A 57,671-nucleotide genomic window follows, 5' to 3' on the forward strand; every position below is an offset into this window, starting at 1 on the left:
CCCTCGGCGCCTTTTTCCCAAGGGATGATCTGGCCGCTTTCCGGGTCCAGCAGTTCGGTGATGACATAGTCCATGTTCACCATGTGCATTCCCGACTGGGCGTCGCACTCGGCCCAGTAGGTGACACCAAGATCGGTGCCGCCCAGCATTTCGGTGCATTTTGCACCCCAGGCGTCTTCGATCTTGGCGCGGATGGCCGGAATGCCGCCGCCGGGCTCTCCGCCGACGATCACCTGTTCGACGCCCAGCTCACTAGCCTTGCACCCCAGAACCTCTGGGGCTTTTTCTGCCAGGTGCAGAACGAAATTCGGTGCACCGACGATGCAACGCGGCCGCGTGTCTGCGCAGGCGCGCAGCAGACGTTCTGCACCGCCATCCGCCCCCACCGGCACATCGATCGTGCCCATGTACTGCAATCCCTGCATCACCGGGATGCCGCCGACAAAGCCCTTGGCCAGCGAAAACGCGTGCAACACCATATCGCCCGGTCGCACCCCGTTGGCGAAGAAGCAGCGCGCCGTCATCTCGTGCCACATCTCGGCGTCGGATTCGGTCAGAGCCACATACGAGGGGCTGCCGGTGGTGCCCGACGAGGCCTGCATCTGGATGATGTCCGACATTGGTGCCGCGCGGTGCTTGCCGAACGGCGGTTCGGCGGCCAGGCTTTCGCGGATCTCGGTCTTGTAGGTGAAGGGCAGCTTCTGCAAATCTTCGATGGTGCGGATGTCGTCGAAATCCACACCGGCCTCGGCGAACTTTTCCTGATAGAAGGTCGAGTTCGCCTTGAGGTAGGCCATCTGATCGCGCAGCCGCTCTTCCTGTATGCGGCGCACCTCGTCGAGTGGCGTGCCTTCGATCTCGTGCCAGAAGCGATCATTCGCCTTGCCGGCGGCGTCCTGACGCCGGAAGCGCATTCCAAATTGCATGTCGTCCTCCCTTCCGGGCCGCGCGATCAATAGGATCGCGGCAGGCCCATGACCTTTTCGCCGATAAAGCTGAGGCAGAGTTCGCGGTTCACCGGTGCCGTGCGCAGCAGGCGCACCAGCGGATACATCTCGTAGAGCCCCGTATCCTCGGTAAAGCCCGACCCGCCATGCGCCTGAAGCGCCGCGTCGACCGCTTCGATCCCGGCTTCGGCGGCGGCGTATTTTGCCATGTTTGACGACGCTCCTGCCGGCAGTTTGTTGTCAAACTCCCATGCCGCGCGACGGGTCATCAGGCTGGCCATCTCGACCGCTGAGTGCGCCTTGGCCATCGGGTGCTGCACGCCCTGGTGCGCACCGATGGGTTGGCCAAAAACATTGCGCTCGGAGGCATAGGCCACGCCCTTGTTCAGGGCGAACCGGCCGATGCCGCAGCAAAGGGCGGCCAGGATGATACGCTCGGGGTTGAGGCTGTCGAACAGGATCGAGAACCCTTCGTCCACCTCGCCGACCACATCCTCGGGGCCCAGATCGACCTCGTCAAAGAACAGGGTCCACTGTTCCTCGGGCAGGGGGATCGAGATCTTCACCCGCTGCTTGTCGACGCCCTTTTTCTTCAGGTCGACGGCAAATAGGGTAAAGCCGTCAGTCTTGCGGCTAACCTCGGTATGCGGCTGGGTCCGCGCCACAACCAGGCAATAGTCCGAGACCTCGGCACCGGTGATAAAGGTCTTCTCCCCGGACAGGCTGAACCGATTGCCCCGACGCTTGGCCAGCGTGGTGGCCTTCATCGTGTTCGACCCGGCCCCCGGTTCGGTGATCGCGAAACAGAACTGGATATCACCGCGGCAGGCGGCCGGCAGCAGTTCTTTCTTGTGGAACTCGCTCCCGTGGCTGGCGATATGGGCCAGCGACATGGTCGGCCCGACCACCATCATCAAAAGCGGAATGCCGTGATTGGCGGTGCCCTCCATGAACAGGGCCATTTCGGTCATGCCAAGGCCCGCGCCACCATATTCCTCGGGCACCATAATGCCGAGGAAGCCGTCATCGGCGATCTGGCGGAACATTTCGTGCGGAAACTCGTGCCTGCGCGCGTGTCTCAGCCAGTAATCGTTGTCGAACTTCTGCGCCAGTTGGCCGCCATACTCGTAAATCTGGCGTTGTTCGTCGTTCAAAGTAAAGTCCATGTGCTGTCCTCAGGCCTTGAATCTGGGGGCGCGCCGGTTCTCGAATGCGTCGAGGCCCTCGGCCACGTCATCGCTGGGCAGTGCGCGCACCGCGGCGTCACGCTCCAACCGCATCTGCTGGTCGACACCAAGGTCCGCGCCTTCACGCGCCAACCGCTTCATCTCGGCGATACCGGGACGCGAACGGGCGGCGATTTTCTCGCAGTATTCCAGCGCGGACTTGTGCAGGTCCGCATCCGGCACGATGTAGTTGACCAGGCCGGCCTCTTTGGCCTCGTCCGACTTGAGCCAGCGGGCCGAGAACATCAGGTCGAGCGCCCGGCGCTGCCCCATCAACCGCGTCAGCCGCTGCGAGCCACCCCAACCGGGAATCAGCCCGAATTGCGCATGCTGATCGCCAAACTGGGCGCTTTCGGCCGCAAAGCACACGTCGCAGGCCAGCATCAGTTCGATCCCGCCGGCCAGACACAACCCCTGCACTGCGACTACGACAGGGAGGGAGGAGGTTTCGAGCGCACGCAGGTTTTTCATGCCAAAGGCGATGAAATGGTCCAGCGCGGCGGGATCGTTCAATTTACCTTTCACTTCCACCAGATCGGCGCCGGTGCAAAAGTTCTTGCCTTGCGCCCGGATCAGGATCGCCCGAATATCCGGGTTCGCCTCGAATTCCGACCGCGCAGCAGAAATGCGCTCATGCACGTCAAGTGACAGGCAATTGAATTTCTCGGGGCGGGCAAGTTCGATGATGCCGGTGTTGCCCTCGGAAGTGACGAGGATGGGGCCGCTCATTTGGCGGCTCCCTTCGCCTTCTTGTCATACTGCAGCGCCATGCGACCGACCTTCTCGCGGGCGATCACCAGCTTCTGGATCTGCGCGGTGCCGTCACCGATCTGCAAGCCGAGCACATCGTTGTAGCGCTGGTGGTGGGGCAGGTCGGTGGTGTAGCCGTAATGTCCGTGCAGGATCAGGCACTGGTGCAGGATCTCGCAGGCGGTTTTGGGCAGGTACCATTTGCACATGGCAGCCTGAGAGGTGTGGGGCAGGCCACGGTCGCGCAGGTCCAGCGTGTAATAGCAAAGCTGGCGCATCATGGTCAGTTCGGTCTCGGCCTCGGCCAAGGGAAAGCTGACACCCTGATACTGCACGATCGGGGCTCCGAATGCCTCGCGCTCCTGAACGTAGGCCCAGGTTTCATCCACCGACGCTTGCGCGGCCCCCAGGCACTCCAGCCCGATCAGTGCGCGGGAATAGTCGAAGCCCGCCATGATCGTGCCAAAGGCACGGTCCTGTTCCGCCATCATATTTTCGGCCGGCACGAAAACATCGTCAAAGAAAACCGACCCGCGCCCGACAGGCTTGGTGCCGATGTCGTCAAAATGGGTGCGCTTGATGCCTTCCTGGTTCAGATCGACGAAAAAGGCGCTGACCCCGCGTGAGCCGCCGTCAGGATCGCCGGTACGGGCAAAGACGACCGCCGCATCCGCCTGACTGGCAAAACTCATGGATGTCTTTTCACCGTTCAGCCGCCAGCCGTTGCCGGATTTCTCGGCTCTCAGAATCAGGTTCGCCGCATCCGAACCGCCGCGCGGCTCTGTCAGGCCCAGGCCAATGACCGCATCACCCGAAACAACCTTGGGCACCCATTCCGACGCGATGTCCTTGGAGGCATGTTTGGCAACCATTCCGCCCATGAGAGAGCCCAGAAGCTGCACGTAACTTGCGTTGAAATCGGCATAGGCGATCTCTTCGACGATCAGCCCTGACGTGACAGAGCTTTCGCCGAGTCCCCCGAATTCCTCGGGCAGATCGGCCCCGATCAGCCCCAGTGCGCCCATCTCCTTGATCAGCGCACGGTCGAATGTATGGCCGCTGGCGCGTTCTTGATATGTGGGCGCAAGCCTTTCAGTTGCGAAGCGCTTTGCGGTCTCGCGAAACGCCTTTTGATCGTCTGTAGGCTGGAATTGCATCGGTGCTCCTCCCCATGAGCGAAAATCTTCTTTCCAAAAAAATCTAACAAATGTTAGAATGTAGATCAAGTGCAGTTTTGAGGAGGAGAACCAAAGTGAAAAATAGACCAGATGGAAGCTTTGAAACCATGCTCTCGCCCATCCGCGCAGGCCAGCATACATTGCGAAATCGTGTCATCATGGGGTCGATGCACACGCGGTTGGAAACCGAGCCTGACGGCATAGCCAAACAGGTCGCTTTTTACTCTGAGCGGGCGCGGGGGGAGGCGGCGATTCTGGTCACCGGCGGGTTTTCGCCCAATGCAGAGGGCATATTCGATCCGGAAGGTCCGCGAATCGATGTCCCGGAAGAAGCGCTTGACCTGCGCCCAATCTGCGAGGCGGTGCAGACCGAAGGCAGCCTGATCTGCGCGCAACTCCTTCACGCCGGGCGCTATGCAAAAATCGAAGGGTGTGTGGCCCCGTCGCCGATCCAGGCACCGATCAACCGTTTCATCCCGCGTGAAATGACCGAAGCCGACATTCTCCGTACCATCGAGGATTTTGCCGTGGCGGCCGCCAATGCGCAGGCCGCAGGCTTTGATGGCGTCGAGATCATGGGGTCCGAGGGATACCTGATCAACGAATTCACCGTCACCCACACCAACAAGCGCCAAGACGACTGGGGCGGCAGCGCCGCGAACCGCCACCGATTCCCGGTCGAGATCGTGCGCGCGGTGCGCGAACGTTGCGGCCCCGAGTTTCTGGTCATCTACCGGATTTCGGCGGCCGATCTGGTCGAGGGCGGCGCGCCCGCCGATGAAATTGCCGCACTGGCCCGCAAGATCGAGGCTGCAGGTGCGGATATCCTGAACACCGGCATCGGCTGGCACGAGGCCCGCGTGCCGACGATCGCCTATCCGGTGCCGCGCGGTGCCTGGCGCAAGGCGGCAGCCAACGTCAAAGCGGCGGTATCGATCCCGGTAGTTGCCTCGAACCGGATCAACACACCCCAGCTTGCCGAAGACATACTTGCCTCTGGCGATGCGGACATGATCTCGATGGCGCGACCGTTTCTTGCTGATCCGCATTTCGTGAAAAAGGCGCGCGAGGGCCGCGCAAACGAGATCAACACCTGCATTGCCTGCAACCAGGCCTGCCTGGATTTCATCTTTTCGGACCGGCCGGTCGGATGTCTGGTCAATCCAAGGGCCGGGCGTGAAACGGAATTCCGGGATACGCCAACCGACGCCCCAAAGAAGGTCGCTGTCGTCGGCGGTGGCGCAGCGGGCCTGGCCACGGCGGCCGAGGCGGCGCGGCTGGGCCACGATGTCACCCTGTTCGAAACGCAGGACAAATTGGGCGGTCAGCTGAATCTGGCCCGCGCCGCACCAGGCAAGGACGAATTCGACGAAACCCTGCGGTATTATGCCGGTCAGATGCAGAAACACGGGGTCACTCAGCGTCTGGGACAGCAGGCAGAGGCGAGCGATCTTGAGGGATTTGACCATGTGGTCATCGCCACCGGGGTCACGCCGCGCATTCCCGACCTGCCGGGTATCGACCATCCCAGCGTCGCGACCTACGCCGAAATTCTGTCCGGTGACCGCGAGGCGGGCGACCGTGTCGTGGTGATGGGGGCGGGGGGCATCGGTCATGATGTGGCCGAGTTCCTAGTGACCAAACCCGCCGAGACCGCCAATTCCGACGTCTTTTGCGAAACCTGGGGTGTGGACCCCGAATTTGTCTCCTCGGGTGCCCTGGCGGGCGACCCTCTGGCACCGAAGCCGTCGCGCCGCAAGGTCGTCATGCTGCAGCGCAAGACCGCTAAACCGGGCGCGGGGCTTGGTGTATCGACAGGGTGGATCCTGCGCAACGCGCTGCGCAAACATGGGGTCGAGGGAATGGGCGGCGTGACCTATGAACATATCGACGATGCGGGGCTGCATATCGTCGCGGACGGAATGCCAAAGGTCATCGCAGCCGATACGATCGTGCTGTGCACCGGTCAGGAACCGGAACGGGCCCTGGCCCAAGAGCTTGCCGCGCGCAGCGTCCCGGTTACGATGATCGGCGGGGCAAAGGAGGCCGCCGAACTGGATGCGCTGCGCGCCATTGATGAGGGCGTGCGCCTGGCGCAGGATCTCTGAACCGAGGCTCGGGCAAGGGGGAAACTATGCTGACCGACGTCATCCGCGCGGGGCGCGCTGATCTGTATTCGATCTTTAGAACCCGCGCACATGACTGCGCCCGCGCCCTCGCCATCGAGGACGGCAGCAGGAAACTGACCTATGCAGAACTGCTGGAGCGGGTCGATCGTCTGGCGGCTGTCTTTCTGGCACGAGGCGTGGCGCCCGGAGACAGGATCGCGATCCTGTCGCATAACCGCTCAGAATACCTGGAGGTCGAACTTGCAGCGGCGGGAATCGGCGCGATTGTCGCTTGCCTGAACTGGCGGCTTGCCCCCGATGAACTGCGGCATTGCATAGATCTGGTCGCGCCGGTTCTCGCGGTCGTCGAACCGGATCTTTCAGAAGCTTACCGGGCCGTCGCGGCAACGCCCTGTCTGACCATCGGGCCGGATCTGGAAACGGCTATTGCAGGGGCCGTGCCGGACCCGCGCACCGGAACCATGGTTGACGACCCCGAGGCCGGTCTGACGATCCTGTATACCTCGGGGACCACGGGCCTGCCCAAGGGGGCGCTTATCAGCCACCGCGCGCATATCGCACGATCCATGGTATTTGCGGCGCAGCTGGCGCTGGATCCCGGCGACGGGTTCATCGCCTGGGCGCCGATGTTCCACATGGCCTCCACCGATCATGCGCTGGCGACGATCCTGCGGGGCGGGACCGTGGTGATGGTGGACGGGTTGAGGCCTGCCGTCATCAACGAGGCGCTGTCACGCCACAGGATCGGCTGGTTCGTGATGATGCCCGGGGCGCTGGAAGCTTTTATTGCCGAACGACGCGCCAACCCCTTGCCGGTAAAGGGCATCAAGGTTTGTGGGGCTATGGCCGATCTGGTGCCGCCGCATCAGATCGCGGAACTGACCGGTCTTCTGGACACGCCTTACCTGAATTCCTTCGGGGCGACCGAAACCGGCCTGCCGCCGGGAACCGCCGATCGGATCGCGCCGGGTGTGACCCCGGACCGGCTGTCCAAACGCATCAGTGCCTTTTGCGAGGTGCGGCTGGTCGATCCCGACGACCGCGAAGCCCCCGAGGGAACGCCGGGCGAAATGGCGCTTCGGGGTCCGACGCTGTTTTCCGGGTACTGGAACGCCGACGACACCAACGCCCGTGACTTTCGCAACGGCTTTTTCCACATGGGCGATCTGTTCCGGCGCAATGCGGACGGCACCGTCGACTTTGTGGATCGGGCGAAATATCTGATCAAGACCGGAGGGGAAAACGTCTATCCGGCGGAAATCGAACGTGTGCTTCTTTCCCATCCCGATGTGGCCGATGCTGCCGTGGTCCGGGCCTTCGACGCGAAATGGGGCGAAAGCCCGGTGGCCTTTGTCGCCTGTGGCGATGAAGGGCCGGATGCCGAGGCGCTGATGAATTTGTGCCGCGAAAACCTCGCAGGCTATAAACGGCCGCGCGAGTTTTTTTTCATCGCGTTCGAGGATTTTCCTAGATCGACCAGTGGCAAGGTCCAGCGGCATATCCTCGAAGCCCGGCTCGCAGATTAGTTTTCGCTCCGACCCGATCGTCACCCCGCCACGCCCGTTCGCCCCACTAGCGATATAAGCGTTCCTGTCATCGTTGCGACGAGCTTTTCATCCTGCCCCTTCACGGCATAGGCACGCGCCTCACAAATGGTCAGCGTCCTGCCTGGTTTCACCACGTCAGCGACGAAACGAAACCGTTCGCCGACCGCCGGGTTGAGCAGGTTGATCTTGAATTCGGCCGTCAACACCGCCGCGTCCGCTGGCAGCAACGAAAAGGCCGCGTATCCGCAGGCGCTGTCCAGCGCTGTCGACACGATTCCGGCATGCAAAAACCCATGCTGCTGGGTCAAGGCATCCTCATGTGCCATTTCCAGAACGATGCGGCCGGGTGACAACTCGGCAATGCTGATCCCCAACGTGTTCATCACCTTCTGGCGATCGAAACTGTTGCGCACGCGTGCGTTATAGTCGGCGTTATTAGGTTTGAATTGCGTCATGGCGGGTCTTCCTCTTCGATTTCATTCGTAAATGACCAATCTTGGGCGGTCTTTGAGGCGCGTATCTTGCAGCGAAAGGTCAAAACGACGCGGAATAGACAGAGCGCGCAACGCTCCGGGCGGTTTGCCGGCGAAGAACCGGCAAGCGGCGGACAAGTGAGATTGATCGTAATATCCGGCGTCCAGCGCCAGATCGCTCAGCGGCAGGGTCTTGACGCAAACTGCCCGAGAGCCCGGCGAAAGCGTCGCAAGGTCGCTAGCCGCCGCCGCGACACGCCGGTTTCCGCCCGCACCTTTCGACGTTTGGTCCGGTCGCTGTAAGCTCCGGGTGGTGCGGCAAAGCGCAGGTCTCTCGCAAGGCCGTCAAGCACCGCGATGAGCGCAGGCAGGTCACCGTCCCCGGTCTGAACACGGGCCCGTTCTGAGGCCAACATGTCCAGCACTTCGGATTCGGGTAAGTGCTTGGGTCGTGACGACAGCCTCAGCCCGGCCACGACACCATGGAATGGCCTTGGGCGGGGAGTGAAACCCGAGCGCGGTGGCGCCAGCGATACACGCGCCCCGCCGCTGTCGTCGCGCGTTACCGAAAGGGTAAAGAGGTCGGTTGCGAACCGCCCGCGTCCACCACCGCTCAGCACATCGGTATCGAGGAACACGAACAGATGGTCGATCTGTTTGGCCGCTTCCTCGGGCGCCGCCATCAGATTACTTGACGAAAGCATCCCGGTTCTCGGCGACGAAATCGGCAAATCGGCGCGCCGGGCGTCCCATCACATCGCTGACCGTGGTCTCGATGCCGGCAAGGTAGCCCTTGGGCGCGATGGAAGCCAATTCGACCATGGCTCCGGCGACCTCGTCCTGCATTCCGCCAGCCACCATGCCCGCCTTGGCATTTTCGACCGACAGGGGCGCGCAGGTGACAGTGCGCCCGGTCACCTCGGACAGAAGCGCCGCGATATCTTCTCCGGTGAGAGCTTCGGGCCCGGTCAGGCCAAGAGCCTTGCTTTCGTACCCCGGAGCGGTAAGCGCCTCGGCGGCGACATCGGCGATGTCGCGTGCGTCGATCCAGGCCACGGGGCCGCCCAGATCGTCATAGTACACGGCGTCCTTTGCAATGTTGCCGGCCTGCCACAGCAGGTTCTGCATGAAATAGGTCGGCTGGACAAAGGTCCAGTCAAGGCCGCTTTGCTTCAGCAGTTCCTGGGTTTCCGAATGCCATTTGCCAAAGGTCAGCCCCGCCTTGGGCGACGCGCCAAGCCCCGTGGCCAAAACGATATGGCGCACGCCCGCGGACTTGGCCGCCTCGATCACGTTCGCCTTCCACTGGCGCATGTTCAGATGGGCAGGCGTGACCAGGTATATCTTTTCTGCCCCGTCACAGGCCCGCGCCAGCGCGGCAGGGTCCGTGAAATCCGCGACGACCGCCTCGCATCCTTTGGCCTTTAGCGCGTCTAACTTTGAGAGGTCGCTGGTGACAGCGCGCACGGTCGCGCCTTTTGCCAGAAGCGTGTCGACGAGGGGCGCACCAGTCGTGCCCGTGGCTCCGAAAACAGTGATCATGACTTTTCCTTTTGCAGGTCTGCGATGGGCTGAATGGTTTCCGGGTTGCTGATCGACGACAGATCGCCCGGATCTTCACCGAGAAAGGCGGCACGCACGACACGGCGCATGGTTTTCATGCTGCGGGTCTTGGGCAGCGCCTCGACAAAGTGAATCTCGCGCGGGCGGAAGGGTTTCGAGACGATCTCTCCGACCCGATCCTTGAGCCGGTTCACGAGCTCCACGTCCGGCGACACATTTGGCGCCGCCACGCAGACGCAGACGACGGCCACGCCCTTGATGTCATCAGGTGCCGCGATGGCAGCGGCGTCCACCACCTCTCCGGTTTCGGTCAGGGCCGCCTCGATCTCGGGCGGGCCAATGCGTTTGCCGGCGATGTTCAGCGTGTCGTCCGACCGGCCCAGGATATACCATGTCCCGTCCGGATCGCAGCGCACCCAGTCGCCGTGCCGCCAGAGGCCGGGGAAGGTGGACCAGTAGGTTTCAAGGTAGCGATCGCGGTCCCCCCAGATGGCCGGGGTCAGACCCAGAGGCGGCTGGGTCACGACCAGTTCGCCGACCTCGCCCGGTGCGGCTTCGCTGCCGTCCTGGCGCAGAACCTTGGCCCCGACACCCAGGGCCTGGGCCGAAAATCCGCCGGGCTTGAGCTCGTGCAGCACGGTCGAGGTCAGGATCGCGCCAAAAAGCTCGGTCCCGCCCGAGATGTTCAGCGGCACGGCTCGGCGGCGACAGATATGATCGAGCTGCCAGAGCCAGGCATCCTCGGTCCAGGGCTCGCCGGTCGAGGCGACGATGCGCAGGGACGACAAGTCATAGCCCGACAAAGATTCAGTATCCTGCGTCATGAACTGCCGTACCAGGGTCGGGGCCACGCCGAGATGCGTGACCTCCATCTCGGACGCAAGACGCAGCAGCCTGAAGGGATCGCCGGGCATTGATGGTGCGCCCTCGGCCAGCACCAGAGTCGAACCGGACAAGAGCACCGACAAAAGGGTAAGCGGTCCCATGACCCACCCCATGTCGGTCATCCAGAGGTGCCGGTCATACCGTTTCATGTCGAGGCAAAGCAGGAAATCGGCCGTGGCCTTGACCTGCACGCCCAAGTGGGTATGCACGACACCCTTGGGCCGCCCGGTGGTGCCCGATGTATAGGCGATGAGAAAGGTGTCATCGGGACTGACGGGAACGGCGGCAAACTCCGGACTGGCGCGGCCCACTGTTTCGGTCCAGTCCAGATCGCGGGCCGGATCGGCCACCGCACCGCCGAACCGTCGCAGGCTGATCACGGTATGAACCGATGGCACGTCGGTCAAAGCCTGGGCGAGGCTCGCCTCCATCCAGACCGGCTTGCCTCGCCGGGGTGTGGCATCCGCTGTCAGCACCGCCACGGCATCCGCGTCGTTCAGGCGCGATACGATGGCATGAGGCGCAAAACCGGAAAACAGCGGCACCGCAACCGCGCCCAGCCGGGCAATACCCAGAAGCGCGGCCTCGATTTCGGGGATCATCGGCATATAGATGCCCACCGCCTGACCGGGCCTTACACCGCGCGCGGCAAGGGCCGAGGCGACGCGGGAGGCTTCGGCGGTAAGGTCGGAATAGGTCCAGCGGCGGCGGCTTCCGTCTTCGCCGACCCAGTCGATTGCGACCTTGTCGCCCAAGCCATCGACAATTCGGGCGTCAAGACAGGTTTCCGTCAGATTCAAAGTACTCCCGACGGCCCACTGGATCGATTCAGGCCCTTCGGAGATATCTCGCAACCGGCTGTAGGGCCGCGCGAACCGTATCCCGGCATGGTCAATGATCCGGCCCCAGAACCAGTCTGGGTCTTCATTCGAACGGCGGACGAGTTCCTCGTAACTGTCAATGCCGCAGCCCGTCAGAAATGCGGTCAGCGTGCTTGTCCGCTGGATGTCAGAGCCTGGCTGAAACATTCGCAACCTTTCTAGAATGAAAAAGGGCCGCACAAAAGGCGCGGCCAGTCGGGGAGGTAACTCTTGGCACGGATTGGCAGCAGCGCCTTGAGTCCGGCGCTGCTGCCAGCGCTTTAACCGTGCATGGACAGGCCGCCCGAAACCGAAATCACCTGGCCGGTAATGAACCCCGCGTCGTCCGACGACAGAAAACAGATGATGCCTGGGTAATCTGTCGGCTGCGCCAGGCGCTTCATCGGAATCGCCCGCTTGAGACCCTCGGCGATCTTTTGACCTGCCTCGCCCTCGGCAAATTGAGCGAACAGAGGTGTGTCGGTCGGTCCCGGGGCGACCGCATTCAATTGTATACCTTTGCGCGCCAGCTCGCGCGCCACGGTCTTCGTGAACGAAATGATGCCGCCCTTGCAGGCTGAATAAACCGCCTCGCCGGATGACCCGACACGACCAGCGTCAGAGGCGATGTTAACCACGCGACCGCCGCCGCTCTTGACCATGCCCGGAAGCACCGCGTGATGCATGTTGAGCGGGCCGTAAAGATTGATGTCGATAACCTTTTTCCAAAGGTCGGCATCGGTGTCGAGAAACATTTTGCTGACGTCCCAGCCGGCGTTGTTCACCAGCACATCAATCGGGCCGCCGGATTCGAACTCGGCCACCGCCGTGTCGACTTGACTACGGTCGGTGATATCTACCTTGAAGGCCTGCGCCTTCCCGCCAGCCTCGGTGATCAGTCGGACAGTTTCCTCCGCCCCATCCTTGTTCAGATCGAAAACGGCAACTTCGGTGCCCTCTTCGCCGAACCGTTCGCACACCGCGCGGCCAATGCCGCTTCCACCGCCGGTCACAATGACCCGTTTTCCACTCAACCCTCGCATGGAGGTCCTCCTCTTCCGATAAACCTTTGTCAAGAACTTGATTCGGAACGTTCCTTGCATTATTCTAACATCTGTTAGATTTAATGCAATGGACAGTCTCGTGTCCTGCAAGTATCGAAATGGAATGGTACACGAGACTGACCCATCCAGGACACTGAGCGAAGACTTGAGCAAGTCTGAGAGAACACGTGAGGGTATCCTCTCGGCGGCCGCTCGACTTTTTCGGAATGAAGGCTATCACGCAACGACGATGCGCGACATCGCGCAGGAAGCTGGCATTGAGGCCGGCAGCATTTATTACCATTTTCAATCCAAGGACCAGATTCTGAGCGAAGTTCTCGAACTTGGTGTCCGTCAACTTTATGAGACGGTCAGCGAAATCGTTCGGTCGGCAACGACAAGTTCGGAGGATTTTCGCAAGACTTTCGGACTGCTGATTGAAACACACCTTACCTATCTATTGACCGACAGCGACTTCACGTCAGCCAATATTCGGAACTATCCGATGTTGTCGGACGAAACACGCGCCCCGCATCGCGAATTGCGTGCATCATATGCGGGTGCCTGGGGCAAATTCCTGAATGACGCCAAACGCGCCGGCCACCTTCGAAGCGACATATCCACTGCTGTGATCCGCCAGTTCATCCTGAGTGCCATGAACTGGACCGTAGAATGGTACGATGTCGACAAGTATCCGGTGCGCATCCTCGCGGAACGAATGAGTAAGCTGATACTTGACGGAATGTGTCCACATCGCAAGGCGGATACCGAAGGCTTGAAGCTGTGCCCCGCCACTCCCGCCAAAACCCCGGATCCCGACGGCAAGGCGGCTAAGACCCGTGCAGAAATTCTAAAGGCCGCAGCGCGCGTTCTGAGGGACAATGGCTACAAGGCGACCACGCTGAGAAAGATCGCGGAAGAAGCGGACATGAAAGCGGGCAGCGTCTATTACCATTTCAACTCCAAGGAAGCGATCGTTGACGAAGTTCTAAACGCCGGACTGAGGGACTTGCTATCAGGTGTCGAAGCCGCCGTTCGGAAATTCGATGCCCCGTACGATCAGCACGCCAGGATAGCGACTGCAATCTGGGCGCACCTGGATTTCCTCTTCAAGGCAAGCGAATTCACCTCGGCGAATATCAGAAGCTATGGAATGCTCCCCAATCATTTCAGGGAGAGGCACAGGGGTATTCGCCATGAGTATGGAAAACTCTGGGATCGGATACTCCGTGAAGCTCAGGACGACGGTGCCATACGGTCGGATATCAAGATCGTCCCCTTGCGCCAGGTGATGTTGGGTGCCTTAAACTGGACGGTGGAATGGTTCGACCCGAACAAGGCAGGAGTGGAAGGATATCTATCACTGCCTGAATTCTCCAGCATGCTCATCAATCTGTTATTGGAAGGCATTTGTAACCGGGAAGCGACCCCGTCCACAGGACAAGGTAGCCCTGAAAGCGGTTGCCCCGGTCAGACCAGAAGGAAGTGATACAGCCCTTCGGCAACCGCCTTTTCCCGATCCGTCTGCCAGCTGAGCACGCTGACGCTTGCCATCCGCTTGCCTTTGCGCGTGACATTGGCGCGCGCAAAAAGCGGTCCCTTCACACCGGGTCTGAGGTAATCGACGGTCAGGTTGATCGGCTTGGCCGGAACGTCGGCGAAATCGGGCTGTACCGCGATGGCGGCAGTGGCCTCCATAAAACTCGCGATTATGCCGCCATGGTAGTACTCCATGATCGGGTTACCGATATGGCGGTCATCAAAGGTCATTTCCGCCTCAGCATGGAGACTGTCTAGACTTCTGACCTCAAAGTTGAGAAATCGGAAGAACGGCACCCGGGATACATTGGCATTGACAGTTTGCACGTCCATCACGAGGTTTTTCCTTTTGTCATTGCGTCAAACAGGCTGGTTTCGCCGCGCGTCAATGCAAACGAGGCGGTTCCCCTGGCTATTTCAGCATCCTCATGGCCAGCGAACCAGACGCTGCCGGAATTGAAGGCGATGTGGCGGGTCTTGCGAAAACAATACGCTTGAACGATGACATCCGCGCGCGAGCGGGCCGGGCGCAGGTAATCAACTCTCAGGTCAAGAGTGGCCATGGTACTGACGCCTTCGATGGCAACAAAGTTCGCCAGTCCAAAGACACTGTCCAGAAGTGCCGTCAGGATACCACCGTGGAGCAGCGATTGTTTCGCATCGACGCAAAAGTCCGGATTGAACGGCATCCGAACCCGAACACCTTCCGTCGAGACCTCTTCGATCTCAAGCGCCATATGCGTTATCAGACCCTTGCCGCGCGCATTCCACATCTGCGCGATTTGCTCCATCTTCTTTTGGGTGATGTCTGACATGCGATCTTTCCTTTAACGCCCCGTGAAATTGGGTTTTCGTTTTTCGACGAACGCAGCAACCGCCTCGTGGTGGTCTTCGGTCTGATGCATGAGCGCCTGATAGGCCGCCGCGGAATTCAGGAAATCCGGCAGGTCCATCCGTTCGGCATTGCGCATCAGACGCTTGGCGACCCGCACCGCGCGCGGCGGTTTCGCGGCGATGACAGCGGCCCGTTCGCGGGCCCGTTCCATCAATTTTTCATGAGGCACAAGTTCAAGCACCATACCAAGCTCCAGCGCTTCCTTGGCCTCGACCATGCGCCCTGAGAAGGTCAGATCGGCGGCCTTCTGGTGGCCCAGACGACGCAACAGGAACCAGCTGCCCGCATCGCCCGGAATGATTCCGAGATTCAGAAACACCTCGCCGAACCTTGCTTTCTCCGATGCGATGCGCATGTCGCACATCATGGTCAGGTCGCAACCCGCGCCCACCGCCGGGCCGTTGACCGCGGCGATCGTCGGAATATCCATGTTGTAGAGCGCAAGCGGCAGCCGCTGCACCCCATCAACATAGCTCTGCGCCGCCGCCAGCGGCTCCTTGCGGAACACGCTGTCGGGATCGTTCATCTCCTTGATGTCCCCGCCTGCACAAAAGGCCGGGTCGGCCCCGGTAAGGATCATCACGCTGACCTCCGGGTCGGCCTGCACCTTGGCGAAGGTCTCCAGAAGGGCAGCGATCATGTCGTTGCCGGTGACCGGGTTGCGCCGCTCGGGGTCGTTCAGCGTAACCGTGGCGATCCTGTCGGAAATCTCCAGAAGGACGGGCTGTTTATTCATTCTTGCCATCTCCGCGTTCGCGTTTCTCGAACATCGCGGGGTTGATCATGTCCCGCGCGTCATGGCCCATATGCAGGGTCTCACCGCCGTCTACATAAATGTCTTCTCCGGTGATGAAACCGCCAAGTTTCGAGGCCAGGAAAATGATCGTGCCTGCGATGTCCTCGGCCGCCCCCATCCGGTTTAGCACCGAGCGGTTCAGCTTTTTCCACTGTTCCGGCGGAATCGGATAGCGGCCAAGCGCATCGGTCTTGATCGTGCCCGGCGCGACACAGTTCAGCCGGATGCCGTACTCGCCCCATTCGGCGGCCAGCGTTTTCATCATGCCCGTCACACCGGCGCGGGCGGCGACGGTGTGTGTAAAGCCGGTAAGCGCGGTGCGCGCCGAGATGGCGGTGACAAACACAACCGATCCACCATTGTCGTACATGAAGTGATCCGCCGCTGCCCGGGTCATCTGCCAAGATCCGATCAGGTTGTTGCGGATCACGGCTTCGAAGCCCTTGTTGGTGATATCGCGGGCGGCCGCGATATACTGGCCGCCGGCATTGTTCACCAAAACATCCAACTGCCCATAGTGGTCCTTGATCCGCCCCATCGCAGCTTCGATACTGTCTTCGTCGCGGGTGTCTCCGGGCACGACAAAGGCCTCGCCCCCCGCCGCCCGGATCATTTCGGCGGTCTCTTCCAGCGGCTCTTCGCGGCGCGCGAACAGCGCAAGCCTGGCCCCGCAAGCGGCCATTTCGATCGCCGTCGCCCGGCCCATTCCAGATCCGGACCCCGTGACCAGGGCAACTTGACCCGCCATGAGATCCGACGCGTAACGCCTTGATTTCGCTTCGCTCATGTTCCGCCCCTAGTTCTTCAGCAATTCGCCAGAGATGATGAGTTTGCGAACCTCCTGGGTGCCTGCGCCGACCTCAAGCACGCGACCGGTCCGGTATAGTCGGTTCACTTCTGTATCACGCATGTAACCCGAGCCGCCGTGAATCTGGACAGCTTTGTCCAGCACGAAGGATGTCGCCTCAGCGGCCTTGTAGATCGCCGCAGCGGTGAGCTTGTGGATTTCGCCGCGCCCGCCTTCGCCCTCTTCGAGGCCTTCACACATGGCAGCGGTGCGCAAGGACAGGCTCCGCGCGGCCTCGATCTGCGTATACATGTCGGCCAGCATCGCCTGAACCATCTGAAAACTGGCGATCGGTTTGCCGAATTGCTGGCGTGTCTTGGCGTAATCGATGGAAATATCCAGCGCCCGCTGCGCAATGCCCAGAGCGTTGAAACAGACGATGGCACGTTCCAGATCAAGTCCGGACATGGTAACGGCAACCCCGCCATCCAGCTTGCCGACCATGTTTCTGGCCGGAACACGGCAATCTTCGAATACCAGTTCGCCCGTCGGCGAGCCCCGGAATCCCATCTTGTTGAGCTTCTGCGCCACCTTGAAACCGGGCGTGTCGGTTTCCACGATAAAGGCGGAAATTCCCTTGGCCCCTTTTTCGGGCGATGTCTTGGCATAGACCAGCACCAGATCGGCAATCGGCCCATTGGTGATGTAGATCTTGGCCCCGTTCAGGATGTAATCGTCGCCATCCTTCTTCGCCGTGGTCCGCATAGAGCCCAGCGCATCCGAGCCAGCACCGGGTTCGGTCAAGCCCAATGCGCCGATCAACGTGCCATCGCAAAGCCCCGGTAGATACTTGCGGCGCAACTCGTCATTGGCGTTGCGATAGATATTATTGACGCAGAGGTTGTCGTGCGCCACATGGGTCAGTCCGATGGCCGCAGAGGATCGCGACAGCTGTTCGGTGATGATACAGGCCGAGGTAAAATCGAGCCCGGCACCGCCGAATTCCGTCGGCACGTTCAGTCCCAGGTAGCCCATTTCGCCCAGCTTGGGGAAAACCGAAGACGGCAGGTCATCAGTATCGTCCATTTCCGCATTCAGATGGTGGAATTCGGACATGAAGAACTTGCCGGCCTGATCGGCCAGGGCCTGCTGTTCGTCCGTCATGAAATGTGTTGGCAGTGCGGTGTCGTTGCGCAGTTGCTTGTTCATGGTCTCGTCTCCCTCAGGCGCGCAAAAGTTCTTCGGCAATGATGATCTTGCGGACTTCGCTTGTACCCGCGCCGATTTCCAGCAGCTTGTTGGCGCGGAACAGCCGGTTGATCTCGGTGTCCTGCATGTAGCCAGAGCCACCATGAATATGGCAGGCTTCGGTCACCGCCTTGTTGAATGCCTCGCCTGCGTAAAGACAGGCCGCCGCAGTCAGCTTGTGGATTTCGCCGCGGCCACCGGCCCCTTTCGGCAGGCCGGTACAGGCGGCCAGCGCCCGATAACTGAAGGCACGCGCGGTTTCGACCTCGGTGTAGATCTCGGCCAGTTTCGACTGCATCATCTGGAAACTTGCAATCGGCTTGCCGAACTGTTCGCGAATCTTGGCGTATTCCAGCCCCAGTTCCAGCGCGCGTTCGGCCATGCCAACGCAGACTGAGGCAACCATAGCACGCTCCAGATCCAGCCCGCTCATTACCACCGAAACGCCGGTGTTTTCCTGTCCAACCATGGCGGACGCGGGTACGCGGCAATCCTCAAACACCAGTTCTCCGGTTGGCGAGCCGCGAAAGCCCATCTTGTCAAGCTTTTGCGCCACCTTGAAACCGGGATTGTCCGTCTCGATTATGAAAGCGGAAATGCCCTTGGCGCCCTTCGACTTGTCGGTTTTAGCGTAAAGCAGGATCACATCGGCAATCGGCCCGTTGGTGATATAGATCTTCGAGCCGTTGATGACGTAGTCATCGCCGTCGCGGCGCGCGGTGGTCGCCATGGACCCAAGCGCATCGGACCCCGCGCCCGGTTCGGTCAGGCCCAAAGCACCAACCAGCTCGCCCGAGCAAAGACCCGGCACGTATTTCTTCACATGCTCTTCGGATCCATTGCGCAGCAGGTTATTCAGGCACAGGTTGTCATGCGCCCCGTGTGAGAGGCCCACAGCCGGATTCCACTTCGAAATCACCTCGGACACCAGCGCCTGGGTGAACTCGTTCTGTCCCGATCCGCCTAGCTCCTCCGGCGCGGTAATCCCCAGCAGGCCCAGCTCGCCCATCTGCTTGAACAGATCATCGGGCCACCATTCCTCGTCATCCATACGCGCTTGCAGCGGGTGTAGCACCTCGCGCGACACCCGATCCACGTGATCGACAATCTGGCGTTGCTCATCGGTCAAAGAATAGTTCGCCCTGATGGCTTCCAGATGCGCCGCGATGGCCTCACTTTGAGCGGTCATATCGTCCTCCCGAAAAATGTTGTTTGCGTTGTTGACCAAAATCAAACACATGTTAGAAAATAGATCAAGCCAAGCTTTTGACGACCTGACGTAAGAAAGCGCGGTGTCCTGAATACAGGGGGGAGCTTCGGAAATGACTGAGAGCGTTGTTCAATCGCAGGTGCTCGGCAAAGAAGTGCGTATCACGATTCGACGTCCTGATAATCGAAATGCCCTCAACCGTGAGGTCGCAGACGGGATCATGGCCGCCATATGTGCTGCCGAGAGGGACATCGATTGCCGCGTGATCGTTCTGACCGGCGAGGGCGAGCGCGCCTTCTGTGCCGGGGGCGACATCAAGGCGGGGGCGGATGGCGGCCCGTTTGTTCAGGATCCGGCGGACCCGGATCATTTTGCCGGAAGGTTGTTCGAGACGATACAGGCGTGCCGAAAGCCAACGATCGCGCGCATCAATGGCGTCGCGATGGGGGCAGGAGCGGGCATCATCTGTGCCTGCGATCTGGCTGTGATGGCGGATCATGCCCGCATCGGAACGCCGGAAGTGAAGGTGGGTCTGTTTCCCATGACGATCGTGCCACCCATGATGCGCGTGCTGCCCCGGCGGAGGCTGATGGAGATGTTCATCACCGGCGTTCCTCTGACGGCCGAGGAAGCCCTGCAGTTCAATCTGGTCAACTATGTGACCGATGCCGCGGGGTTGGACGACAAGGTTGCAGAACTGGTTGCCCAGATCGCCGCGCAGTCGCCGAGCGCTATCCGGCTGGGAAAATACGCCTGTCACGCGATGGAGGATATGACCTATCCGCAGCAAATGCGGTTTGCAGAAACACTTTTACCGCGTGTGGCGCAGACCGAAGACGCGCGCGAAGGCTTTGATGCCTTCATTGAGAAGCGCAAACCTGAATGGACGGGCCGCTGATCAAACGGGGAGGAGAGGAATATGTCGGAACGAAAGCTGCGCATCGGATGCGCGTCGGGCTTCTGGGGCGATACGCCGGAAGCGATCGGTCAACTGGTCTCAAAGGGCGAGATCGACTATCTGGTGTTTGACTATCTGGCAGAGGTGACAATGTCGCTGATGGCGCGGGCCCGCGCCAAAGCGCCCGAGTCGGGCTATGCGCCGGACTTCGTCAAGGCGCTGGCACCCTGGTTGCCGGATATCAAGGCAAAAGGGATCAAGGTCGTTGCCAATGCCGGGGGCGTGAACCCGCGTGGCTGCAGCGATGCGCTTGCCAAAGCCGCCGCCCAGGCCGGGATCGATCTGTCCATCGGAGTCGTGCTGGGAGATGACCTGTTGCCTCGGGCCGATGAAATTCGCAAAAACGGTCAGACGGAAATGTTCTCGGGTGTCGCATTTCCAGATGATATCTGGAGCATGAATGCCTATCTGGGTGCCCGCCCCATCGCTGCCGCGCTGGATGCCGGGGCCGACATCGTGATCACCGGGCGCTGCGCCGACAGCGCGGTGGCGCTTGGTCCGCTGATGCATGAGTACGGCTGGGGCGATGACGACTGGGACAAGCTCAGCCAGGGATCGCTGGCCGGACACCTGATCGAATGCGGCCCCCAGGGAACCGGCGGCAACTTCACCGACTGGCAGGACGTGCCGGGTTGGGACAATATGGGCATGCCCATCGTCGAGGTGTCCGAAGACGGCAGTTTCACTATGACCAAGACGCCTGACACCGGCGGGCTGGTTGTGCCCGGGTCAGTCGGAGAGCAGATGCTCTATGAAATCGGGGATCCCCGCGCGTACCTGTTGCCCGACGTGATCTGCGACTGGTCCGGGGTCACCCTGGAACAGGTCGGACCCGACCGGGTGCTGGTCAAGGGCGGCAGGGGGCTTGGGCGCACTGACAGCTACAAGGTGTCGGCGACCCATGCCGATGGCTGGCGCGCCGTCTCTACCCTGACACTGGCCGCGATTGATGCACCCGCCAAGGCCGAACGTGTGGCCGAGGCGATCCTGACCCGCTGTCGCCGGATTTTTCGCGACCGCAACATGGCCGATTTCCGGCAGGTCAGCGTCGAGGTGCTGGGCGCCGAGGCCGCCTATGGCGCAAACGCGCGCGCCCGGACCCGCGAGGTGGTGCTCAAGATCGGCGCGGTCCATGACGATCGCGCCGCGCTGAACATCTTTGCCGGAGAAATCGCACCGATGGCGATTTCGACCGCGCAGGGTCTGACCGGGTTCTTCGCCGGACGGCCCAAGGTGCAGCCGGTGGTGCGTCTGTTCTCGTTCCTGCAAGACAAGGCAGCCACGCCGGTAGCGGTCGAGGTCGACGGCAAGGATGTGCCCGTGAGCGTGGCCACTACGCCAGTCCACCTTGATCCACCTGCCGCACCGCCCGCAGATAGCCGCGAGCCCGGCCCGGACGCTGTCAAGGTCCGCCTCGTCGATCTGGCTTGGGGCCGCTCGGGCGACAAGGGGGATATCGCCAATATCGGCATCCTTGCGCGCAGGCCGGACTACCTGCCCTATATCCGCGCGGCCCTTAGCGAAGAGGTGGTGAAAGACTATTTCGCCCATGTCTGCGACGGCAGGGTTGAACGGTTCGACCTGCCCGGAAGCCATGCGCTGAACTTCATGCTGCATGAATCCTTGGGCGGGGGTGGCATCGCCTCTGTCCGCATCGACCCGCAAGGCAAAGGGTTTGCGCAGATGCTGCTTGATATCGAAATTCCCGTGCCAGCCGATCTGGCCGCAAGTGACGGGCTGAACGCCGCGAACCCGAACTAAGAGGACAACTCCATGACCATTTCGAAACTTCTGGTCGCAAATCGGGGTGAAATCGCGGCGCGCGTGTTGCGCACCGCCAACGCACACGGGCTTGCGACGGCCGTGTTGCGCCATGCCTCGGAACAAGAGGGGCCTGCCCATCTGATCGCGCATGAGGTTGTGACCATCGACGGCCCGACGCCCGTGGCCGCCTATCTGGATATTCCTCAGATTGTCGAAGCCGCCAAAAGGATCGGCGCGGACGCGGTGCATCCCGGCTATGGCTTTCTGTCAGAGAATGCCGGTTTTGTCGCGGCACTGGAAAAAGCCGGAGTGACCTTTGTCGGCCCGACGTCAGAGGTCATCGACCTGATGGGGGACAAGGTCCGCGCCCGCGCCTTTGTCGAGGAACGCGGGTTTCCCGTCGCCCCCTCGGCGATCGAGGATGACGATCCGGCGAGCTTTGTCGAACGTGCCCGCGCCGTTGGCTATCCGCTGCTGATCAAGCCCTCGGCGGGCGGTGGCGGCAAGGGCATGCGCGTCGTACGCGAGGACAGCACGCTGGAGACCGAAATCGAAACCGCGCGCCGCGAAGGCGAACGGTATTTCGGTGACGGCCGCCTGTTTGTCGAACGTTACATCGAACGCCCGCGCCATATCGAGGTGCAGGTGATGGGCGACGGGCAAGGCAACGTGGTCCATTTCTGGGAACGCGAATGTTCGATCCAGCGCCGGTTCCAGAAGATTATCGAGGAAACGCCCTCACCGGCGCTGACCCCCGAGCAACGGGATAAGATCTGCGAGACCGCTGCCGGAATTGCCCGCGCCGTCAAATACCGCGGGGCAGGGACCGTTGAATTCATCTATGCGCAGGACGGGGCCTTTTATTTCCTGGAAATGAACACCCGCCTTCAGGTCGAACATCCGGTGACCGAGATGGTAACCGGCTTTGATCTGGTTGCCGAGCAGCTGCGTGTCGCGGCGGGCGACGGGCTGAGCGCCGTGCAGGCGGATATTCCACAGAACGGCAATTCGATCGAACTGCGCATCTGTGCCGAGGACGCGACGGCCGATTTCCGGCCCGCGATCGGCGATATCCTGCTGCTGGACGAACCCCAGGGCGAGGGTGTCCGCGTAGACAGCGGCATTCTGGACGGCGGCAAGGTAACGACCGACTTCGACCCGATGTTGTCCAAGCTGATCGTACATGGCCGGGATCGCGCGCAGGCCATCGCCCGCGCGCGGCAGGCGGTGCAGAACTATGTGGTTCTGGGGGTGACAACCAACACCGGCTATCTGGATGCAATCCTTGCGCATCCCGATTTTGCCTCGGGCGACATTTCAACCGGGTTCCTGACTGAACAATCCGAAACGCTGACTGCGCCGGGCGAAGATGTCTCGGACCTGCTGATGGCGGCAGCGGCCCTGTCGGACGAGCGGCTGGTGAGTGAAGTCATGCAGATACCGGAGATGCACCGCAAGATGGGCGGGTGGAGAAACTGATGCGACGGATTTTTCAAATCGACGGCGAGGAGACCGAAACCTGGTTGGCCCATGACGGGGCCTGCTTCATACTGAACACACCCGACGGGGCAATTCCCTGTCAGCTGGAAGCCGCCGGGGCAAAGGGTGGCCATGTGCTGCGTGCAAATGGCAAGGTCCGGGAATTGCGGCTGGCCGCCGGACCGGACGCAACCTTCGTGCATATGAACGGGCGCGTCCATGAGATAAGGCGTATTGACCCGGCCGAGCGCCTGGCGGGCGGCGACAGCGGCAGCAGCGACGACCGGGTCACCGCGCCGATGCCGGGTGTTGTCGTGTCCATTGCGGTCAAGCCCGGCGACCAGGTCAACGAAGGCCAGCCGCTTCTGGTGATCGAAAGCATGAAGTTGGAAACCACACTGACGGCGCCGCGCGACGGGGTCGTTGCTGAATTGCCGTTCGCTGAAGGCGACAGTTTCGGTCTGAAAGACATCCTGGCCCAATTGGTTCCGGAGGAGGAGTGACCATGCGCAGAATTGAAAGTCAGATCGACACCAATGCCGCCGACTACAAGGCAAATTTTGCCGCCATGTCTGAACGGCTGAAGGAATTCCACGCCCGCCAGCACGCAGCGCGTTTCGAACGCCCGCAACGCGATATCGACCGCCTTGCCCGCCAGAACAAACTGGGCGTGCGCGAGCGCTTGAAACTACTACTGGACCCCGGCACGCCCTTTTTGGAGTTTTCCACACTTGCCGCCTGTCGCGAATACGACGGCACCGTCCCTGGCGCCGCTGTGGTGACAGGCATCGGCATCGTGCAGGGCCGCGAGGTCGCCATTCATGCCAATGACGCCAGCGTCAAGGGCGGTGCCTGGTATCCGCATACCGTGAAAAAGATCGTGCGTCTTCTTGACGTCGCCTTGGAAAACCGACTGCCGGTCATCCATATCTGCGACAGCGCGGGCGGTTTCCTGCCGCTGCAGCACGGGGTCTTTCCCGACCGGTATCTGGGCGGGCGGGTGTTCCGCAACCAGGTCAAGCTGAGCCAGGCCAATATCCCGCAGATTGCCGTGGTCGGCGGTCACTGCACGGCTGGCGGCGCCTATGTGCCGACGCTGAGCGACTACAACATCATCATCGAAGGCACAGGGGCGATTTTCCTTGGCGGTCCCCCGCTGGTCAAGGCGGCTACCGGCGAAGAGGTCGGTGTTCAGGAGCTTGGCGGCGCGGTCATGCACACCTCGGTATCGGGCACCGGCGACTATCGCGCCGCGACCGAACAACACGCCTTTTCACTGGCCCGCGAGATTGTCGGCCAGTGGAAGCGCACGCCGAAAACGATCATCGAAACCGCGGCCTATGAAGAGCCTTACTATGACCCCAAAGAACTCTACGGGATCATTCCAAAAGACCGGAAAACCCAGTTCGACATGCGCGAGGTTCTGGCCCGGATCGTGGACGGCTCACGCTTTCACGAATACCAGCCGAACTATGGCACCACGATGGTGTGCGGCTTTGCCCATATCTGGGGTTACAAGGTCGGCATCCTTGCCAACAACGGGGTGCTGTTCAACGACAGTTCGCTCAAGGCAGCGCATTTCATGCAGTTGTGCAACCAGAACCGCACGCCTCTGGTCTTTTTCCAGAACATCACCGGCTATATGGTGGGCCGCGAATACGAAGAACGAGGCATCGCCAAGGATGGCGCCAAGATGCTGATGGCGCAGGGCGGCTCGGTCGTGCCGAAGTTCACAGTGATCGCCAATGCCTCTTACGGGGCCGGCAACTACGGGATGTGCGGACGGGCCTGGGACGCGCGCACGCTGTTCATGTGGCCCCAGGCCGAGATCGGCGTGATGGGGGCGGATCAGGCCGCCAATACCATGGCTGACGTCAAGATTCGGCAGCTTCAGCGCGAAGGCAAAGAGCTGACCGAAGAAGAAATCGCCGCGATCCGCGAACCGGTGCTGGAAAAATACAAGCGCGATGTCGAGGCTTATACCTCGACCTCGGAATTGTGGGACGACGGCATCCTCGATCCGGCGGACACACGCAACGCGCTTGGCATGTCGATTTCTGCCTCGCTCAATGCACCGATCGACGATCCGCACTACGGGATCTTCCGTCTGTAAAGGCTTGAGGGACGGCACACCGGGTCGGGGAGTGCCGTTCCGCGTCAAGGCGCTTCCATCTGGCGCTTTCGGAATCTGAAGTAGTCCTGACCGGTCCGGTTCCCGGACAGGTCAGGACGATGTCCGCCGCGCCTCCTGAATGGAGACGACGTCAGAGGCCGCCATGCCGGGCCGGTCTGCCTCGACCGCCTTCAGCGGCTCGACCGGCGTCAATCCGGCCAGACTATCGCGCGCAAGTTGCTGGTATTCAGCGGTGCCGCGCGTTTTCCACGCGATTTCTTTCTCGCTGACCTCGCGGATCACCTTTGCCGGCGATCCCACCACCATCGAACGCGGCGGAATCACGGTTTCGCCACGCACAAACGCCTGCGCGCCGACAATCGATTCCGCCCCAAGCTCTACACCATCCATAATGACGGAATTCATTCCGACCAGAGCGTTCCGGCCCACTGTGCAACCGTGCAGGATCGCGCCATGGCCGATGTGGCCGTCGCTTTCCACCACGGCGTCGCGGCCGGGAAAGGAATGGATGATGCAATTGTCCTGAACATTGGCTCCATCCCCGATCACGATCCTGCCGAAATCGCCCCGCAAGCTTGCTCCGGGGCCGATGTAGCATCCATGACCCAAGATGACATTTCCGATCAGAACGGCCTGGGGGTGGACATATGTATCCTCGGGCACGACGGGTATAAAACCCTTGAACTCATAACAGTATGCCATTCCGACCACCTTTCGTAAGCTGAGTGCTAAACGCTTGTCAGCGGTTGCGCCGGGACCAGAATCCCTCAATTGTGCCGCCGATCAGGGCGTGTGGCCCGAAAACAAACACAAGTTAGAAAACAGCGCAAGCTCCCTACGTCACAGCTTGGCGATATTGACACTTCCCAAGGTTGGGATTTAAAATCTAACAAATGGTAGAAAATAGGCTGGCGGACCGATTAGGGTGGCCTGACCGAACTTGGGAGAGAGAGAAATGACAGACAAAGCCTATGTTGCAGGCGTTGGGATGGTCCCGTTCCAGAAGCCGGGAAAATCCGAAAGCTACGATGTGATGGCGACCGCTGCGACCCGGTCCGCTCTGGCAGACGCGGGGTTGGATTATGATAAAGTCCAACAGGCCTATGTGGGCTATGTCTATGGCGACAGCACCTGCGGTCAGCGCGCCCTGTACCATGTCGGAATGACAGGCATCCCGGTTCTGAATGTGAACAACAACTGCTCGACCGGATCGTCCGCCCTGTTCCTGGCCAGGCAGGCAGTTGAAAGCAGCGCGGTCGAATGTGCTCTGGCACTTGGGTTCGAACAGATGCAGCCCGGCGCAATCGGTGCGATGTTCCATGACCGGGTCAGCCCGTTTGCGGCATTCGACAGTGAAACCGACGAACTGGTTGGCAGTGCCGAGATCCCGCTGGCGCTGCGGTACTTCGGCGGTGCGGGCAAGGCGCATATGGACGAGTTCGGCACCCCCCTGGAAACCTTCGCAAAAATCCGCGCCAAGGCCAGCCGACATGCTGCGAAGAATCCGGTTGCCCTGTTCCGGCAGGAGGTGACGGCGGAAGACGTCATGGCCGCCCAGGTCGTCTGGCCCGGCGTCATGACCAAGCTCATGGCCTGTCCGCCAACCTGTGGCGCGGCCGCCGCGATCATTTGCTCCAAGGAATTCGCCGACAAGCACGGACTGGACAGTTCGGTTCGGATCGCGGCGCAGGCCATGACGACGGACGGCCCGGAAACTTTCGAAGCCCATGACATGCGCGAAGTGGTCGGCTTTTCGATGGCCAAGCGCGCCGCCGATCAGGTTTACGAGGACGCGGGCATCGGGCCCGAGGACGTGGATGTGGTCGAACTGCACGACTGTTTCGCCCACAACGAGCTTATCACCTATGAGGCGCTTGGCCTTTGCGGGCGCGGCGAAGCGGCGAAATTCGTTGATGATGGCGACAACACCTACGGCGGAAAATACGTGACCAACCCGTCGGGCGGTCTTTTGTCCAAAGGCCATCCGCTTGGGGCGACCGGCCTAGCGCAATGTACCGAGCTCGTTCAGCAGCTTCGCGGCCAGGCAGATGCGCGCCAGGTTGATGGCGCACGTCTGGCGCTTCAGCACAATCTGGGCCTCGGCGGGGCCTGCGTCACCACGCTTTATGAAAAAGCCTGATAGCGCCTTTCGGGAGGAATCAATATGACTGGAAAACTCGACGGGCGCGTGGCGCTGGTCTCGGGCTCGGGCCGGGGCATTGGCCGCGAAATCGCTCTCAAACTGGCCTCGGAAGGGGCCCGGCTGGTGATCAACGATCTGGACGCCGGTCCGGCCAATGAAACCGCCGAGGCGGTGCGCGCGATGGGAGCTGAGGCCGTGGTCTGTGCCGGCAGCGTTACCGAAGACGGTTTTGCCGAACGGTTCATCAAGACCGGCGTGGACAGCTTTGGCGGGTTAGACATCATCGTGAACAACGCAGGCTACACTTGGGATAGCGTCGTTCAGAAGATGTCCGACGAACAGTGGCAGGCGATCATCGACGTCCACCTGACGGCACCTTTCAAGATCCTGCGCGCTGCCCAGCCGGTGATCAGCGCCAAGGCCAAGGAAGAGGCCGCCGCCGGACAGGAAGTGTTCCGCAAAGTAGTCAACATCTCGTCCATCGCAGGGACCGGCGGCAATGCTGGCCAGATCAACTATTCCGCCGCTAAGGCCGGTATCCTAGGGGTCACCCGGACGATGGCCAAGGAATGGGGCCGCTATAAGGTCAACGTCAACGCCGTCGCCTTCGGCCCGATTCGCACCCGCTTGACCGAAGGCAGCGCGGATGGCGACAGCACGATCAAGGTCGAGGAAAAAGAGATCAAGGTCGGCGTGAATCCCGATCTCCTGTCCCAGATGGAGCGCATGATTCCGCTGGGTCGGGTCGGCACGCCGGAAGAGGCCGCAGGTGCGGTTTATCTGTTCTGCGCGCCCGAATCGAACTTCATTTCCGGCCAGCATGTCATCTGCGGCGGCGGGTTCGTGATCTAAGGCATTTGCCCGGACCCGATGGCAAGGTCCGGGCAAGAACGTTCATGTCCGGGCGGCCCCATGATGGCCGCTCGGACGGTCTTTACCGCAACCGCCACGCGAGCATGCTCAGAAAGGTTGACTCACGTACATCGTTTACCTAACAGTCGTTAGTTAGGCGCTGAGGTGAATAGAAGACCCATGAAACAAACCACGACAAACAAAGCCCCCGAGACAGCGCGCAGCGCGGTCGGACGGGACGGGGTGCTGGACATTGCCGCGCGGCTTTTCCGCGAACAAGGCTACGGGTCCGTTTCGCTCCGAAAAATTGCCGAGGCCGCCGGGATCAAGGCGGGCAGCATATATTATCATTTTGGTTCCAAGGACGAGATCGTCGCGGCCGTTCTTGATGCAGGGATTCAAGTCGTTCACGCGAGCATGAGAGACGCCATCACCGCCCTGCCAGCCGATACCGATGGTGAAACGGTACTGCGCGCCGCGATCCGGGCGCATCTGCGCGCACTTCTTGATGTGAGCGATTATACATCGGCGAATGTGCGTATTTTCGGGCAGGTGCCGCAATCCGTGCGGGATGCCAACTTGCCCACGCGACGGGCCTATGAGGCAGAGTGGGACAGTCTTCTGTCCCAGCTTAAGAAAGACGGCACGCTGAAACAAGACGTCGATGTCCGCCGCCTGCGCCTGATGCTGATCGGTACATTGAACGCTACGCTCGATTGGTTCGACCCGGACCGCGGTAGCGCCGATGCGTTGTCACGCACCTATGCCGATGTGTTCCTCAACGGGATACTCCAAAGACAGGATACCTGACTTCATGGCACGACTTGAAACAGCGGTACAGACCGCATCAGAGACCTACACCCGCAACCACGCCGCACAAAGCGAGCGCGTCGAAACGCTGCGCGCGCGGATCGCCGAAGCAACGGCTGGCGGCCGCCCCGACATGGTCGCGCGGCATCGCAAGCGCGGCAAGCTTCTGGTGCGTGAACGGATCGACCTGCTGGTGGATCCGGGCACCGCGTTCATGGAACTGTCATCGCTTGCAACCTACGGGCAATATGGGGACGAGGTGCCCGGCGCGGGGATCGTGACCGGCATCGGTATTGTCCACGGGTTGCCCTGCGTGGTGATCGCCAATGACGCCACGGTGAAAGGCGGATCATTTTATCACGAGACGGTGCAGAAGCACATTCGCGCCCAGGAAATCGCGGCGGATAACCGGCTGCCCTGCCTCTATCTGGTGGACTGCGGCGGCGCCTATCTGCCGGAACAGGATCGGGTTTTCCCCGATGCCCGGCATTTCGGCAATTCCTTCTATCGCCAGACCAACATGTCGGCCAGCGGTCTGCCGCAGATCTCGGCCGTGTTCGGCGGCTGCACGGCGGGCGGCGCCTATATTCCCGCCCTGTCGGACGAGGTCATCATGGTGCGCGGAAATGCGCGCATCCATCTGGGCGGGCCGTCAATCGTCAAGGTGGCGATCAACGAAGAGGTCGATGGCGAAACGCTGGGCGGGGCCGAGATGCATTCGCGTGTTTCGGGGGTGTCCGACCATCTGGCCGAGGACGAGTATCACGCATTGGCACTCATGCGCGACATCGTGGCCGAGCTGGGCCAATCGCGCGCGATGCAGCCGGACCAGACCCCCGAAGCGCCCGCCCATGATCCCTCCGAGCTGCTTGGCGTGATCAGCGCCGACCGCAAGGAGCCTTATGACATGCGCGAGGTACTGCTGCGCATGATCGACGCCGGCGAATTCCGCGAATTCAAGCCCGGTTGGGGCGAAACGCTGGTCTGCGGCACGGCGTGCATCCATGGATACCGGGTTGGCATTCTGGCCAACAACGGCGCGCTTTTGTCCGAAAGTTCGCTGAAGGGCGCGCAGTTCGTGTCGATGTGCGATCAACGGAACATCCCGCTGTTGTTCCTGCACAACATCTCGGGCTTCATGGTCGGAACCGACGCCGAACGCGGCGGAATCGCCAAGGACAGCGCCAAGCTGGTCTATGCCATGTCGGTGGCCAAGGTGCCGCGCCTTTCGGTCCTCTTGGGCGGCTCATACGGGGCGGGCAACTACGGCATGTGCGGACGTGGTTTCGCCCCGAATTTTCTCTTTGCCTGGCCCACGGCGGAACTGGCCACCATGTCTGCCGACATCGCCACAAATGTGATGCTGGAACTGCGCCGCCAGAAAGGGGGCGACCCGGGCAAGATGGAGGCCGACATGAAGCTGATCGAGGAGCAAGTTCGGGCCCAGTATGGTGAACAGTCCGATCCCTATTATGCCACCTCGCGGCTTTGGGATGACGGGCTGATCGAACCCGCGCAAACCCGCGATATCCTTGGCCTGTGCCTGGCCATCGTGACATCGGTGCCCGAAGCCGGTCGCCATACGCCTGTATTCAGAATGTGAGGCTTCAAGTTGACCAATACCTACAACACGATCCTTGTCGAAACTGATGCGCGCGGCGTCGCCACGCTGACGCTCAACCGCCCCGACAAACACAATGCGCTGAATGGCGAATTGATCGCAGAGCTATACGATGCCGCCGAAAAGCTGGCTGCAGATGACGATGTGCGTATTGTGGTCCTGACCGGCGCGGGCAAGAGCTTCTGCGCGGGCGGCGATTTCAACTGGTTCTCGTCAAACATCGAAAAGTCCCGTGCCGAACGGGTAGACCAGAGCGCCACGCTGGCGCGGTTGTTGCGCCGTCTTGACACGCGGCCCAAACCCTTGATCGGGAGGATCAACGGCCCGGCCTACGGTGGCGGTGTCGGCATGATTTCCGTCTGCGACTACACCATCGGCGCCGAAGGCGCGCGCTTCGGTCTGACCGAGGTCAAGCTGGGCCTTCTGCCCGCGAATATATCGCCTTACGTGGTGGCCCGCATCGGCAAGGTGCATTCGCGTGAGACCATGCTGTCGGGGGCGTTGTTCGACACCGCCCGCGCCGAGCGGATCGGTCTGTTGACCGAAGTTGTCGCGCCGGGCGACTTGGACGCCACGGTGAACCGGGTGGTGCATGATCACCTTCAGGCCGCGCCGGGTGCCGTGGCCGATACCAAGGCGCTGATCGCCTATGTCGCGTCCCACGATCTGGAGACCAATATGATCTACACCGCCGACCGGCTGGCCGATGCGTGGGAGACGGAGGAAGGTATCGAAGGCATCAACAGCTTCATCAACAAGGGCGTTCCGTCATGGCGGGTGAAATGAGCTTCACCCGCGTTCTGATCGCCAACCGGGGCGAGATTGCCCGCCGTATTCAGCGCGGATGCCGCAAACTAGGGTTGGAAAGCGTGGCTGTGTTTTCAGAGGCCGACCGCGACGCGCCCTTCGTGCACAAGGCCGATCATGCCGTCTGCATCGGCGGGGCGGCCCCTTCGGAAAGCTATCTGAACGTCGGGGCCATTCTGGATGCCGCACGCGCGACCGGCGCGGGGGCGCTGCATCCGGGCTATGGCTTTCTGTCGGAAAACGCCGGTTTCGCGGCCGCGGTCGAGGCGGCGGGCCTTGTGTTCATCGGGCCGAAGCCCGATGCAATTGCCATGATGGGGTCGAAAATCGAGGCCAAGGCGGCTGCCGAGGACGCAGGCGTGCCCGTGCTACCCGGTTATCGCGGCGAAGATCAGTCCGTTGCGTGCCTGCTGGAAGAGGCCGAGGCGCTTGGCACCCCCTTTCTGGTCAAGGCCAGCGCAGGCGGCGGCGGGCGCGGGATGCGGCTGGTCACCGATCTGGGCGAGGCACCCGAGGCGATCGCATCCGCCCGGGCCGAGGCCCAGGGGGCCTTTGGCGATCCGGCGGTGTTCCTTGAACGCTACGCGCCCCGCGCCCGCCACGTCGAGGTTCAGGTGCTGGGCGATACTCACGGCACCGCGCTGCATCTTGGCGACCGCGACTGTTCGCTTCAGCGCAACCACCAGAAGCTGATCGAAGAGGCCCCCGCCGCAGATCTGCCCGAGGCATTGCGCGACGACATGCGCGCGGCGGCTGTGCGGCTGGCGCAGGCGATCGGCTATCGCTCGGCCGGGACGGTGGAATACCTCTATGATCCGGCCCGTGGCGAATATTACTTTCTTGAAATGAACACCCGCCTGCAGGTCGAACACCCCGTGACCGAGGCGATCACCGGCATCGACCTGGTTGAATGGCAGTTGCGCATCGCGCGGGGCGAGCCACTGACACTGGCGCAATCGGATGTGAAATTCGACGGGCACGCCATTGAAATCCGCATCGCCGCCGAAAACCCGGCCGAAAATTTCCGCCCCGAAACGGGCCAGATCACCCTTTGGGCTCCGCCCGTGGGTGTGCGGCTGGACACAGGGGTCGAAGCAGGCTCGGTCGTCAGCCACCATTACGATTCGATGATTGCCAAGCTGGTCGTCCATGCGCCGGACCGGGCCGGAGCGATCCGCCGGGCGGTTGCCGCGATGGATGACTTTGCCGTCGGCGGCGTCGGTCTGAACCTGGCCTATCAACGTGCCCTGCTGCTGCATCCGGATTTTCAGACGTTCCGGCACCACACATCGGGTTTGCCCGAGATGTTCCCCGATGGCTGGACGCGCCCGACCCCCGATCCCCGGGACATGGCCCTTGCCGCGATTGCGCTGCACCTGCATCTCGCGCCAGCGGCGGCGGGCGCGTCGCCCTGGGAAAGCCTTGGGTCATGGCGGCTCACGGCCCCTGGCGGACGGCCCGGTGCGGCATCTTATTGGGATACAACCAATGACGACCCGATCCGCGTGACCGGCTCCGGAACAATATTCGCCGCCGGGCCGCTAGGCGGCCTGACCATCACGGTCGAAACCGCCGCCCTGACCGGGGACCGTCTGAGCGGACGCATCGACGGTGTTCCATTTGCGCACATCGCCCATTTCGAACGTTCCCGCGATCATTGGCGGGTGCACCTGCAAACCTCTGCCGGAATGACCGCGACAGATCTGCGTACGCTGGAAGACCAGCATCTGCAACGTGCCACCGGCGGATCTGGCGGCGCTAACCTGTTGTCCGCACCCATGCCCGGCGCGGTCGCCGAGCTGCGCGTCGCGCCCGGCGACCGCGTCGAAGCCGGTGACGCGCTGATGGTGCTGGAGGCCATGAAGCTCTTGCAAAGCCTGACCGCGCCGGTCGCGGGCGTGGTGACTGAAATCTATTGTGCACCCGGCGATACGGTTGCCGGGCACGCCCCACTTATCAAACTCGATCCAGAGGAAAACACATGACCAGACAAGACAGCATTACTCAGGTCACCGGCCCGTTCAACGAAGACCTCGACATGATCCGCGACCAGCTGCGCAGGTACATCGAAACCGAGGTGACCGCCAAGGCCGAGCCTTGGGAGGAGGAGGGCAAGGTCCCCCGCGACGTGCTGCGCCGGATGGGTGATCTCGGCGTGCTGGGGATGCGCTATGACGAACAGTATGGCGGCGCGGGGCTGGACGTGATGTCCAGCGTGGTTTTGGCCGAAGAGGTCGGGCGATCCACTTACGGCGGATTCTCGGCCACGGTTCTGGTCCACACCGACATGGCCTCGCCGCATCTGGAAAATGCCGGCACGCCCGAACAAAAGGCGCGGTGGATGCCATCGATCACCTCGGGCGAAATGATCACCGCCGTCGCAGTGACCGAGCCTGGCGCGGGCTCGGACGTCGCGGGCATGCGCACCCGCGCGGTGCGGGACGGGTCGGATTGGGTGCTGAACGGCACCAAGATGTTCATCACCAACGGCGTGCATGGCGATCTCTACTTTGTCGGTGCCAAGACCGATCCCGATGCCAAGGGGTCCCGCGGGATCACCATTTTTGCGGTCGAACAAGGCACGCCGGGCTTTTCGGTCGGACGGGCGTTGAACAAGACCGGCTGGCTGTGCTCGGACACTGCCGAACTGATCTTCGAAGATGTCCGCATCCCGGCCGAAAACGTTTTGGGCGAGGTCAACCGCGGCTTCTATTCGGTAATGAAGAACTTCCAGAACGAACGCATCGTGCTGGGTGCGATGGCCTGTGCCGAAGCGCAGACCGCGCTGGAGATGACCGTGGATTATGTCAAGCAGCGCAGGGCCTTTGGCGGCGTTCTGTGGGACAAGCAGGCCGTGCGCCAACGGCTGGCCGACTGTCAGACGCGGATCGCGGCAGGACGTCAGTTGGTCTATCACGCCGCGGGTCTGGATGCCGCAGGTCGTGACTGCGTGAAAGAGGTCTCGATGGTCAAAGCTTATTGCGGGGAACTGGTGAACACTGTGCTTTATGACTGCGTCCAGTTTCACGGCGGCATGGGTTATATGCGCGAAACACCGGTGGAACGCATGTCACGCGATGCCCGTGTGCAGGCCATCGGCGGCGGGGCGAGCGAAGTCATGTTGGAAGAAGTCGCAAAGCGCATGTGAGCTTACTACCCGAAAAATCAACAATCTACAGAAACAAGGACGTAAAAGATGAATTTGGAAACCACTCAAAGCCAATCACTCGCAAAACTGACGCGAGAGATCTCGATCATACTCGTCGGCACAATTCTTCTGACACTATCCGCCAAAATCGTGGTGCCGTTCTACCCGGTTCCTATGTCTACACAAACCCTGGTTGTCTTGGGTCTGGGTCTTTTCCTGGGGCCGGTGCGCAGTAGTCTTGTTGTTGTGACATACCTTTTCGAAGGTCTACTTGGCTTGCCGGTCTTCGCAGGCACGCCTCCGGCGCCGGCCGGACTGGCGTATATTGCGGGTCCCACAGGCGGATACCTGATAGGCTTCGCACTTGCAGCGGCCGCTACCGGAAGGATTGTTCAAGCACTGCAAGGGCTTCGGCCCGCATTCAGAGCATCTGTCGCTGTCTTGTTTGGTTCGATAATCATGTACTGCGCAGGGCTGTTCTGGTTGGGTGGCTTTGTCGGTTATGGCGAAAAGTTGCTGAACGCCGGTCTTTACCCGTTCCTTCTCGGGGATCTGACGAAGGCGACAATTGCTGTAGTTCTGTATACTGCTTACCATAATCGCCGCCGCGTGTGACTGCCAGCCCAAGACTGTATCAGACTGTTTCAGTCTCATACGGTCTTGGTCCAATATAAGTTGAAATGGTCCGATGCCAGATTTGACAGGCACTGGACGCCAGCCTGAGGTTTCCGACTCCATGCGAGAGCAATGCGGAAAACTGTGCGAACAGGTTTGTTCGCAATCAATACCTGGTCGCACACAATGAAAAGAAGCAGCATGTTTTTCTCAGAGCCGGAGCCTTGCCGCGCGAAGGGAGTCGAATTGGCCCCTGGAATTCTGAGGATCGTCGCGAACAATCCCGGAAAGATGACCTACCACGGGACAAATAGCTACATCATTGATACGCCTGATGGTCGGCTCATAATCGACCCCGGCCCAGCAGAAGACCGTGCGCATTTCGAGGCAATCGTCGAAAGTTTGGGGGCCAAACCATCCGGGATTCTGCTCACACACCACCATTCTGATCATTTCGGAGCCGCCCCAGCCGTGCGCGAAAGGACAGAGGCGCCTGTTTATGTCTCACGGGCATTCCCTGACGATGCATTTCGACCTGACCGGTTTCTGGAGGACGGACAGGTCATCGCCGGTCTTACCGTCCTGCACACACCCGGTCACGCGAGCGATCACCTTTGTTTCGCGAGACCTGACGGAGTGCTCTTCACGGGCGACCACGTTATGAGTTGGAACAGTTCGATCGTCAGCCCCCTAACGGAAACGTGCACGACTACTGCGCGCGGCTACACCGGCTGATTGAGCGCGAAGATAGGATCTACTTTCCGGGGCACGGACCTATACTCCGGGATCCGCAACCTTACGTCAAACGGTTGCTCTCCAACCGTATGCGTCGCGAGGCGGAGATCCTCGCCCACCTCTCAAACACCCCGGATTCGGTCCAGAATATCGCCACTTCCGTCTACCAGAAAACCGACCCCCATATCGCAATGGCCGCAGAACGAGACGTTGCGGCGCATCTGTAGAAGCTGTTGTCTGAGTCGCGGGTGGTACAAGATGGCGGGATCTGGAAATTAACATAAACTTCATTATGCGTCGTTATAGTTAGTGTTGCGATAGTATATTATCGTATGTATGCTGGATTCCTGTCACGAGGTTCCTCAGCATGCGCCATTCAGTCAAGAAGCTCCTCCCCTCAGTCGCAGTCGCTTTGACCGTGACTGGTCTTTCGCTACCAATGTCCGCCCGAGCGCAGACATACCCGATCGACTGCGCGATCCTCTTGTGTCTGTCTGGCGGTTGGCCGGCTTCGGTACCATGCGCCCGGGCTCGCGCCGAATTCATCAGGCGGATAACGCCCTGGCCGGTGGAACCGCCGCTGCAAATCTGGCGCTGTCCCATGGGCGCCTCCTATGAGAGCGATCGGCCATCAAACAACGCTGGGCGCATATTTGAAGTTTTGTACCGGCCCGACAACCGTCGGCCGCTCCAATCCTCGCCAGTTTACGATCTCGTTCCAGCCAACTGGGCTCTTCAGCACGTTCAAGATCGCGCAGACATCGATATCAGCGGACCTGAATTCAACTTCGTGCGGTCCATCCGCGTCTTTGATATTCGCTATGCGCGGCAGCATGAATCCGGTCGTGACGGTGACTGCAATCGCAGCGCGACTGTAGTCCTTGGCACTTACAGGACCCAAGGCGATTTCTCCTGGCAACGATCTTCCATAACTGCCCTGCCCGAGGCCCATGTCGGTCTCGAACGTTGGGGCCAGAATTGCCCGGGTATCTATCACCGGTCCGTCTTCGTTGATTGGCGTGACTATGAGGGCAATTACGGATTTGAGCAGGTAAACTACTAGCGTCGACAATAGCAGCGGTATCATCGACCTGCGGCAATTTGAGCGCGCTCAGTTACTCGAATACCAGCCGTTCGCTGCTGTCTGTGGCAAGGACCGTAGAGCGGGACAATTTGGACCTTGCCCCCGGCAAAACTAAGGTCTGCTCACAACACTTTGCGGACTGAGCCATCCGATCGAAGAGTGGTTTTCTCACGATTAAAGTTGCTGAAAAATCGAGGCCGTGCATGATCATGAAAACTGATCCTGTAGGCCAAAATGATAAAAAGTCAGATCACACTGAAGCAACTCGAAGCTTTTGCCTTTGTCGTTGACACTGGCACCTTCCGAGCCGCTGCGACTGCTCTCGGAACGACGCAGCCTAATATCTCGTCGCGGATTTCTGCTCTGGAAATGGCTTTGGATGTTGCGCTTCTTTATCGAGACGCAGGTTCAGTACGCCTGACCGAGAAGGGTCGGGAGCTCCTCGTTCTAACACGGGACATTCTTCGCGCCGGAGAAGCCCTGTTGGAGGCGGCGGGACGTCAAGAGTTGATCGAAGAACGCCTTCGGCTTGGTGTCACAGAACTTGTGGCTTGCACATGGCTGCAATCGTTCCTGCGGCTTTTGCGACAAGAGTACCCAAACCTGCGCGTCGAGCTGGAGGTCGATCTATCCCGTCAGATTGACGAGCGCTTGCGCGAAGGACGGCTCGATCTGGCGCTGCAGAATGGTCCTTTTGCATTTCAAGCAACCGGCGAACAGGCGTTGTCCGAGGAACCTTATGTTTGGGTCGCCAACGCGGACCTTGCGAACGAGCTAGCAGGCGGGACATCAGTCGCGCGTTTCTTTGACAAGGCCGTTTTAACTCATGCCCGTCATACGAGTGCCGCACGTGCGCTGCACGAGCTGGCTGCGAAGGGTGGCTATGACGCGGGCAAGATCATTCACTCGAGCGCTCTGTCCGCGTGTCTTCCGATGGTCAATGAGGGCTTGGGGGTTGCGTTGCTGCCCCGCTCCCTGGTCTCGGAGGAGATTAAAGACGGACGTTTGCAGTCTCTCAAGTCGGATTGGATTGCGCCGCCGCTTTCATTTTTTGCCCGTTTCAACACGGATCGTGCTCCGCGCTTCGTTGCCAAGGCTTGTGAGATTGCAGCATCTGTTCGGCCAGCGGAAACGTAAGATAACTCAGATTTATCAGGTATAGAAAATCTATTGATTTGCTTTCTGCTCTCGCGCGGGACCTAATGCTCTGAATTCAGGTGCTTGAGTGGAGATCGTAATGAAGGCCGAATCTATTCGCATGGGCGTCGACATTGGCGGCACCTTCACGGATGTCGTCCTCGAAAAGGGCGGTGAGCAGTTCTCGACCAAAGTCCTGACGACCTATGCGGCCCCCGAGAGCGCGATCATAGACGGTATGCATCAGGTCTGCGCTAAGGCAGGTGTCGATCCCTCAGCCATTGAGCAGATCATCCATGGAACAACTCTGGCCACCAACGCGCTGATTGAGCGGCGCGGTGCCAAAACGGCATTGATCACAACCGAAGGCTTCCGTGATGTGATCGAGATGCGCACCGAAAGTCGGTTTGAGCAATACGACCTGAACCTGAACCTCCCTGATCCGCTTTTGCCGCGTCAGATGCGTTTCACTGTCCCAGGGCGGGTGAACGCCAAAGGCGAAATCCTGGTAGAGCTTGAGCGTGCGGATGTCGAAGCCGTTGTGGACCGGATCGCGGAAGCGGGCTTCGAAAGCGTCGCGGTCGGTTTGATCCACTCGTACCTCAACCCCAAGCATGAACAGTTGGTTCGTGATGTTCTGGCCGAAAAACTCCCCCATGTGTCGGTGTCGATCTCGTCCGAGGTCTCGCCGCAGATGCGCGAATACGAGCGGTTCAATACCGTGGTCGCCAATGCGTATATCAAACCGCTGATGGCGTCCTACCTTGGACGTTTAGAGGACAGGCTTCGCGGCGAAGGCGTCAGTTGCCGGATTTTCCTGATGCATTCGGGCGGTGGAATTATCTCGATCCAGAACGCAGCGGATTTTCCAGTACGACTCGTGGAAAGCGGACCAGCGGGCGGTGCGGTCTTTGCGGCCCATATTGCCGCCCGATATGGTCTGGACAAGGTGCTGTCCTTCGACATGGGCGGGACCACGGCCAAGATTTGCCTGATCAAGATTCAGACCCCCAAGACCAGCCGCGTGTTTGAGGTCGCGCGCACGTATCGCTTCAAGAAAGGTTCGGGCATGCCGATCTCGATCCCGGTGATCGATATGGTCGAAATTGGTGCGGGCGGCGGGAGCCTTGCCCATGTGGACGGCATGCGGCAAATTCGTGTCGGCCCTGAAAGTGCAGGGTCCGAACCTGGACCCGCCTGTTATGGGCGTGGCGGCACGAAACCGGGTGTGACAGATGCCGACCTTGTGCTGGGCAAGTTGGATCCGGACAATTTTGCCGGTGGCTCGATCGCCCTGCATCCCGATCAATCGCAACAGGCGTTGAGCACGCATGTCGGTGACACGCTGGACATGGACGCGATTGAGGCGGCCTTTGGCGTGGCCGAGGTGGTTGACGAAAACATGGCCAATGCGGCGCGGGTTCACGCCGTCGAGAATGGCGAAGACCTGAGCGAGTACACCATGATCGCCTTTGGCGGCGCAGCTCCGCTGCATGCCGGGCGTCTTTGCGAAAAGCTTGGGGTTGAGCGGCTGCTTGTGCCACCTGGCGCAGGTGTCGGTTCTGCCATTGGCTTCCTGCGCGCGCCGTTCAGCTTCGAGGCCAACCGGTCGGTCTATATGAAGCTGAGCGATTTCGATGCGGACAAGATCAAAGGCCTGCTGACCGATCTCAAAGCCGAGGCGACAGGCTTTGTGCGCACTTGCGATGAAGTCAGCCCGATCCTGTCGGAGTTCAAGGTCTACATGCGCTACACCGGTCAGGGCTGGGAAATCCCAATTGACCTCACCGAAGAACAGGCGATGAACCCTGATGCTGCTATCTTTGAGGCCCGGTTCGAGGAAGACTACACCAAGCTTTTCGGTCGTCCGGTCGCGGGCATGGATATCGAGATCACCGTCTGGTCGGTGAACGCCACAACGCCGCCGGAAGACGTCGCGCGCATTGAAACGACGGACGGCAGCGCGCCTGTTGTGCTGAACGGCACGAGGCAGCTTTTTGATGCGGCATCCGGCACATACCTTGAGGCCCATGTCATCGACAGAAGCCTTATGGAAACAGGTCAACGCGCGCATGGCCCTGCCGCCGTAACCGAGGCCGAAACCACCATCATCGTGCCCGCCAGTCGGGATGCTATCCGCCAACCGGACGGCTGTATCGACGTGGTGACAAAGGGAGCAGCGCAATGAGCCAGGACCATTCCAAAGTCGCCTATCAGGTCATGTGGAACCGCCTGATTTCGGTCGTCGAAGAACAGGCGCAGGCACTGGTGCGCACGGCGTTCTCCACTTCCGTCCGCGAGGCCGGGGACCTGTCGGCAGGCGTCTATGACACGCATGGGAACATGCTGGCGCAGGCCGTCACGGGCACTCCGGGCCATGTCAACGCAATGGCCGACGCCGTGGCGCATTTCATTCGCCGGATTGGGCGTCAAAACATGTTTGAAGGCGATGTCTATATAACCAACGATCCGTGGGAGGGCACGGGGCACCTGCATGACATCACCATGGTCACACCTTCCTTCCACAATGGCACTTTGGTCGGTTTTTTTGCCTGCACGGCGCATATTGTGGATATCGGCGGGCGAGGCTTTGGCGCGGATGCGCAGAGCGTTTACGAGGAAGGCTTGTATATCCCGATCATGAAATTCGCTGATCGTGGTGAGGTGGACGAAACGCTTGTCCGCATCATCAGGGGCAACGTGCGGGAACCGGATCAGCTGATCGGCGACATCTACGCGCTGGCAACCTGTAATGAGATCGGACACCGCCGCTTGATCGACATGATGGAGGAGTTTGAACTCGACCATCTGGACGGCATCGCCGCTTTCATCCTCGAAAACTCGCGCCGGGCGACGATCGAGGCGATCGCTGCATTGCCGCAGACATCCGCCTCCGGCGAGATGACGATGGACGGCTTTGATGTGCCCATCACGCTGAAGGTGAAGGTCAGCGTTGAAAACGACCGTATCGTCACCGACTTCACGGGAACGTCCGGTCTCGACAAGAAGGGCATCAACTGCCCGCTTGTCTACACAAAGGCTTACGCCTGCTACGCGCTCAAAGTGGCGATTGCGCCGGAGATCCCGAACAACGCGGCCTCTCTCGCGCCGTTTGAGATCACCGCACCCGAAAACTCCATCGTCAACGCATTGCACCCCGCGCCTGTCGCGCTGCGTCACATCGTGGGGCATTTTGTGCCGGATGCGGTCTACGACGCGTTCGACAAGATCGTGCCGGGTTTGGTGCCTGCCGAAGGCGCGGGATGTCTGTGCAACTTCCAGGTCAGCTTGCGGCCGCGCAGCGACGCACCGGCCCCTGCGGACGCGCGCAGGTCCGAGGTTTTGACCTTCAATTCAGGTGGCTCCGGTGCACGGCCCGAACATGACGGCATGAACGCTACAGCCTTCCCATCGGGCGTGATGACCATGCCGATTGAGGCGACCGAACACGCAGGCCCCGTCATCATCTGGCGCAAGGAACTGCGGCCCGACAGCGGCGGCGCGGGCAAGACGCGCGGCGGTTTGGGGCAGTACATGGAAGTCGGCGCACAGGAAGGCCACGAGTTCGATATTCAGGCCATGTTCGACCGCAGCCAGCACCCCGCTCGGGGCCGCCGCGGCGGCTCGAGCGGCGCACCAACGACCATCGCGCAGGACGATGGATCGGCGATGCGGGTCAAGGGCAAGCAGTTCGTCCCACACGGTCGAAAGGTGGTGATGGCCTTCCCCGGCGGCGCTGGCTACGGCAATCCGGCGGAGCGTCCCAAGGACCTTGTGAAACGCGATCTGGCGCGGGGCTATATTTCTGAAGAAACGGCTCGGACGGACTATGGCTTGTCCCCCGAGGACATCGCGGCGGTTCAATCTGCCGTCGCAAGGGGGGAACAGATATGAGTAACCAAAGCCCAACACAGCAGAGCTATGACGTGATCATCATCGGAGGCGCCATTATGGGCGCCTCGACCGCTTGGTTCCTGTCCGACAACAAGGATTTTGACGGCTCGGTCCTCGTTGTCGAACGTGACACGACCTATGAGAACTGCTCGACCACGCACACGAACTCCTGCATGCGGCAGCAATTCTCGACCGAATTGAACGTGCGGATTAGCCAGTTTGCCGCCGATTTCGTCAAAAACATCCGCAGATATATGGGTGGCGATGACCGCGTGCCGGAACTTGGTATCCGCTCCTTCGGGTACATGTATTTTGCCGACAACGAAGGCTTTGCCGATGTGCTGCGCGAAAGCCAACAGGTGCAATTGGCGGCTGGTGCGGCAACCCAGCTTATGACACCCGAAGAGATCAAAACCGCTTACCCCTTTTACAATGTGGACGACATCGTGCTGGGGTCCATCAACCTGGTGGACGAAGGCTATTGGGACGGAGCCGCTGTCAATGATTGGTGGCGACGTCAAAGCCGCGAGCGTGGTGTCGAATGGGTCCAGAACGAAGTTGTGGCGATGACCCGCAACGCTGCTGGCACCCGCGTCGAAAGCGTCACTCTCGCCTCAGGCGAAGTGATTGCCTGTGGTCAGGTCGTCAATGCGTCCGGCCCACGCGCGGCACGCACCGCCGAGATGGCAGGCATCGATGTGCCGGTGGAGCCGCGCAAACGCTATTCGTGGATATTCAAGGCCGAACAACCTTTGGATCAGGACTTGCCACTAACCATCGACCCCTCGGGTGTGCACGTGCGCGAAAACGGCGGCGGCACATATCAGTGCGGCGGGCATTCCGACTATGATCCGGCGGTAGACTTTGACGATTATGCGATGGATCATTCCATGTGGGAAAACCACGTCTGGCCCATCCTTGCGACCCGCATCCCGCAGTTCGAGGCGATCAAAGTGCAATCCGAATGGGGCGGGCATTACGCCATGAATACGTTTGATCACAACGCAATCATGGGACCGCACACAGAGCTTTCGAACTTCGTCTTCCTTAATGGTTTCTCTGGACACGGGCTGCAGCAGGCGCCTGCCATGGGGCGTGGGACGGCCGAATGGCTGACCTATGGCGAATACCGCGCGCTTGATCTAACACCGTTCAATTACGCACGAATTCCGGCAAATTCGCCGATCATCGAGAAAGCCATTATCTGATGAAGCTTCCCGCCAATCCCTTCACCCGCGCCATTGCCACCGGTGAGAAACAAATCGGCCTTTGGATCAGCCTGTGCAGCAACTTCGCCGCAGAGGTGGTATCGACCGCAGGATACGACTGGGCGCTGATCGACATGGAGCACAGCGCCAACGATTATTTCAGCGTACTCGGTCAGCTTCAGGCCTTTGCGGCGTCCTCGACCACGGCCCTCGTGCGGGTGGAGTGGAACGACGCGGTTGCGGTCAAGCGGCTGTTGGATCTGGGCGCGCCGGGCCTGTTGTTTCCGATGATCCAATCTGTGGAAGAGGCCAAACAAGCGGTTGCGGCGACGCGCTACCCGCCACACGGCGTTCGTGGCGTCTCGGGCGCGACCCGCGCGACAGCCTTTGGGCGCATCACCGATTATGTGGCGCGTGTAGAGGACGAAACCACTGTTCTCTTGCAACTGGAAACCCGTGCTGCCGTCGAACAGGCCGAAGCGATTGGCGCGGTCGATGGCGTCAGCGGTATCTTCTTTGGACCTGCAGACATTGCCGCCGATATTGGCAAACTCGGCAAGCCGATGGACCCGCCTGTTTGGGCCTTGATCAAACCGGCGGCGCAAAAACTGATTGCCAAGGGCATGCCGGTTGGCACCTTGGTCACGGACCCTGCCTTTGCGGCTGACTTGTTGAACGAAGGCTTCACCTTTGTTGCAATTGCAACTGACACGGGGCTTTTGGCGCGGGCCGCAGATGCGGCCCTGGCGCAAACAAAAGGCGCGCTGCAATGAGTTTCGCCTCATCACGTCTTGCTCAGGTCAAACCGTCCGCTTCTGCCTGGGTCAGTCAGGCGGCGAAAGAGGCCAAGGCGCGCGGTGAAGATGTCATTGACCTTGGTCTTGGCGAGCCGGATTTCGACACACCCGACCACATCAAAGAGGCTGCGCATCAGGCGGCCTTGCGCGGTGAGACAAAATATCCCCCGACCAATGGCACGCTCGCGATGCGGCAGGCTGTCGTGGACAAGTTCAAACGCGAAAACGCTCTGGACTACGCGCTGGACGAAGTGATCGTGTCAAACGGGGCCAAGCAGGTGTTGTTCAACGCTTTCATGGCCACGTTGGAGCCGGGAGACGAGGTGTTGCTGTGCGCGCCCTATTTCGGTCAGTACAAGGACATTGTGCTTATCCTGGGCGGCGTGCCGGTACCGCTGGAATGCCCAGCTGACGCGGGCTTTCTGCTGACGCCTGATCAACTGCGGGACGCCATCACGCCCAAAACGCGCTGGCTGCTTTTGAACCAACCGTCAAACCCATCGGGTGCGGTCTATTCGGATGCCGAGATCACGGCATTGGGCGACGTGCTGGCCGATCATGACCGCGTGCTGGTCCTGTCGGACGAAATCTATGAGCACATCCTGTTTGACGGCCGCGTGTTCCGATCGTTTGCGGCGCTTTGCCCGAGTTTGAAAGACCGCACTCTGACGGTCAACGGCGTGTCCAAAGCCTATGCCATGACGGGTTGGCGCATTGGCTTTGGTGCTGGGCACAAGGAACTGATCGCGGCGATGACCAAAGTACAAAGCCAGATCTCGTCAGGAGCGTGCTCCATCGCCCAAGCGGCTGCCGCGGCCGCATTGAACGGGCCACAAGATGAGGTCCGTAACTTTTGCCGGGCGTTCGAGGCGCGCCGTGATCTTGTGGTCGCGCGTGTGGCCCAGATCCCGGGCTTGACGCTGGACGCACCGGACGGTGCGTTTTACGGCCTTATCGGCTGCGCGGGTCTAATTGGCGCCAAGACCCCTCTGGGCGAGACGATTGAAGCAGATACAGACGTGACCGCCTATCTTCTGAAGGCCGCAGGCGTCGCCGCCGTGCCCGGCAGCGCCTATGACCTTTCACCGTTTTTCCGAATTTCAACAGCGGCCTCGGAAGAGGTTCTTAACGATGCGATGGATCGCATTGCTCGCGCTGTTTCTGACCTCAAAGGACTGACTTTATGAAAAAGATCGTACTTACCGGCGCGGCTGGTCGCCTTGGTTCCTATCTGCGAGAGCCACTTTCGAAGATGTGCGAAGACTTCGTATCCTCGGACATTGCGGACAGCGTCACAAATCTTGCGAATGAAACCTACGTAAAGGCAGACATCACCGATCTCGACGCCATGGTTGCCCTGCTCGAAGGCGCGGACATGGTGGTGCATTTCGGCGCGGTCGGTGACGAAGCCCCGATGGATGTGCTGTGGGGCCCGAACTTCTACGGCGCTTACACCGTGTGGGAGGCCGCCTATCGCAACAAGCTGCGCCGCGTTGTCTATGCCTCGTCCATCCATGCGGTTGGCATGCATAAGAAAACGGACTTCATCGGCATCGACGCGCCGCACAAGCCCGACACGTTCTATGGGCTTGCCAAGTGTTTTGCCGAAGACCTCGCCTCTCTTTACTGGGACAAACGCGGGGTGGAATCTGTATGCATGCGCATCTTGTCGTGTGCGCAACCGACCAATTCACGCGCCGTGGGCACCTGGCTCAGCTATGATGATCTGATCCACATGGTAGAACGCGCCATCAACACGCCCATCACAGGTTTCAGCGTGGTCTACGGCGTGTCGAACAACGATCGTGCACCAGTCGATAACGCCAAGGCGCAACACTTGGGCTACCGCCCGAAGGATAACGCGGAGCAATTCGCTGCAGAAATCTATGCCGCAGATGGCCCGCTCGACCCCCATGATCCCGCCAACACCCACCACGGCGGCCCGTTTGCATCCGTCGAGTTGGGCAATAGCGGCATGGCCCATCTGAACCTCAGCACAGACGATACCGGAAAGGATTAAGCACATGGAAAAAGTTGCACTGATTACAGCGGGCGGATCAGGTATGGGCGCAGATAGCGCGCGCGCCTTGGCCGCGGATGGCTTTAAGGTTGGGATCCTGTCATCCTCCGGCAAAGGCGAAGCACTTGCCAAAGAACTTGGCGGTGTCGGCATCACAGGCACCAACAAATCTGAAGAAGACCTGCAAAAGCTGGTCGATGCAGCCATGAACCACTGGGGCCGTGTCGACGTTTTGGTGAACTCCGCCGGTCATGGACCGCGTGCACCTGTCTTAGAACTCACCGATGAGGACTGGCACGAAGGCATGGAAGTCTACTTCCTGAACGCGGTGCGCCCTTCGCGTCTCGTCACACCGATCATGCAAAAACAGGGTGGCGGTGCGATCATCAACATTTCAACCTTTGCAGCGTTTGAGCCGAACCCTGTGTTTCCAACCTCAGGCGTGATGCGCGCCGGGCTTGCAGCATTCACAAAACTCTTTGCCGACAAATATGCAGCCGAGAACATCCGCATGAACAACGTGCTTCCAGGGTTCATCGACAGCCTGCCAGAAAAAGAGGAATTCCGCTCGATGATCCCGATGGGCCGCTACGGCAACTCCCTTGGAGAGATCGCAAGTGTTGTGGCCTTCCTGGCTTCCGAGGGCGGGGCCTATATCACCGGTCAGAATATACGGGTTGATGGGGGGATTACGCGGTCGGTTTAGTATCCACTCCTTGGAGTAAACCCACCGGCAGCCACTGCGTTTTCTACCATCGCTACCATATCGTCTGGTCAACCAAGTACCGCTACAAAGTGCTGCAGGGCGACATTCGACTGCGTGCCCGTGACATCTGCCGCCAGGTTTGCAGCGAGAAGGGCGTCGACATTATCCGTGGTGTGCTGTCATCGGACCATGTCCACATGTTCGTGTCGGTGCCGCCCAGGCTCGCGGTGAGCGATCTGGTGCGGCTGATGAAGGGCCGCTCCTCACACAAGGTCCAACGTGAATTCCCTGAGCTACGCAAGCGCTACTGGGGACGGCGCTTTTGGGGCCGGGGATATTTCTCGACGACCAACGGTGCCATCACCGAAAACATCGTACTTCAGTACCTGGAGCAGCATATCGCCGATCCTACCGGCGCCAGCCGGTAGTGGTTCAGTACCAATTATAGTGAGCCTGGGAGCATCGCTAGTCGCCGGCGCGCTTGGGGCTTGTCATCGACGAAGTCCCCTATCCGCGCTTGGTTGCCATTTATGCATCTTGCAGCATCGGTTATTTTGGGCTCTCAACCGGCTTTCGCTGCCAGTTGTTCCAATGTCCGGTATGCTGGCAAGACCCTTTAGTGAAACGGGACTGCCGCCTCTCAATCGACCCTATCCACTCTCGCCACTTCCGATCCGCGTGAGCGCATCGAAGTCGATTTCTTGTTTCTGCTCGTCACTTATGTCTGGCCGGATTTCAGATACCGGCTTGGGCCCATGGACGTCCCACATCACCGCATGCGCGCCTGTAGTCCAGCGATACACCCAACCAACGATACTGCACCCATCGGTCCCGATCAGATTTGCGATCGCGACGCCCTCACCTTTATCATCGTTCACTGTTTACGGACTTCCTGCACTATGGCGCTGATATTGCAGCGTGACGAACTGCTGTGCTCGCCAGCACCGCTTGCCGCGCTTGGGAGATGTTGGCTAACTGCTCTTTCTTGAGGAGCTCACTTCACATGGGGACTCACGGAGGGGAGCGTCCCAAAACTGCTTTGCTGTCAAATCCTGTGGTCGGGTTCCGTGGCGGCTTCGACAATCGACAGGATTTCATTTTTGTCAAAGCCAATGACCCTCGCCAGAACCGTGAACTCCACGACGTCGATACGACGCTCGCCGCTTTCGAGACGTGCCACAAATGACTGGTGGCGTTTGAGCTTCGCCGCCAACTGCTGCTGGCTGAGACCCGCATTCTGACGTGCATCAACCAACGCACGGACGAGCGCCAACTGGCCATTTGTTCTGATTGTTTTCGCCACGCGTCACATACCTTTTGTGACGTCGCTAGCGGATGAAATCCGTTATCTAAAAAGTAGATATTTGAGGGTGTTATCGGCGTCTGGTTTCCATTGGCTGCAAGTCTGATGCACACCCAATCGCCCATCAATCCCCCACCAGTTCCAGAAACCGACCGTAGTCCTGACTGACTTCGCGGGCTTCCTCAAAAGCACGCGCACGCTCCTGCTCAAGGCAGCGGAAGTAGTCCTGAATGTCCGTGATGTAGACCTCGAAGTCCCGACGGATGATGTCGGCGTAGTCCCGGGCGGCCTGCGAATCGCTGGGAACGAAGGGCCGGACCGGGGCGAGACAGGATCCCGCCTGGCTTGCAGCCGGAACGAGCATCACCAATGCCGTAGCCTGTATCGCCACCCATCGGCTCAACCGCAGGTTTCTGAAACCCCTATTTTCCTTGATAGACGCCAATGGCCGTGCCTAGAGTTTGAGTAACCGAGATACAGCCGTATCTGCCGCATTATATCTTGCGGTTAATAATATACTATCGTAACTCTGGGCTTCAAGTGGGAATGCCCGGGCGTTGCGCGTTTGAAGAAAGCGTGAGCCGGGCCATGAACTGGGACATCGAAGCACCAAATGTGGTTACGGAAGCACGTTTCCGCGAACTCGTGGAAAGTGGCTATAGCGCTGAAATCCTGTGCCAGGAGTCGGCACACAAGAAGGGCCCGAGTTATTACGGGGTCTGGATCATGCGCGTCGTCTCTGACGATGGCGTGGAAAAGCTGCTGGTCACGGCCCGTACCCGCACGACCTATAACGACATCAAAATCCGTGAGTTCAAAACCATCACGGGCGTGGTCTCTTTCCTCATCGGAATCGGTTTCTCCCATGCCGATGTCCCGCTCGAGGAGGGCCAGCGGACGACACACAAACTGGCTGCGACCGACAAGGGCGGCAGCAAGTAGTCTTCTTTTCCTCGGCTTTCTGGCGGGTCCCGCCACTGCGCAGATGGTGCTGGTCATGGAGAGCGATGGCTCTTTGACCCCGTCCCGCTCCCAGGACAGCTTTGCCCGCAATTACAATGACGGCATTGGACAAGGTTCAGCGGCCGATGATCTGGCAATCTTTGGCGAACGGGACGCTGAACCAGAAGACATCCAATTGGCAGCCCTCTCACGGCCTGCGCCCCTACCCCGCGCCGATATCCTCACGGCCATCGAGGCCACCGCCTTTCGCTATGCCGGGCATCCCGGGCTACGCGGCGCGGAACTCTCGGTTCGCGATTGGCTAACCCTCTACCGGGCCAATATCGAGGTGGAGAGCGCCTACCGGCAGGATGCGGTCTCGAGTGCAGGCGCCATTGGCCTTGGTCAATTGATGCCAGCGACGGCGCGCGACCTCGGTGTCGACCCGCGTGATCCTATTCAGAACCTAGACGGTTCCGCCCGCTACCTCGCGATGATGCTGGAGACGTTCGGCGATCCGCGGCTCGCGCTCGCAGCCTACAACGCCGGACCGGATGCGGTCCGCCAGTACGGCGGCATTCCCCCCTACAGAGAAACCCAGACCCACGTGGCCCGTGTCATGGCCGTCGTGGCCCGATTGGAAGGATCAAATTCATGAGACAGATTTCAAACCTCTTTGTCGCCTCGCTCGCGCTCTTCCTGCTCGTCGCAGAGCCTGCGCTTGCCCAGAGCATCGATCTCTCGCCGATCCAAAGCCTGCTACAGGGCATCGTCGATGCGCTGACCGGCCCGCTTGGCGTTGTCATCGCGACGCTTGCCGTGCTCGGTGTTTTCTTGAGCTGGTTCTTCAACATCATCGATCTACGACAGGCCCTCTGGGTGCTTGTCGGCATTGCCGGCGTCGCTGCCGCCCCCACGATCGTTGCCGCGGTCTTTGCCGGTGGCTGAGCGCGCGCCTCTGTTTCTGGGTCTCGTGCGCCCGCCCAAGCTTCTGGGCCTGCCCATCATGTACGCGATGGTCTGGCTCTTCGGTTCGGTGCTGCTCTTTGTCTGGGTCCAGCACGTCGCGGTGCTGGGCGTGGCCGCCCTGCTCTATCCCGTGCTTTGGAAGGCCGCGGACTGGGATCCGCGCTTCATCGACGTGATGATAACGGCACTGCAGGAAACCCCGCCGACGCGGAACCGCACTATCCATGGCGGGGACAGTTATGCGCCCTAATACTGCCATGGACGAAACGCTCGATCCCCGCACAATGACTCCCGACTGGTATGCCCGTGAAACACGCCTCGCGCATATGCTTCCTTACGTCAGCCTGGTCGATGACCGCACCGTGCGGACACGGGTGAACGAGCTCTTCCAGTGCATCCGGCTCGAAGGGATCAACAGCTACACGAAGGATGATGCCTATCTCGACAAGGTGACCGCGCTCTTTGCCCGGATCATCGCGCAGCTGGGACCGGAGTTCAGCTACTACGTCCACAAGGTCTCGAAGGCGATCACGCCGGACCTCGAGCCTGTGCGCGAAGACAGTTTTGCCGGAGAAGTCGACCGCCTCTGGCGCGCGAAACTCGAAACCAGCGGTCTGCGCGACAAGACACTGACGCTCACCGTCATTCACCGCCCGCCTCCGAAAAGCGTCCTGCCGTTCCTGAACCGCAGCGCGCCGGATCGCCTCAAGGAAGCAACCGAGAAGCGCCTGCGCCGTCTGGGCGAGGCCGTGAGTGTCTTCCTGTCAGGCCTGACGGAGCTGAATCCGCGCGTGCTAACCGCCAAAAGCGGCGAGTTGATCGGGTTTCTAGGGGCGCTCAACACGGGAACGGAACTGCCGCTCTATCCGGCCAATACCTACGGCTTCCTATCTTTCAATGTCGCGAATACCCGCGTGACGTTTCACGGCGATCACTTCGAGCTCTCCGAAGGCGTGGTGGGTCATCGCTACGGCAAGAGTTTCACCATCGGGGAATATTCCGAGGCCACCTCCTGCACCATGTTCGACATGCTGAATCTGCCGGTCGACATGATCGTCACCCATTCCTTCACGCCGATCAATTCCAACCTCATGGCGGGTCGGATCAAGCGGCAAAAGCGACAGATGCAGGCGAGCCAGGACGCGGCCCTGTCGCTCATGGAAGCGCTCGACATTGCTGCCGATGATCTCGAGGCCAAGCGCCAAAGCTTCGGCGAGCACCATATGGTCGTGACCATCTTCTGCGACACGCTGGATGAGCTGCAGACTCTGAGCGCCGAGATCGTCAACGCCGCTGCCACCGAGGGCGTGAAGATGATCGGCGAACGGGTGGCGGCAAAGGCGCATTACCTGAGCCAGCATCCCGGCAACCAACCCAAGCGCGTGCGTGCCAGTGCGATCACCAATCGAAACTTCGCGGATTTCGCAGCCTTCCACCGGACCCAACTCGGCAAACCCGCCACGAAAACCCCTTGGGGCCGCGTCATCACCTATCTGCCCACGCCCGAGCAGAGCGCCTATCGGTTTTCCTATCACGAGCAAGGCTCGCCCGACAAAGAACCGACCAGCGGGCATACACTGATTATGGGGCGGCCCGGGTCAGGTAAGTCTGTGCTTTCCGCATTCCTCATGACACAGGCCCGCAGGGCGGGGGCACGGGTCTTCATCTTCGACTACCGTCTCGGTATGGAGATGGCGGTCCGCGCGAATGGGGGGCGCTATGCGTCTTTGAAAGCCGGGCAACCCACGGGCCTCAACCCGCTCTGGACCGAGACCGATGCGCGCGGCACAGCATGGCTCTCGGACTGGCTTGCGACCTTGCTTTATCGTGCCGACAAGCCGCTGACGCCTGCACAGACCAACCGCATCCAGGAAGTCGTCCGCCAGAACGCGCAGGCCACCAATCCGGCCCTGCGGAACTGGCGGGATTTCGCATCACTTTTTGTGTCCACCGATGATGGCGGTGATCTGCACCAACGCCTGCTCGAATGGACGGAAGAAGGCCGCTACGGCTGGATCTTCGGCCAGACGTTGGAAGACACCTTCTCGCTGGAAGGCGATGTGGTGGGTTTCGATCTCACTGGCATTCTAGACAGCGAGGCCGACAAGGAACGGATGGCGGTCCTATCCTATCTCTTCCGCCGGGTCGAGCGCGAGATCGAGGATCGTCGCCCCACAATCATCGTGATCGACGAGGCCTGGAAGGCGCTCGACAACGCGTATTTCGCCGAGCGGCTGTCGAACTGGCTCGTGACCGCGCGCAAGCAGAACACCGTCGCGGTGATGATGACGCAATACGCCAGCCAGCTCGAGCGCACCCGAACCGGCAAGACCATCGTCGAGGCGGTTCCCACGCAAATTCTGCTGCCGAACATCCGCGCCCATGCCGCCGACTACGCGATGCTCAATCTCTATGAGAAGGAACTCGATGTGCTTCTCAATACCGGCAGCGACAGCCGCCTTGCGCTCATCCGCGACGACCAGGGCTCGATCGTCGTCGATGCCGATCTGAGCGCCCTCGGGCCCAATCTCACCATCCTCGGCGGCATGGAAAAAGGCGAGGCGCTGGTCGGCGCCGATTACCGCGACCGCCCAGACTTTTGGAGGCTTGCATGATCCGCATTCTTCTAGCAGTGGCAGCGCTCGGCGCGCTGGCCTCCTGCGCCCCGTACCAGGAGCCGCAGGCCAATTGCTTCACCTTTCTGGCCTCGACGGCACCCGTCGCACCCGATTGTACCTTCACGCCTCTAGATAGGCCGGAGGGCGACATTGAAGTCTAGCCTGCCTCATATCGTGGCGCTTTGCCTGCTGCCAGGTCTGGTCGCCGCACAAGGCGTACCCACCAATGACAGTGGGCTGACCGCACGCGATATCTTCGAGACAGGCGATCGCGAGGCAGACCTTGCCACCCAAGCCGACAAGCTGTCGGTCCGCGAACTCATCGCCGAGATCGAACGGGAGCAACTCGAAACTCTGCAGCGCATCCTCGACGCCCAGACTAGCTTCGGCGGTCAGGGCTTGCCGGCCATGGTCTCTGGGCTCGAAAGCGGCAGCGGCGATCCCGCTCGTTCCGTCGAGGCCGTCTATGGCAATGCCGAAACCGATCCCAACCCCGGCGGCGCACAGATGTTCGGGGATGCGGCAGAAAACATCGAGCAGCTCATCATCCGCGTCGCCCAGGAAACCAGCGGGTTTGCGGGCGTGGGCCGCGCGGGCCTCTCCCCAGTCCAATGGCGCGCACTCCTACAAGCGCTCATCTGGCAGGAAAGCCGCTTCACCATCGGCGCCCGCTCGCCGGTCGGCGCTTTTGGCCTCACCCAGATCATGCCCGGCACCGCCAGCGATCTTGGTATCAACCCGGAATATTATGACAGCCCTTACCTTCAGGTGCATGGCGGCGCGCGCTATCTCGCGACCCAGCTCAACACCTTTGACGGCAATATCATCAACGCACTCGCCGCCTATAATGCCGGACCCGGTCGGGTGTTCGAGTATGGTGGGGTGCCGCCCTTCCGCGAGACGCAGCACTACGTCCAGGTCATCCCCGAACGCTACAATCTCTATCTGAGCCGCATCGGTGGGATCGAAGCGCTCGGCACGATCGATCCGGCGCTTCTAGCCAATGCGAACCTCTCAATCACCGGGCACGGCGCAGCCTTCTATGGCAACAACTCGCCCGCCGCGATCCGGCAAGCCGCCTTGCGTATTGCGGACATCGTCGAGCGGATTTCCGAAACGGAAGATGTTCAGGAAAGCATCGCGCTCAACACCTATGCCCGCGCCGAACTGGTGCGCCTCGTCGCCGCGCGCATCCGGCTTCAGGCGGCGCGGACCCGTGTCCTGAGCGCAGAAGAATTGGCGCAGGCCAGCGCCCGCATGGCCGAGGGCGCATTCATGGAATTTGCGATCAGGGAGATAGACTGATGGGACGGATGTTTCTGAGAACGGCTTTGGCCACGACACTTGGGATTGGCCTGACTCTGGGAGCCCTCTCCCCTGCTGCGGCGCAGGGCGTGCCCGTCGTCGACACGCAGAACATCGCGCAAAACATCCAGCAGCTCCGGCAGATGATCGAAGACGAGATCCTGCAGAACGAGCAGCTGACGCAGCTCCGCGAACAGCTTGCCACACTCACGGACCAACTCGCGGAGCTGCAAAGAACCTATGAGGCACTGACGCGCCTCGCCGAACTTCCCGAGATCATCCGCACGGAAATGGAAGATGAGTTGAACGGTCTGCTCGACCAAGAATTTGGCGACATCCTCGCTACCATCGAAGCGATCAAGACAGGCGACTTCTCCGGCCTCTCTGGCTCCGGTGCGGGCGAAATCGAAACCCAGATGGACCGGGTCCTGGCCGATCTCGGCTTTGACGACGATACGCTCTCGGAAATGGCCACGAGCGGAAATCCCGGGGCCAACCGCGTGGCGACACAAGCCACGACCGGCGCGCTTGTCTCCGCTGCTGCCCAGAACAGCTATGAGGATGCCGGCCAGTCGCTGGAACGCGTCGACCGCCTCGTCGGGCTCATCGACGACATGGATGAACTCAAGGAAAGCATCGACCTCAACACGCGCGTGACGGCGGAACTCGCCATTGCGCTGGTCGCCATGTGGCAACTCGAAGCCATCCAGACCGTGGGCGATGGCACAGGCGGCGTGATCGATGCCGCCACCATCGCCGAGGAGCAGCGGTTTATGGACTTCACGCTGCCCGAGTTGCGGGCAGACTGATCAAGGGTTGTGACAGGTGGCGAGTGAACAGGAAATCATCGAAGAAGAGCTGGTCTATGGTGCCCTGCGCCGTGAACGGCTCTGGCAACGCCTTGGGCTCATCGGCCTCATCTTCGGCATCATCGGGTGCCTGAGCGCGGCGGCTGTCGCGATCCTCGATGTCGACCCCCCGCCCGTGGTCGTGCCCTATGATCCCGCGACCGGCTTTGCCCTGCCCGAGGCTTCGGTGGGCGCGACGTCTGTCACAGCCAACCAGGCGGTCATAGAGGCGGAGGTCTTCCGCTACGTGACCGACCGCGAGGTCTATAACCAGCTCGACAATGATCTGCGCATCCGCAGCGTCCTGCGCCGCTCGGACGGGGCAGCCGAGAGCGGGCTGCGCCAGATCTGGAACAGCGCCAACGAGAACTACCCGCCGACGGTCTATGGCCCGAACGCACGGCTCGACGTGGAAATCCTCAGCATCAACCGGATCGGCACAAACCGCGCCACTGTCCGTCTGCGCAAGCGCCTGACATCTATCAACGGCGTCCAAACCGGGCTTTTCACCGCCACGCTTCTCTTCGAGTTCCGCCCCGAGACCCGCCGCTCCATTGATGAGGTCTGGACCAACCCCTTCGGCTTCACGGTCCTCGAATATTCCATCCGCTCCGACAGATTGGAGAATTAGTTTGCTTAAGAAGGCCCTCGTAACAATTGTGCTTGTGCTGCTGCCCGGCCTCGCCTTAGCCGAAGCCATCCCGCGTGGCGGTCCCAACGATAGCCGGGTGCGCTTGGCCACCTACCAGGAGGATCAGGTCTACCGTCTCAGCGTCTCGCTCACCCATGTCACCACCATCGAGTTCGGCGAAGGCGAAAGCATCCGCTCGATCATCGCGGGCGACACGGAAGGCTTCGAGATCGACGGCGTACCCGGCGGTCAGGCCTTCGCGATCAAGCCGGTGGCGCGCGGGGTGCATACCAATGTGACCGTCTACACGAACAGGCGCAGTTATTACTTCAACGTCCAGGAGACCCGCAGCCCGACCTTCTACGTGGTGCAGTTCCGCTACCCTGAAGACAATGCACGGCCCACGCGGGCCATCGCGGCGCAAGCGCCGAACTACAATTACGGTGCAAGCGCGCGGACCGAGTTCACCCCGGCACGTATCTGGGATGATGGAACGTTTACGTATTTCGAATTCCCGCGGAACGCGCCGGTGCCGGCGATCTTCCGCGTCGCGAATGGCCGGGAACGGACGGTCAACACGCAAGCCACCGAGGACGGCGTGATCCGGGTTTCAGGCGTGAACCGGCAATGGGTGCTGCGGATCGGGGAAGAGGTGGTCTGTATCGAGGCCACACCGCCTGCGGGAGTGGGATCATGAGCGACACAGAAAACGCGGACCTCAAAAAGCGCCTCGCTGCCCTAGAACAAGGCAAAGGTGCGAGCTCACCCCCTGCCCCACGGCGCTCACCGCTGCTCGCTTTGGTCGTCGTCCTCGTGATCGGGGCGGGTGGGGCGTTGCTCTATCTCCTCTCCCAGCCCGAGGAAGAAGAAGCCCTGCCCACGGCCACGCCGGATGTCTTCCAGAACGAAGGCGACGGGTTCGGCGCCATCGAAACCCTCCCTCCGCCTGAGCCAGAGGTGGTTCTGGTCTCGCCGGAACCGGTCGAACCAAATGCAGAGCTTCTGGCGCAGCTCGAAGCCCTGCAGGCCCAAATCGAGGAATTGCGCAACGCGCCAGAACCAGTGGTGGAAGAAGACACGGCTGCCGCCGAAGCCATCGATGCGCTGACCGCCCAGATCGCCGCCCTGCAATCCGCCTCGGAAGCCGCACAGCAGCAGTTTCGCGAAGAGCTTACGGCACGCGACCGCGAGCTGGAGCAACTCCGCATGGACCTCGAACTTGCGCAGCTCGAAGCCAATCGCCCCCTTCCGGCACCCATCGGTCCCACCGAGGACGAGCTACGCGCGCGGGAAGAAGAAAGGCTCCGCCGCGAGGAGGAAGCAAGACGTCTCGCGGAACTTGAACGCCGCGCGGCGGAAGAACGTGCATTCCAAGAACGGCGCATCACCTCGCCCACCATCGCCTTTGGCGGCTCGTCTGGCGCAAATGAGACGGCTCTGACTGAACGGACTTTTGGGGAGGTGACGGATTTCGTGCTGAATGGCGCGCTGCCCACTTCAGTGACGCAAGCCGAAGTTATTGCCAATCCGTCCAACACCATCATCCAGGGCACGATGATCCAGGCCGTCATGGAAACCGCGCTCGACAGCTCCCTGCCCGGCCAGACCCGGGCCGTGGTGTCTGAGGATGTCTACAGCGTCGATGGAGCGCGCCTATTGATCCCACGCGGCTCCCGCCTCATCGGGCGCTACCGTTCCGGCGTCGATATCGCACAGCGCCGGGTTACGATCGCCTGGGACCGGATCATCCTGCCCGCGGGCCAAACCGTCCAGATCAGCTCCTTCGGCGGTGATGAACTTGGCCGTTCGGGTGTCACCGGTTTCGTGGACACGCGCTTTGATGAGCGCTTTGGCTCGGCAGCGCTGATTTCACTGATCTCCGCCGCGCCTAGTGCAGCCGCTGCAAATGTGCAGGACGAAACCGCCGCGGATGTGCTCGAAGACGTGGGCGATGATTTGGCCGATGCCACGGATAGTGTGATTGGCGACTATCTTTTGATCGGGCCGTTCATCTATGTCGACCAGGGGGCGCGCGTCACCGTCATGGTCGACCGCGATCTGGAGATT

At 60.7% G+C, this 57,671-nt stretch carries 54 protein-coding genes and 1 pseudogene (1 of these 55 running past the window's edge); 37 read left to right on the plus strand and 18 right to left on the minus strand.

Features of this window, described 5'->3' with window-relative positions; genetic code table 11:
• The 4 genes from A3728_RS19260 to A3728_RS19275 all read right to left on the minus strand — a co-directional run.
• A partial coding sequence (locus A3728_RS19260) for a phenylacetate--CoA ligase family protein (protein WP_067927573.1) occupies positions 1-926 on the minus strand: 926 nt, incomplete at its 3' end.
• Positions 927-952: 26 nt separating this feature from the next.
• Positions 953-2,113, minus strand: a complete 1,161-nt coding sequence (locus A3728_RS19265; protein WP_067927575.1) for an acyl-CoA dehydrogenase family protein — start codon at positions 2,111-2,113, stop codon at positions 953-955.
• A gap of 9 nt (positions 2,114-2,122) precedes the next feature.
• Positions 2,123-2,902 carry an enoyl-CoA hydratase/isomerase family protein gene (locus A3728_RS19270; protein ID WP_067927577.1) on the minus strand — a complete coding sequence of 260 codons (780 nt, stop codon included), beginning with the start codon at positions 2,900-2,902 and terminating at the stop codon, positions 2,123-2,125.
• Positions 2,899-4,080 (minus strand): acyl-CoA dehydrogenase family protein, encoded by a 1,182-nt coding sequence (locus A3728_RS19275; protein ID WP_067927580.1) that lies wholly within the window; start codon positions 4,078-4,080, stop codon positions 2,899-2,901. The genes A3728_RS19270 and A3728_RS19275 overlap by 4 nt, the downstream gene beginning before the upstream one ends.
• A 128-nt stretch (positions 4,081-4,208) precedes the next feature.
• Here A3728_RS19275 and A3728_RS19280 point away from each other — a divergent pair, with 128 nt between their 5' ends.
• Both A3728_RS19280 and A3728_RS19285 read left to right on the plus strand, forming a co-directional pair.
• The gene (locus tag A3728_RS19280) at positions 4,209-6,209 is read left to right on the plus strand and encodes an NADPH-dependent 2,4-dienoyl-CoA reductase (RefSeq protein WP_067927583.1); all 2,001 of its coding nucleotides are present in this window, start codon (positions 4,209-4,211) and stop codon (positions 6,207-6,209) included.
• Positions 6,210-6,235: 26 nt separating this feature from the next.
• Complete coding sequence (locus A3728_RS19285; protein ID WP_067927584.1) at positions 6,236-7,756, plus strand: class I adenylate-forming enzyme family protein; 1,521 nt, start codon at positions 6,236-6,238, stop codon at positions 7,754-7,756.
• 20 nt (positions 7,757-7,776) lie between these two features.
• Here A3728_RS19285 and A3728_RS19290 read toward each other — a convergent pair whose 3' ends face one another.
• The 5 genes from A3728_RS19290 to A3728_RS19310 form a co-directional block, all read right to left on the minus strand.
• The gene (locus A3728_RS19290) at positions 7,777-8,232 is read right to left on the minus strand and encodes a PaaI family thioesterase (protein WP_067927585.1); all 456 of its coding nucleotides are present in this window, start codon (positions 8,230-8,232) and stop codon (positions 7,777-7,779) included.
• A gap of 197 nt (positions 8,233-8,429) precedes the next feature.
• Positions 8,430-8,933, minus strand: coding sequence for a hypothetical protein (locus A3728_RS19295; protein ID WP_067927588.1), 504 nt, complete (start codon positions 8,931-8,933; stop codon positions 8,430-8,432).
• Between the two features lie 4 nt (positions 8,934-8,937).
• On the minus strand, positions 8,938-9,792 hold the full coding sequence (locus A3728_RS19300; protein ID WP_067927589.1) for an SDR family oxidoreductase: 855 nt from the start codon (positions 9,790-9,792) through the stop codon (positions 8,938-8,940).
• Positions 9,789-11,726, minus strand: a complete 1,938-nt coding sequence (locus A3728_RS19305) for an AMP-binding protein (protein ID WP_067927591.1) — start codon at positions 11,724-11,726, stop codon at positions 9,789-9,791. Before A3728_RS19305 ends, A3728_RS19300 begins: the two co-directional genes overlap by 4 nt.
• Before the next feature lie 113 nt (positions 11,727-11,839).
• Positions 11,840-12,601 (minus strand): glucose 1-dehydrogenase, encoded by a 762-nt coding sequence (locus tag A3728_RS19310; protein WP_067927592.1) that lies wholly within the window; start codon positions 12,599-12,601, stop codon positions 11,840-11,842.
• A 166-nt stretch (positions 12,602-12,767) separates the two neighbouring features.
• On the opposite strand from A3728_RS19310, the gene A3728_RS19315 reads away from it, so the two are divergent.
• On the plus strand, positions 12,768-14,090 hold the full coding sequence (locus A3728_RS19315; RefSeq protein WP_236630567.1) for a TetR/AcrR family transcriptional regulator: 1,323 nt from the start codon (positions 12,768-12,770) through the stop codon (positions 14,088-14,090).
• On the opposite strand, the gene A3728_RS19320 is transcribed toward A3728_RS19315, so the two are convergent.
• From A3728_RS19320 to A3728_RS19345, 6 genes are read right to left on the minus strand one after another with little or no spacing between them, the layout of a single operon-like run.
• Complete coding sequence (locus A3728_RS19320; RefSeq protein WP_028093915.1) at positions 14,072-14,473, minus strand: PaaI family thioesterase; 402 nt, start codon at positions 14,471-14,473, stop codon at positions 14,072-14,074. The genes A3728_RS19315 and A3728_RS19320 overlap by 19 nt on opposite strands.
• A complete protein-coding gene (locus tag A3728_RS19325; RefSeq protein ID WP_067927597.1) occupies positions 14,473-14,955 on the minus strand; it encodes a PaaI family thioesterase in 483 nt (160 codons plus the stop codon). Before A3728_RS19325 ends, A3728_RS19320 begins: the two co-directional genes overlap by 1 nt.
• Positions 14,956-14,967: 12 nt before the next feature.
• Positions 14,968-15,771, minus strand: a complete 804-nt coding sequence (locus tag A3728_RS19330) for an enoyl-CoA hydratase-related protein (protein WP_067927599.1) — start codon at positions 15,769-15,771, stop codon at positions 14,968-14,970.
• Positions 15,764-16,618: an SDR family NAD(P)-dependent oxidoreductase gene (locus A3728_RS19335; RefSeq protein WP_057796873.1), complete on the minus strand. Its 855-nt coding sequence runs from the start codon at positions 16,616-16,618 to the stop codon at positions 15,764-15,766. The genes A3728_RS19330 and A3728_RS19335 overlap by 8 nt, the downstream gene beginning before the upstream one ends.
• A 9-nt stretch (positions 16,619-16,627) precedes the next feature.
• Positions 16,628-17,827 (minus strand): acyl-CoA dehydrogenase family protein, encoded by a 1,200-nt coding sequence (locus A3728_RS19340; RefSeq protein ID WP_067927600.1) that lies wholly within the window; start codon positions 17,825-17,827, stop codon positions 16,628-16,630.
• Between the two features lie 13 nt (positions 17,828-17,840).
• Complete coding sequence (locus tag A3728_RS19345) at positions 17,841-19,055, minus strand: acyl-CoA dehydrogenase family protein (RefSeq protein WP_067927760.1); 1,215 nt, start codon at positions 19,053-19,055, stop codon at positions 17,841-17,843.
• 133 nt (positions 19,056-19,188) lie between these two features.
• Here A3728_RS19345 and A3728_RS19350 point away from each other — a divergent pair, with 133 nt between their 5' ends.
• From A3728_RS19350 to A3728_RS19370, 5 genes are read left to right on the plus strand one after another with little or no spacing between them, the layout of a single operon-like run.
• A complete protein-coding gene (locus A3728_RS19350; protein WP_067927601.1) occupies positions 19,189-19,974 on the plus strand; it encodes an enoyl-CoA hydratase-related protein in 786 nt (261 codons plus the stop codon).
• A 21-nt stretch (positions 19,975-19,995) separates the two neighbouring features.
• Positions 19,996-21,795: an acyclic terpene utilization AtuA family protein gene (locus A3728_RS19355; protein ID WP_067927603.1), complete on the plus strand. Its 1,800-nt coding sequence runs from the start codon at positions 19,996-19,998 to the stop codon at positions 21,793-21,795.
• A gap of 12 nt (positions 21,796-21,807) precedes the next feature.
• Positions 21,808-23,277, plus strand: coding sequence for an acetyl-CoA carboxylase biotin carboxylase subunit (locus A3728_RS19360; RefSeq protein ID WP_067927605.1), 1,470 nt, complete (start codon positions 21,808-21,810; stop codon positions 23,275-23,277).
• Positions 23,265-23,780 (plus strand): acetyl-CoA carboxylase biotin carboxyl carrier protein subunit, encoded by a 516-nt coding sequence (locus A3728_RS19365; RefSeq protein ID WP_067927607.1) that lies wholly within the window; start codon positions 23,265-23,267, stop codon positions 23,778-23,780. Before A3728_RS19360 ends, A3728_RS19365 begins: the two co-directional genes overlap by 13 nt.
• 2 nt (positions 23,781-23,782) lie before the next feature.
• Positions 23,783-25,390, plus strand: coding sequence for an acyl-CoA carboxylase subunit beta (locus tag A3728_RS19370; protein WP_067927610.1), 1,608 nt, complete (start codon positions 23,783-23,785; stop codon positions 25,388-25,390).
• Positions 25,391-25,501: 111 nt separating this feature from the next.
• Here the strand turns inward: A3728_RS19370 and A3728_RS19375 are convergent, their stop codons facing one another.
• On the minus strand, positions 25,502-26,113 hold the full coding sequence (locus tag A3728_RS19375; RefSeq protein ID WP_067927612.1) for an acyltransferase: 612 nt from the start codon (positions 26,111-26,113) through the stop codon (positions 25,502-25,504).
• A gap of 253 nt (positions 26,114-26,366) precedes the next feature.
• Here A3728_RS19375 and A3728_RS19380 point away from each other — a divergent pair, with 253 nt between their 5' ends.
• The 19 genes and pseudogenes from A3728_RS19380 to tnpA form a co-directional block, all read left to right on the plus strand.
• The gene (locus tag A3728_RS19380) at positions 26,367-27,551 is read left to right on the plus strand and encodes a lipid-transfer protein (protein WP_067927618.1); all 1,185 of its coding nucleotides are present in this window, start codon (positions 26,367-26,369) and stop codon (positions 27,549-27,551) included.
• A 24-nt stretch (positions 27,552-27,575) separates the two neighbouring features.
• On the plus strand, positions 27,576-28,406 hold the full coding sequence (locus A3728_RS19385) for an SDR family NAD(P)-dependent oxidoreductase (RefSeq protein ID WP_067927628.1): 831 nt from the start codon (positions 27,576-27,578) through the stop codon (positions 28,404-28,406).
• Positions 28,407-28,586: 180 nt separating this feature from the next.
• Positions 28,587-29,216 carry a TetR/AcrR family transcriptional regulator gene (locus tag A3728_RS19390; protein ID WP_067927631.1) on the plus strand — a complete coding sequence of 210 codons (630 nt, stop codon included), beginning with the start codon at positions 28,587-28,589 and terminating at the stop codon, positions 29,214-29,216.
• A gap of 4 nt (positions 29,217-29,220) precedes the next feature.
• Entirely contained in the window at positions 29,221-30,819 is a 1,599-nt protein-coding gene (locus tag A3728_RS19395) for an acyl-CoA carboxylase subunit beta (RefSeq protein ID WP_067927633.1), read from the plus strand.
• Positions 30,820-30,828: 9 nt separating this feature from the next.
• Positions 30,829-31,623 carry a crotonase/enoyl-CoA hydratase family protein gene (locus A3728_RS19400; RefSeq protein ID WP_067927639.1) on the plus strand — a complete coding sequence of 265 codons (795 nt, stop codon included), beginning with the start codon at positions 30,829-30,831 and terminating at the stop codon, positions 31,621-31,623.
• Entirely contained in the window at positions 31,608-33,629 is a 2,022-nt protein-coding gene (locus A3728_RS19405; RefSeq protein WP_067927640.1) for an acetyl/propionyl/methylcrotonyl-CoA carboxylase subunit alpha, read from the plus strand. Before A3728_RS19400 ends, A3728_RS19405 begins: the two co-directional genes overlap by 16 nt.
• A complete protein-coding gene (locus A3728_RS19410) occupies positions 33,626-34,792 on the plus strand; it encodes an acyl-CoA dehydrogenase family protein (protein WP_067927642.1) in 1,167 nt (388 codons plus the stop codon). The genes A3728_RS19405 and A3728_RS19410 overlap by 4 nt, the downstream gene beginning before the upstream one ends.
• Before the next feature lie 48 nt (positions 34,793-34,840).
• Positions 34,841-35,407: a biotin transporter BioY gene (locus A3728_RS19415; RefSeq protein ID WP_067927644.1), complete on the plus strand. Its 567-nt coding sequence runs from the start codon at positions 34,841-34,843 to the stop codon at positions 35,405-35,407.
• A 291-nt stretch (positions 35,408-35,698) separates the two neighbouring features.
• Positions 35,699-36,142 carry an MBL fold metallo-hydrolase gene (locus A3728_RS23785; protein ID WP_236630570.1) on the plus strand — a complete coding sequence of 148 codons (444 nt, stop codon included), beginning with the start codon at positions 35,699-35,701 and terminating at the stop codon, positions 36,140-36,142.
• Between the two features lie 367 nt (positions 36,143-36,509).
• Positions 36,510-37,205, plus strand: coding sequence for a hypothetical protein (locus A3728_RS23790; protein WP_236630568.1), 696 nt, complete (start codon positions 36,510-36,512; stop codon positions 37,203-37,205).
• A gap of 255 nt (positions 37,206-37,460) precedes the next feature.
• Positions 37,461-38,363 (plus strand): LysR family transcriptional regulator, encoded by a 903-nt coding sequence (locus tag A3728_RS19440; protein WP_067927649.1) that lies wholly within the window; start codon positions 37,461-37,463, stop codon positions 38,361-38,363.
• Positions 38,364-38,463: 100 nt separating this feature from the next.
• Positions 38,464-40,551 (plus strand): hydantoinase/oxoprolinase family protein, encoded by a 2,088-nt coding sequence (locus A3728_RS19445; RefSeq protein WP_067927651.1) that lies wholly within the window; start codon positions 38,464-38,466, stop codon positions 40,549-40,551.
• A complete protein-coding gene (locus A3728_RS19450; RefSeq protein WP_067927653.1) occupies positions 40,548-42,257 on the plus strand; it encodes a hydantoinase B/oxoprolinase family protein in 1,710 nt (569 codons plus the stop codon). The genes A3728_RS19445 and A3728_RS19450 overlap by 4 nt, the downstream gene beginning before the upstream one ends.
• Positions 42,254-43,465: an NAD(P)/FAD-dependent oxidoreductase gene (locus A3728_RS19455; protein WP_067927655.1), complete on the plus strand. Its 1,212-nt coding sequence runs from the start codon at positions 42,254-42,256 to the stop codon at positions 43,463-43,465. The genes A3728_RS19450 and A3728_RS19455 overlap by 4 nt, the downstream gene beginning before the upstream one ends.
• Positions 43,465-44,238: an HpcH/HpaI aldolase family protein gene (locus A3728_RS19460; RefSeq protein ID WP_067927658.1), complete on the plus strand. Its 774-nt coding sequence runs from the start codon at positions 43,465-43,467 to the stop codon at positions 44,236-44,238. The genes A3728_RS19455 and A3728_RS19460 overlap by 1 nt, the downstream gene beginning before the upstream one ends.
• Complete coding sequence (locus A3728_RS19465; protein WP_067927659.1) at positions 44,235-45,449, plus strand: pyridoxal phosphate-dependent aminotransferase; 1,215 nt, start codon at positions 44,235-44,237, stop codon at positions 45,447-45,449. Before A3728_RS19460 ends, A3728_RS19465 begins: the two co-directional genes overlap by 4 nt.
• Positions 45,446-46,282: an NAD-dependent epimerase/dehydratase family protein gene (locus A3728_RS19470; protein WP_067927661.1), complete on the plus strand. Its 837-nt coding sequence runs from the start codon at positions 45,446-45,448 to the stop codon at positions 46,280-46,282. Before A3728_RS19465 ends, A3728_RS19470 begins: the two co-directional genes overlap by 4 nt.
• Positions 46,283-46,286: 4 nt before the next feature.
• Entirely contained in the window at positions 46,287-46,988 is a 702-nt protein-coding gene (locus A3728_RS19475) for an SDR family oxidoreductase (RefSeq protein ID WP_067927662.1), read from the plus strand.
• 26 nt (positions 46,989-47,014) lie between these two features.
• Positions 47,015-47,416: pseudogene (gene tnpA / locus A3728_RS19480) on the plus strand (IS200/IS605 family transposase); the annotation flags it as partial.
• A gap of 617 nt (positions 47,417-48,033) precedes the next feature.
• On the opposite strand, the gene A3728_RS19490 reads toward tnpA, so the two are convergent.
• Together A3728_RS19490 and A3728_RS19495 are read right to left on the minus strand one after the other, a co-directional pair.
• The gene (locus A3728_RS19490; RefSeq protein WP_067927677.1) at positions 48,034-48,291 is read right to left on the minus strand and encodes a helix-turn-helix domain-containing protein; all 258 of its coding nucleotides are present in this window, start codon (positions 48,289-48,291) and stop codon (positions 48,034-48,036) included.
• A gap of 124 nt (positions 48,292-48,415) precedes the next feature.
• Positions 48,416-48,655: a hypothetical protein gene (locus A3728_RS19495; protein ID WP_201722223.1), complete on the minus strand. Its 240-nt coding sequence runs from the start codon at positions 48,653-48,655 to the stop codon at positions 48,416-48,418.
• Between the two features lie 224 nt (positions 48,656-48,879).
• Here A3728_RS19495 and A3728_RS19500 point away from each other — a divergent pair, with 224 nt between their 5' ends.
• The 10 genes from A3728_RS19500 to A3728_RS19545 all read left to right on the plus strand — a co-directional run.
• A complete protein-coding gene (locus tag A3728_RS19500; RefSeq protein ID WP_067927679.1) occupies positions 48,880-49,233 on the plus strand; it encodes a hypothetical protein in 354 nt (117 codons plus the stop codon).
• A 43-nt stretch (positions 49,234-49,276) separates the two neighbouring features.
• Positions 49,277-49,891 carry a lytic transglycosylase domain-containing protein gene (locus tag A3728_RS19505; protein ID WP_067927680.1) on the plus strand — a complete coding sequence of 205 codons (615 nt, stop codon included), beginning with the start codon at positions 49,277-49,279 and terminating at the stop codon, positions 49,889-49,891.
• Complete coding sequence (locus A3728_RS19510; RefSeq protein WP_050532492.1) at positions 49,888-50,181, plus strand: TrbC/VirB2 family protein; 294 nt, start codon at positions 49,888-49,890, stop codon at positions 50,179-50,181. Before A3728_RS19505 ends, A3728_RS19510 begins: the two co-directional genes overlap by 4 nt.
• Positions 50,174-50,452: a type IV secretion system protein VirB3 gene (locus tag A3728_RS19515; RefSeq protein WP_067927683.1), complete on the plus strand. Its 279-nt coding sequence runs from the start codon at positions 50,174-50,176 to the stop codon at positions 50,450-50,452. Before A3728_RS19510 ends, A3728_RS19515 begins: the two co-directional genes overlap by 8 nt.
• On the plus strand, positions 50,442-52,817 hold the full coding sequence (locus tag A3728_RS19520; protein ID WP_067927692.1) for a type IV secretion system DNA-binding domain-containing protein: 2,376 nt from the start codon (positions 50,442-50,444) through the stop codon (positions 52,815-52,817). The genes A3728_RS19515 and A3728_RS19520 overlap by 11 nt, the downstream gene beginning before the upstream one ends.
• A gap of 153 nt (positions 52,818-52,970) precedes the next feature.
• The gene (locus tag A3728_RS19525; protein ID WP_201722221.1) at positions 52,971-54,125 is read left to right on the plus strand and encodes a lytic transglycosylase domain-containing protein; all 1,155 of its coding nucleotides are present in this window, start codon (positions 52,971-52,973) and stop codon (positions 54,123-54,125) included.
• Positions 54,125-54,934: a type IV secretion system protein gene (locus A3728_RS19530; RefSeq protein ID WP_067927695.1), complete on the plus strand. Its 810-nt coding sequence runs from the start codon at positions 54,125-54,127 to the stop codon at positions 54,932-54,934. The genes A3728_RS19525 and A3728_RS19530 overlap by 1 nt, the downstream gene beginning before the upstream one ends.
• 16 nt (positions 54,935-54,950) lie before the next feature.
• A complete protein-coding gene (locus A3728_RS19535) occupies positions 54,951-55,604 on the plus strand; it encodes a virB8 family protein (RefSeq protein WP_067927698.1) in 654 nt (217 codons plus the stop codon).
• A 1-nt stretch (position 55,605) separates the two neighbouring features.
• Entirely contained in the window at positions 55,606-56,301 is a 696-nt protein-coding gene (locus A3728_RS19540) for a TrbG/VirB9 family P-type conjugative transfer protein (RefSeq protein ID WP_067927701.1), read from the plus strand.
• Positions 56,298-57,671, plus strand: the 5' portion of a protein-coding gene (locus A3728_RS19545) for a TrbI/VirB10 family protein (protein ID WP_067927704.1). The gene runs 6 nt beyond the window's last position; the window shows 1,374 of its 1,380 coding nt (coding positions 1-1,374); it begins with the start codon at positions 56,298-56,300; the stop codon falls past the right edge of the window. The genes A3728_RS19540 and A3728_RS19545 overlap by 4 nt, the downstream gene beginning before the upstream one ends.

The organism is Sulfitobacter sp. HI0040 (genome assembly GCF_001634885.1).
Lineage (GTDB): Bacteria > Pseudomonadota > Alphaproteobacteria > Rhodobacterales > Rhodobacteraceae > Sulfitobacter.

Bases quoted from the DNA above. Each gene is read 5' to 3' on its own strand.
- A3728_RS19465 (WP_067927659.1), top strand. From the start codon at position 44,235: ATGAGTTTCGCCTCATCACGTCTTGCTCAGGTCAAACCGTCCGCTTCT.
- A3728_RS19390 (WP_067927631.1), top strand. From the start codon at position 28,587: ATGAAACAAACCACGACAAACAAAGCCCCCGAGACAGCGCGCAGCGCG.
- A3728_RS19270 (WP_067927577.1), bottom strand. From the start codon at position 2,902: ATGAGCGGCCCCATCCTCGTCACTTCCGAGGGCAACACCGGCATCATC.
- A3728_RS19265 (WP_067927575.1), bottom strand. From the start codon at position 2,113: ATGGACTTTACTTTGAACGACGAACAACGCCAGATTTACGAGTATGGC.
- A3728_RS19325 (WP_067927597.1), bottom strand. From the start codon at position 14,955: ATGTCAGACATCACCCAAAAGAAGATGGAGCAAATCGCGCAGATGTGG.
- A3728_RS19345 (WP_067927760.1), bottom strand. From the start codon at position 19,055: ATGACCGCTCAAAGTGAGGCCATCGCGGCGCATCTGGAAGCCATCAGG.
- A3728_RS19280 (WP_067927583.1), top strand. From the start codon at position 4,209: ATGCTCTCGCCCATCCGCGCAGGCCAGCATACATTGCGAAATCGTGTC.
- A3728_RS19295 (WP_067927588.1), bottom strand. From the start codon at position 8,933: ATGGCGGCGCCCGAGGAAGCGGCCAAACAGATCGACCATCTGTTCGTG.
- A3728_RS19275 (WP_067927580.1), bottom strand. From the start codon at position 4,080: ATGCAATTCCAGCCTACAGACGATCAAAAGGCGTTTCGCGAGACCGCA.
- A3728_RS19370 (WP_067927610.1), top strand. From the start codon at position 23,783: ATGCGCAGAATTGAAAGTCAGATCGACACCAATGCCGCCGACTACAAG.
- A3728_RS19320 (WP_028093915.1), bottom strand. From the start codon at position 14,473: ATGGACGTGCAAACTGTCAATGCCAATGTATCCCGGGTGCCGTTCTTC.
- A3728_RS19305 (WP_067927591.1), bottom strand. From the start codon at position 11,726: ATGTTTCAGCCAGGCTCTGACATCCAGCGGACAAGCACGCTGACCGCA.
- A3728_RS19290 (WP_067927585.1), bottom strand. From the start codon at position 8,232: ATGACGCAATTCAAACCTAATAACGCCGACTATAACGCACGCGTGCGC.
- A3728_RS19470 (WP_067927661.1), top strand. From the start codon at position 45,446: ATGAAAAAGATCGTACTTACCGGCGCGGCTGGTCGCCTTGGTTCCTAT.
- A3728_RS19440 (WP_067927649.1), top strand. From the start codon at position 37,461: ATGATAAAAAGTCAGATCACACTGAAGCAACTCGAAGCTTTTGCCTTT.
- A3728_RS19355 (WP_067927603.1), top strand. From the start codon at position 19,996: ATGTCGGAACGAAAGCTGCGCATCGGATGCGCGTCGGGCTTCTGGGGC.
- A3728_RS19500 (WP_067927679.1), top strand. From the start codon at position 48,880: ATGAACTGGGACATCGAAGCACCAAATGTGGTTACGGAAGCACGTTTC.
- A3728_RS19360 (WP_067927605.1), top strand. From the start codon at position 21,808: ATGACCATTTCGAAACTTCTGGTCGCAAATCGGGGTGAAATCGCGGCG.
- A3728_RS19505 (WP_067927680.1), top strand. From the start codon at position 49,277: ATGGTGCTGGTCATGGAGAGCGATGGCTCTTTGACCCCGTCCCGCTCC.
- A3728_RS19395 (WP_067927633.1), top strand. From the start codon at position 29,221: ATGGCACGACTTGAAACAGCGGTACAGACCGCATCAGAGACCTACACC.
- A3728_RS19530 (WP_067927695.1), top strand. From the start codon at position 54,125: ATGGGACGGATGTTTCTGAGAACGGCTTTGGCCACGACACTTGGGATT.
- A3728_RS19285 (WP_067927584.1), top strand. From the start codon at position 6,236: ATGCTGACCGACGTCATCCGCGCGGGGCGCGCTGATCTGTATTCGATC.
- A3728_RS23790 (WP_236630568.1), top strand. From the start codon at position 36,510: ATGCGCCATTCAGTCAAGAAGCTCCTCCCCTCAGTCGCAGTCGCTTTG.
- A3728_RS19455 (WP_067927655.1), top strand. From the start codon at position 42,254: ATGAGTAACCAAAGCCCAACACAGCAGAGCTATGACGTGATCATCATC.
- A3728_RS19350 (WP_067927601.1), top strand. From the start codon at position 19,189: ATGACTGAGAGCGTTGTTCAATCGCAGGTGCTCGGCAAAGAAGTGCGT.
- A3728_RS19375 (WP_067927612.1), bottom strand. From the start codon at position 26,113: ATGGCATACTGTTATGAGTTCAAGGGTTTTATACCCGTCGTGCCCGAG.
- A3728_RS19340 (WP_067927600.1), bottom strand. From the start codon at position 17,827: ATGAACAAGCAACTGCGCAACGACACCGCACTGCCAACACATTTCATG.
- A3728_RS19495 (WP_201722223.1), bottom strand. From the start codon at position 48,655: ATGCTCGTTCCGGCTGCAAGCCAGGCGGGATCCTGTCTCGCCCCGGTC.
- A3728_RS19445 (WP_067927651.1), top strand. From the start codon at position 38,464: ATGAAGGCCGAATCTATTCGCATGGGCGTCGACATTGGCGGCACCTTC.
- A3728_RS19335 (WP_057796873.1), bottom strand. From the start codon at position 16,618: ATGAGCGAAGCGAAATCAAGGCGTTACGCGTCGGATCTCATGGCGGGT.
- A3728_RS19520 (WP_067927692.1), top strand. From the start codon at position 50,442: ATGCGCCCTAATACTGCCATGGACGAAACGCTCGATCCCCGCACAATG.
- A3728_RS19380 (WP_067927618.1), top strand. From the start codon at position 26,367: ATGACAGACAAAGCCTATGTTGCAGGCGTTGGGATGGTCCCGTTCCAG.
- A3728_RS19450 (WP_067927653.1), top strand. From the start codon at position 40,548: ATGAGCCAGGACCATTCCAAAGTCGCCTATCAGGTCATGTGGAACCGC.
- A3728_RS19510 (WP_050532492.1), top strand. From the start codon at position 49,888: ATGAGACAGATTTCAAACCTCTTTGTCGCCTCGCTCGCGCTCTTCCTG.
- A3728_RS19330 (WP_067927599.1), bottom strand. From the start codon at position 15,771: ATGAATAAACAGCCCGTCCTTCTGGAGATTTCCGACAGGATCGCCACG.
- A3728_RS19310 (WP_067927592.1), bottom strand. From the start codon at position 12,601: ATGCGAGGGTTGAGTGGAAAACGGGTCATTGTGACCGGCGGTGGAAGC.
- A3728_RS19385 (WP_067927628.1), top strand. From the start codon at position 27,576: ATGACTGGAAAACTCGACGGGCGCGTGGCGCTGGTCTCGGGCTCGGGC.
- A3728_RS19475 (WP_067927662.1), top strand. From the start codon at position 46,287: ATGGAAAAAGTTGCACTGATTACAGCGGGCGGATCAGGTATGGGCGCA.
- A3728_RS19405 (WP_067927640.1), top strand. From the start codon at position 31,608: ATGGCGGGTGAAATGAGCTTCACCCGCGTTCTGATCGCCAACCGGGGC.
- A3728_RS19415 (WP_067927644.1), top strand. From the start codon at position 34,841: ATGAATTTGGAAACCACTCAAAGCCAATCACTCGCAAAACTGACGCGA.
- A3728_RS23785 (WP_236630570.1), top strand. From the start codon at position 35,699: ATGACCTACCACGGGACAAATAGCTACATCATTGATACGCCTGATGGT.
- A3728_RS19300 (WP_067927589.1), bottom strand. From the start codon at position 9,792: ATGATCACTGTTTTCGGAGCCACGGGCACGACTGGTGCGCCCCTCGTC.
- A3728_RS19410 (WP_067927642.1), top strand. From the start codon at position 33,626: ATGACCAGACAAGACAGCATTACTCAGGTCACCGGCCCGTTCAACGAA.
- A3728_RS19460 (WP_067927658.1), top strand. From the start codon at position 43,465: ATGAAGCTTCCCGCCAATCCCTTCACCCGCGCCATTGCCACCGGTGAG.